The organism is Mycobacterium sp. PSTR-4-N (assembly GCF_022348085.1).
Lineage (GTDB): Bacteria > Actinomycetota > Actinomycetes > Mycobacteriales > Mycobacteriaceae > Mycobacterium.
Genome location: NZ_JAKRFN010000017.1, coordinates 1 through 57,080, shown reverse-complemented (window position 1 = coordinate 57,080; position 57,080 = coordinate 1). Strand labels below are relative to the sequence as shown.

Here is a 57,080-nt window from a genome sequence, read left to right as displayed (position 1 = left end):
CACCGCACCCGCCGCCAGCGCGACCACGATGAGGCGCGTCGGACGCTCGGCCACGGTGACCGCCCCGACGCCGGGCATCCCGACCGCCTGCGCGCGCGCCCGCACGTATTCGAGCAGCAGCACCGACGTCACCGCAGCGAGCACCCAACCCAGCGAAGCGCCCAGTGCATACAGCACCGCACCCAGCAGCAGGTCGCCGATGCGGTCTGCGACGGAGTCGACCAGCGCCCCCAGCGGGCGGGCCCGCCCGGTGCCCAGGGCCACCGCGCCGTCGAGCCCGTCCAGCACCCCGGCGAGCAACACCAGGGGGACGACCAGCGCCGGCCAACCCGGACCGACGACGGCACCCCAGGCAGCGGCAAGGGCGAGCACGCCGGCCAGCGACAGGACGTCGGGCGGAATCCGTGAGACAGGTCCGGCGGAGAGCGCCCGCATGATGCGCAACCAGCCACGCACCACCGGGGACGGCTTCACGCCGCCGTGCAGGTGCGACCACCCCGCATCGTCGCCGCCCGATCCGGCGGGTATGTCAGGGACCATGGTCTCAGCCTGCCAGCGCGGCTCGCGACGAGTGAAGGACATGCCGTGAGTCGATTGGGGCAGTTCGCTTCCGGTGTCCGGACGACGTTCCCGGGCAGCGATCTCGCGTTGTGGGCGGCCGGGGCCACCTATTTCGGGGTCATCGGGTTGGTGCCACTGGCACTCGCGGCGTTGTGGGCCGTCGGGGCGCTGGCGGGCCACGACACGGTCACCGCGGCCATGACCGCGGCGATCGACGGGTTGCCCAGCGGCCACGGCACTCCGGAGGCGCTGCACACCCTGACCCGGGTGGCGCTGGGGATGTCGTGGGTGCAGGCGCTGGTCGTGCTGTTCCCGGCGAGTTTGTACGGGGAGGGTCTGCGCCGGGCATTCGTCCAGATGTCGGCGGAGCCGGACTCGCTGACGGGGTGGCGCGGCCGGGCCGGACTGCTGGGTGTGGCGGCGGTGGCCCCATTCCTGGTGCTGGCCGTGTTGCTCTCCGCGTCCTACGTCGCTCCTCTGTACACAGCGGGCGGGTGGTCGCTGGTGTGGGGAGTGGTCGTGGCCTTCCACATCGTGTGGGTGACGGTGTCGACGGCGCTGCTCGGGGTCTTCGGGCTCATCGGGCCCGGCCGCATCGGCTGGCGCGCACTGGCCATCGGCGCGTTCAGCACCGGGTCGATTCTGTCGGGTTTCCTGCAGGGCTTCCTGTTGTTCCTCGCCATCCCGATCCCGTGGTCGGCGCCGTTCGGCGGACTGCCCATAGTGGGCGCGGTGACTGCGCTGGCGCTGTGGCTGTACATCTTGCACATCCTGGTGCTGTGCGGGTTCCGGGCCACCGTGGTGCTCGACCAGATGGACCGGGGTTCCACCCGAGACAGCTGACGGTGGGCTGATGTCATCTCTCAGGACATCGGTGACGGTTCTGTATCAGGACATCGGTGACGGTTCGGGTGGTCTTGGTGGTGACACTTCTGCGCCGGGGCCGCCGGGGTGGCTGTCAATGAACCTATAGATCCTCGTGTCCGGCTAGCCATTTCTCAGTGGCCCGATGATGGGGTTCGGGGAGCAGTCTCGACGTTCTGCCTCGAGCACGGGATTTCCCGCAGGTCATTGATGTCCTGAGGCATCACACTGACGGTGAGCCGAGCTTGTCGGTGGTCGAATGTATGTTCGAAGTATGTCGGTGGGTGTGGCGGAGGCGGTGGCGCAGTTACGGGCCGGTGTCGATGCCGTGCTCGCCGCCGATCTGGACCTGTCCACCGCCGCCGAGGTCGTGGAGCTGCTCGATGAGCTGCAATCCGCGTCCTGCCGGCTGCCCGCCGCCGGGCATCGCGCCCTGGCGCGGCTGCAGGTCGAGACCACCCCACAGAAGATGGGCGCCAAAAACTGGCGCGACGTGCTGGCGATCCGCTACCGGATCAGCGGCTCCGAAGCGCACCGTCGCCTGACCGAAGCCGCGCTGCTCGCCCCACGCCAGTCGATCACCGGGACACCGTTACCCCCGGCGTTGCCGGCGGCCGCGACGGCGCAGGCCGAGGGGCGGATCACCCCGGAGCATGTCGAGGTGATCCGCAAGGTTGTCGACAAGCTGCCCGGCTTCGTCGACGTGACAACTCGGGAGCAGTTCGAAGCCGATGTCGTGCGTATCGCCGCCGGTGCCGGCCCGAAAGCCACCCACGACGCCGCCGAACTGGAACTCTTTTTATTGGATCAGGACGGACCCGAACCCGACGACACTGAACGCACCCGCAAACGTTCCGTGAGTAAGGGGCAGCAGGGGCGCGATGGGATGACGCCGTGGCGGGCGGATCTGACCCCAGAAGCGGCGGCGATATGGGAGGCGATCTTCGCGAAATACGCCGCCCCGGGGATGTGTAACCCCGACGACGACGAGCCGTGCACGTCCGGCACTCCAACGCAGGCCCAGATCGACAGTGATCACCGCAGCCTGGCCCAACGCCAGCACGACGCGCTGGTCGCAGTCGGGCGGATCGCGTTGATGAGCGGTGAGTTGGGTCAGCTGAATGGGTTGCCGGTGACGGTGATCGTGCGGACCACCCTGCAGGACCTGGAATCGCGCGCCGGAATCGGGATGACGGGAGGCGGCACCCGGCTGCCCATCAAAGACGTAATCCGGATGGGGGCGCACTCCAGCCACTACCTCGCGATCTTCGACCGGGCCACCGGCGCCGCCCTGGACCTGTTCCGCACCCGCAGGGTGGCCTCGGCGGCGCAGCGGGTCATGCTGATCGCCCGCGACGGAGGCTGCACCAAGCCCGGCTGCGCCGTCGGCGCGTACGGCTGCCAGGTCCACCACGTCACCCAGGACTGGGCCGACGGCGGGCTCACCAACATCGACGACCTCGGCCTGGCCTGCCCACCCGACAACCGCTCCGTCGGGCCGGGCGGCTGGAGCACCTCGATGAGCCCCCGCCACGAAGTCGAATGGACCCCACCCCCAAACCTCGACACCGGCCAAACCCGAATCAACACCCACCACACCCCCGAACGACTCCTCCGACCACCCGACGGAGACGGCCCCGGCGGACCCGCACCACCCGACAACCAGGTCGCGTGAGTGTCTCTAGTTGAGGACGCGCTCGTTGCTCGGCAACGGGGGAAGCAATGCGGGCCTGACGAGATGGCCGCGCAGTCGTCGATTGGACGCCCGGAACAGATGGGTCAGCGCGGCGACGTTGCCGGCGACGTCGTCGCGCGCGGTCAGGTAGGTCCATCGGTGCCGTTCGGGGAGCTCGAAGAACTGCTCGAAAAACGCGGGCACGTCGGCGGGCGGCATGCGCAACAGGGCTTCCAACCCGACGCGGCGCAGGTGGTGCACCACCCGGGCGCTACGCGGCCACACCGCGTCGTGGGCCGCAGTGATCGCGTGCTCGGGTCCGCGCGGCAGGTGGGTCGCCACCGCCGCGGCCACCTGTGGGGCGAGGCGCAACGACGTAGCCAGGCTGAAACCGGTCGCCGGGTGGATCAACGGTGCGGCGGCACCGAACCCCAGGACGCCGGAGGCGCGGTGTCGGGGATGGTCCACGGTGAATGCCACCCGCTCCACCGGAGCGTCGGCGGGTGGCGTGATGCCGTAACGGGCGAGCCGGGCGCAGAGCCGGCGGTGCAGCGTGGGCAGCGGCAGGCCGGGCCGGCGTGCCAACGATGTCTCCTCGACCAGCACACGGCCCGCACCCAGCGGGATGACGTAGAGGAACGTGGGCCAGCCGTCTTCGCCGTGCTCCTGGCGCCAGTCCATGAACAGTGCTTCACCCGGGGCGATCAGCGGTGCGGCCGTCTCCTCGTCGAGGAACACCCCGTAAGCGGTCTGGGCGGCACGCTCTCGGCCATTGCGCCGCCTGTTCAGTGGCCGCGCCTGCCCGCCGGCATCGACGATGACCGAGGCCCGGATCTCGGTTCCGTCGGCCAGTGCCACGACGCCCGGTTGCGGAGACCCGACGACGCGACCGGAATGCACGCGCACTCCGGTCAGCCCGTCGGACAGGTGGGCCTGGAGGTTGGGCACGTCGAGCACCGCGTACTCCCAGCCCAGAAGCCGGTCGGTCAGCGCAACCACCCTGCCGGCCGCTCGGGCGGCGACGACGGCCGCCGGCAACTCGGGCGGCAGCTCCGGGGTCCACATCCCGTAGGTCGCGGTCCACGGCCGATCGGGGGCCACGTCGACCAGTGCAGTGGTCAGTCCCAGGCGCTGACACGCCCCGGCCAACGCCGCTCCTGCCGGGCCGGCCCCGACCACGCACACGTCCATTGGTCCTATCGTGCCGGTCCGGCCACCATGCTGTCAGCCGCAACCACTGACGCGTCGGGGAATTCCCGGTTGCCCGAATGGCGTCGCCACCCCGCGTGGCGAGGGTGGAACCTGGTCGACTATCTGTTGACACATGCTGACGTCTCGACGCGCGACGGTCATCGGGGCCGCGGTGACCGTGCTCGTGGCCGTGGCAGGTCTGATGTGGGCGAAATGGATGCCCTACATCGGCAAGGCGCTGCACGCGGCGCGCACGGGGCAGTGGTCCGGCTCGGACATCTTGCACACCGGTGGGGTGACGGCCGCTGACGCGCCGAGTTGGCATGCGGCGACATCGTTCTTCACCGCCTACGTCGGCGCGATCTGGCCCGCACTGGTGGTCGCGCTCCTGCTCAGCGCATGTGTGCAGGCTTTCCTTCCGCGCTCGTGGCTGCCGGCCATGCTGAACCGGCGGCACCCGGTGTCGAGTGCGGCCGCAGGGGCCGCGGCCGGAATGCCGTCGATGATGTGTACGTGTTGTGCGGCTCCGGTCACTGTCACGTTGCGCCGCAACGGCGTCGATCAGGGGGCTGCGGTGGCCTACTGGTTGGGCAATCCGTTGCTCAACCCGGCCGTACTGGTGTTCCTCGCCCTCGTCGCGCCCTGGCAGTGGACGCTGACGCGTCTGGTGGTCGGTGCCGCCGCGGTGCTCGGCGCGGCGGTGCTGGTGGCGAGGCTGGCGCCGCGAAGGGCGGAGCCGGCGTTGACGCCCGATCCTGATGTGACTCGAGAGGCCTCGGAGAGCACGCCGGCAGCTGTCCGGTTTGCGGCCGCGCTCGTGCGGCTCTGCGTCGTGTTGGTTCCCGAGTATTTCGTGATGGTGTTGGCGGTCGGCGCCTTCCGCGGCTGGCTGCTGACGATCGTCGATCCGGATCATCGAAGCTTGCTGATCGTCGTCGTCGCGGCGATCGTCGGCACGCTCATGGTGATACCGACCGCAGGGGAGATCCCGATTCTGCAGGGCCTGGCGCTTCTCGGCGTCTCGTCGGGAGTGCTCGGCGCGCTGCTGATCACGCTGCCCGCCGTCAGCCTGCCCGGTATCGCCATGGTGGCCCGGACATTCGGGAGCCGGGCAACGATGGTGATCAGCACGGTCGTCGTCGCCGCCGGATTGATCGCGGCTCTGGCGCTGAGCGTCGTGTGAAGCGGTGGCGATGAGTTCTGCCCGCCCGGCCGGTCAGCATGACGATTGTCCGCACGTCGATCGGAGGGGCTGTGCCTCGAACTCATCTCTCGATGTCCATGTCTGCCGACGGGTTCGTCGCGGGTCCGCATCAGGATCGTGACCATCCGCTCGGGATCGGCGGTGAGCGGCTGCACGCGTGGCATCTCGGACCGGAGAAAGACCATCCCGTGAATCGGCAGGTGGTGTCCGACATGATGGACGGCATGGGCGCGGTCATCATGGGCCGCAACATGTTCGGCCCGATCCGCGGGCCCTGGGGAGACTCCGGATGGCGGGGGTGGTGGGGAGAGGACCCGCCGTACCACTGCCCGGTGTTCGTGCTGACGCATCACGCGCACGATCCCATCGAGATGGAGGGCGGCACCACGTTCCATTTCGTCACCGACGGCATCGAGACCGCCTACACGCGAGCCGAAGCGGCGGCCGGCGATCGGGCGATCTCGATCGCCGGGGGTGCATCGTGCGCACGGCAGGCGATCGCCGCCGGTCTGGTCGACGAGATCGACATCCAGCTCAGCCCGGTGTTTCTCGGCTCGGGCGAACGACTTTTCGACGGCTTCGGGCCCGACCGTCCCGGACTGCGGCTCGAGCGGGTGCTCGAAGCGCCAGGGGTGGCGCACCTTCGGTTCGGTATGGTCCGACCATGACGATCCGATTGGAGAACGTCGGCATCGCAGTGTCGGACCTTGATGCGGCGATCGCCTTCTTCACCGATCTGGGGCTCAGCGTCGTGGGCCGAGACGTCGTCAGCGGAGAGTGGACCGACACCGCTGTCGGTCTCGACGGCAATCACGCGAAGATCGCGATGCTGCAGACACCGGACGGACACGGTCAACTGGAACTCTTCGAATACCTCCATCCGGCCGCCATCGAGACCGAGCCGACACGCCCCAACGAGATCGGGATGCACCGTGTGGCGTTCTCCGTCGACGACCTCGACGAAGCGCTGGCCATCGCCGCCCGCCACGGGTGCCATCCCCTTCGTGGCGTCGCGAACTACCAGGACATCTACAAGCTGACGTATGTCCGAGGCCCCAGCGGCATCATCGTGATGCTCGCCGAGAAGCTTGGCGGCGGCTGATCCGTACCGCGGCCAACGGCCGCCGTTGCAACCGCGAAAAGCGCTGCTGTGCAGAGCTTGTCGAACACGGCGCGGATCAGTCAGCGCACCGTCGTGACGAAATCCAGCGTCGGGTCCGACGCGCTGATCGGATTGCCTGCCGCGCGCAGCGCACTCAACAGGGCGATGACCTCGCCGCTGAGCCGTTCACCGGGCATCACCAGCGGAATACCTGGCGGGTACGGCGTGATGGCCTCGGCGGCGATGCGGCCGACAGCATCGGCCAGTGCGACGGGAGCTCGGGCGGCGAAGAACGCCTCGCGCGGGGTGAGCACCACCTCGGGCCTCACGGCGAGCAGGTCGGTGGTCCACCCATCGGCGGCCTCGCCGCGGCGCTGCCCGAAGTGCTCGGCGACCTCGGTGAAACCAGCTGCGAGCCTGTCGAAGTCGTCGTCGGTGTTACCGATCGTGCTGATGCACAACACGTGTCCGGTGCCGGCCAGTTCGGGTTGCACCCCGTGCACGGCGTTGAGTCGAGCCGAAATCGCGCGCGCGTCGGCGTCGAGGCCGCCGACCCCGACCAGCAACTTGGTCTCGTCCAGTTGGTGAAGCCCAGTTCCCTCGCCCGCGAGGTGTTCGGGCCTCAGCACCGTCAGTCCCGGGATGAGCGCAAGCTTCTCTGCGGCGCTGCGCGCCCGGTTCAGCGCACTCTCCAGCAGCGCGTGCCCGTCGGTCATCATCTGCCGGCGCGCCAGATCGATCGACGCCATGATCGCGAAGTGGGGACTGGTCGTCTGGATCAGCTGCAGCGACCGCCGCACCGACGCTTCGTCGAGCTGGCTGGTGTCGACGTGTAGCACCGCAGCCTGACTCAATCCGGACAGGATCTTGTGCACCGAGTGCACCGTGGCAGCGGCGCCCGAACGCTCGGCAGGTGTGGGCAATTCGGGATGGAACGCGAAGTGCGGGGAGTGCGCCCCGTCGACCAGCAGACGCACCCCACGCTCCTGGCACAGTGCGGCCAGGGCGGCGATGTCGCCGGTGGTGCCGTAGTAGGTCGGGTGCAGCAGCCACAGGGCACGCGCATCGGTCTCGGCGAGCGCCTTCTCCACGACGGCGACGTCCAACCCGTGAGCGACGCCGAAGTCAGCGTCCCAACGGGGTTCCACCCAGATCGGCCGCGCACCGACCTGGACGAGTCCGGCGAGCACCGATTTGTGCGCATTGCGCGCCACCAGCACCGGCTCGCCGGGCCGCAGCGCGGCCAGGGCCACCGCGATGTTCCCGCCGGTGGAGCCCTGCACCATCACGAAACTCTGTGCCACACCCCACGCGTCGGCGATGAGTTGCTCGGCCGCGAGGATCGGCCCCTCGGGGCAGTGCAGCGTGTCGGTGTCGGGCAGGTTGTTCAGATCCAGTGCGGCGATGTTGGCGCGAAACCACGGGTCGAAGGTGCGGCCGCCCTTGTGCCCGGGGGAGTAGAACGGCGCCTGGTCCCGCTCGACGAACGCGCGCAACGCGTCGAGCAGCGGCGCACGGCTGTGGTCAGAGCCCATAGACGCGCTGCGCGTTCGCCGTACCGATCATGTCGACGATGCGGATCGCATCGGACTCGGCACAGTCACCGGACCGGAGCCAGTCGCCCAGCACCACACCCATGGCGCGCCGCCACAGCACCGAGCCCAGCACGTGCAGCTCCGGGGGACCGAATGCGTCCGAGGAGTAGAGCTGTTTGGCGAAGGGGGCGACCTCCATCGCCTCGGCGACCAGACCGACCGACCGCGGGCCCAGATAATTGATCGACAGTCCCACGTCGAAGTTCACGTGATCGAAAGCCTGTGCCAGATAACCGGCTTGGCGATGGAACGGGTAGCAGTGCAGCAGCAGCACCGGCACGGCCGGCATGATCCGCAGCAGCGGCAGCAACAGCAGCGGGTCGCACCGGTGCAGGTCGAGATCACGATCACCGAAGCCGACATGCACCTGGATGGGCAACCCGTGCGCGGCGGCCTCGTGCACGCCGAACGAGATCAGGACCGGATCGTCGACGCGGGCCGACCCTGGGCGCGCTGCCAGCGCTCCCGCATGGTCGACGACGTCGGCGTCGGTCGGCCGGGTCCAGTCGATGTCGAATCCGGTGCGATAGGCCACGATCGTTTTCGTGCCCACCACGGTCGGGTCGGCCGCTGCGGTCGCAAGCGCCGTCCGCATCGCGTCGGGGAAGTCCTGCGCCGAGGTGCCGCCCTCCAGGAGGTCCTCGGCAACCCGCTCCAGCCGGACGATCTCGGAGGAGCGTCCCGCTGCGAGCTTGCCGAGCCGTTGATGCGTGGTGATCTGGTCGCCTTTGAAACCGGTGTCGACGATCCAGTGCGCGACGCCGGCGGCGCGCAGCATCGTCGTGGCCAGCTCGTCGGCGCGGAACTCGCACCGCCGCTTCCAGTAGGTCTCTCCGTCGACGTGGACGGGGAGATCGAGAAGTGGTGCGCACCAACGTCGTATCGACAGCCCGAGGGGCGTATCGAAGTTCGTCATCCACGACGGCACCGGGTCGTTGGACCCCTCGTTGATCGAGAATTCGAAGGTGGCCCGGTCGATGTCTTCGTTGAAGGTGCCGTGCACGTGGTGGTCGACCAGCGGCACGGTGCGCAGATGCTCGGCCAGGCCGTCCGGCACCGAATCCTCGACTCCGCCGAACACGTCATCCAGCTCACCACCCGGCATACTTCGCGACCTCCTCGGCGTCGACCTTTCCTGCAGCCGCATCCGCGATGGCTGTCCCGAGGATGTCCGCCGCCGTTGCCGCCTGTGCCTCGGTGAGCACCAGCGGCGGGGTGATCTCCAGGACGTTGCCGCCGACGTAGTAGACGACCGCACCCAGCTCCCAGGCACGGTAGACCACCGCGGCGGCCAAGCGGGGATCACGGTCACCGCTGGCGGGGTCGACGAGTTCGAGCCCGATCGCCAACCCCCGTCCGCGCACGTCGCCGATGCGGTCTCCGCCCGCAGTGCTCGACAGCGCGCGCAGGGCCTCGGCCAGTACGGCTCCCACCGTCGCGGCGTTGTCGATCAGTCCTTCCTCCACCACCGTCTTCAGTACAGCGCGTCCTGCTGCCGTGCACACCGGGTTGCCCGCGGTGGTCAGCAGCGCGGCGGCCGGGGGCTGGTCCAGGATCGCGGCCGGCCCGACCGCGGCCGACAGCGGCAGGCCGCCGCCGAGCACCTTGCCGAAGGTGACGATGTCGGGCACGACGCCGTCGTGCTCGAACGCGTGCAGAGTGCCCGGCCTTCCGAGCCCCATCTTGACTTCGTCGCAGATCAGGGGGACGTCATGGCGCTGACAGAGCTGATGCAGCTGGGCGAGGAAGCCGTCGGGCGGCACGACCAGTCCGCCGTCGGAAAGGATCGGTTCGACGATGAGGCAGGCCACGCGGCCGCCAGCGAGGTGCTGCTCGGCGAGCGAAAGGCATTGTGCTACATCGGTATCAATTCCCTGCGGGCTGGGCCGGAACGGATTGGGGTAGGGCAGGAAAACCGCATCCGGATCGGCGGGTACACCGCCATCGACATGCACACCGGACACGCCCATCGCCACCCCGACACCGCCGTGGTAGCTGTGCTCGAACGCCATCACGGTGGGCCGCCCGCTGGCGTGCCGGCACGCACGCAACGCGACGTCGTTGGCGTCGGAACCGGCATGGCCGAGGTAAACCCGTCGCTCGCCGGTGCCGGGCACCAGCGCGAGCAGATCCTCGGCCAGGCCGACGGAGTCGGGGTGCACCGCTGAGAGTCCGCCGGAGCCGGGTGCGCTGCGGATGGCGCGGCTGACCGCCTCGACGACGGCGGGATGGCCGTGTCCGAGTCCAGACGCCGTCCACGTGGCGGACAGATCCAGCAGTTCGCGACCGTCGGGGGTGACGAGCGTGCAGCCGTGCCCCGACTCCACTTCCAAGGGGAAGAAGCGCAGTTTCTCGATACCGGCGATGACCTCGTCGCGGGCGTAGAGAGTACTCACGCCGATCGGGTCGGGTCAGCGGTGGGCGTCGCATCCGATTCGCGGTCCAGTTCCAGGGCCAGCGATTCACCGACGCGCTTCGCGATTCCCGAGAGGGCGATCGCGATGACGAGACCGAGGGCACACCAGTACAGGCCGAGCATCGGTGCGGCCGACCAACTCTCGGCGTCTTTGACGTTGAACCACAGCACCGTGACGATGACCACCGCGCCGAGCAGCGGCAGGACCAGTCCCGCGATCTTGCCCGCCCCGTTGTGCACGGACATGAATTTCGGCGCGCCGACGAAGTACGCGGCGGCGATCTCGACGAGCAGATAACACACCATCAGGCACACCGACCCGGCGACGGCGAACAGGAAGTAGGCGTCGATCGCGTCGTTTCCGGTGCCCATGTCGGGCCAGCCGGTGGCCCCGCAGATCAGGTCGACGACGAGGGCGACGACGACGACGAGCCAGGTGGCGCGGCGCGGGCCGCCGGTGTCGGCGTGGATGTGCGCCAGCGCTTTCGGACCGAAGCCATCGCGTCCGAAGGCGTACAGCATCCGGCCCGAGGTCGCCGAGGTGGCGAGGTGGCAGCCGAACGCTGAGACGATCGCGGTGAAGATGATGACCAGCGAGAACCACTGGCCGATGTAGGTCCCGCCGAGATCGCCGAGGGTGTTACCCGAACTTTGGAAGGCTTCCAAACCTGCCGCATCGGTCCCGAATCCGACGACCTGGGCGAACATCACCACGACGAAGAGGACACCGGTGAGGATCAGAGTCCCGGCCAGAGCGCGGGGGATGTTGCGTTTCGGGTCGTCGGTCTCCTCACCCATGGAAGCACACGCCTCGAAGCCTGCCCAGGACAGGAACGCGGCCACCACGCCCGCGAGCACCGCGGAACCGGAGACGTCGCCACCGGAGAAGGAGAACACCGAGAAGTCGATTCCCGTGCTGGGCGCACCACCCTGGGCGAAGATGGCGACCACGAGCACGACCATCGCCAGGATGCCGATGCCCTCGATGGCCAGCAGGATCTTGGCGAGCAGCTGAATGTCACGGCCGGACAACAGGAACGAGATGACAGCGCCGATGACCACGATCACCAGCCAGGGCACCTGGTAGGGATCGTCGGTGCCGGGCTGCAGTGCGGCGATGAACGAGTTCACGAAGGCAGCGGTCAGCGCGAGCGTCCCGATCGAGAATCCCCAGTAGGCACCCAGCATCGCGAACCCGGAGAAGAATCCGGTGCGCGGTCCGATGGTGCCGCCCACCAATCCATAGGCGGACCCCGCATGGTTCAGGTGCCGGGTGAGGCGCACGAAGCTGTAGCCGACCAGCGAGACGCCGACCAGTCCGATGAGGAACACCAGCGGGATCGACTTGCCGACGGTCCCGATCAGCCCCTGCCCGTTGCCGGACATGGCCAGGGTCGGACCGACCAGTGCGACGGACAACGCGAGCGCGACCCAGAACGGCAGTCGACGGTGCGGGATCTGATCGGGCGCATCAGGTGTTCCTGCGGTCACGGATGTCTCCTTCTTCTCAGCAGGTCCAGGCGAGCCGGACGGCGTCGCAGATCTGTTCAGGCGATTGGTCCCCGTAAGTCTTCTGCTCGTAGCGGCGCACGGCCAGAAGCGCTTCCACGATGTCGGCACTCAGCAGCTCGGCAGCGACCTTCGAAGTCTCCATCGCATCGAGCGCATCCCGCTGAGCCAGCGGCAACGGCGGAGTCTGGATGTCCGACTGAGCCGGATTCTCCGGAATCTCCTCCGGCAGCTCCAGAGTGCGTTCGATCCCACGCAGTGCGCTGCTGAGGAACGCGGCGGCGGCCAAGTAGGGGTTGGCACTCGGATCGATGAGCTTGCACTCGATGTTGGCGCCGTGCGGGTTGCCGGGTGTGGCGGCAACGAAACGGACTGCCGCTTCGCGGTTCTCGAGTCCCCAGCATGCGGTGGCACCGGCCCAGTTGCCGGGCTTGAGACGTAGCGGCGAGACGACGGAGCCCGCGTAGACACCGATCAGATCCGGCAGGGTGTCGAGAACGCCGGCGATCGCATGCCCGCCGGCCGGGCGCAGGCCGTGCGGACCGGTGCCGCCTGACAGTAACGGCCCCTGCGCGTCGGTCAGAGACAGGTGCAGATGGGCCCCGTTACCCGCAGCGCCGGCGAAGGGCACCGGCGAGAACGAGATCCGCAGGCCGTGGCGGGCAGCAACGCGGCTGAGCACGATCCGCGCGAGAATGACCGCGTCCGCTGCGGCCACCGGCGTGTCCGGGGCCAGTGACATCTCGAGTTGGTCGTGCCCGTACTCGGTGTGCAGTTGCTCGACGGCCAGCCCGGCGTGCTGCGCGCTCGCCGCGAGGTCGACCAGGAAGGCCGAGCGGTCCAGGGAGGTCCTGATGCCGTACGGCGACCAGGGTTCGGCGGTGGCGGGGCCGCCGTCGGCGGCCAGCATCGTGCACTCCAGCTCGGCCCCCATCCGCACCTGCAGGCCGCGGTCGGCGGCGGCACGTTCCGCCGCCGCAAGTCGTGTCCGGGTGCACAGGGGTGCGGGCTCACCGTGCTGATCGGTGAGGACGCCGGGCGCCCAGGCAATCCCGCTCTCGACGACGCGCACGTCGTTGCTGTCGATCCGGATCCGTAGATCGCCCGCCACGCCGATGGTGGGGGTGAACGCGATGCCACTGTCCACGCAGAAGACGCTCCACGACGGGGACACCCCCATGCCGGATCGGGCGAAGGCCTCCAGCCGCGACACCGGCACGTATTTGGCCCTGGTCACGCCCGCGAGGTCCGTCACCGAACCCGCGACGACGGCGACGCCCTCCTCGCGCAACGCAGCTGCGTGGGCGGTCACATCGGGGTCGTCCATGGGGCAACGAACTCCTCGGTACTGCTCTGCGGATGGGCGGTCGCGTTCACGCTATGTCATAAATGTTTCAGAGTCTTTAATTTTCTCTGTTTATGATCGATTCATTAGATCCGAGGAACGGGGATGCGGATGTGTCGACTGTTGGGCGTTGCCTCGCCCGAGCCGACGTCGGTGGCCGACACCGTCGGTGACGCCGTTCTCACCGATTTCCTGGCGCTGACGAAGATCCACGGCGACGGCTGGGGGGTGGCGTCCGTGGGTGCGCCTGACGACGCTCCCCGCGTTGAGGTGTCACCCGACAGTGCGCTCAGTGATCCCCGTTTCGGTACGGCGGTCAAGGAGGCGGCGCGGGCATCGGTGGTGCACCTGCGCTGGGCCACCAACGGATTGGCGGTCAGGCGGGAGAACTCGCATCCGTTCGCCGCCGACGGGGTGGCGATGGCGCACAACGGGTCCATCAAGCCGATGGCCGCGCTCGACGGGCTCCTCGACCCCTTGGTGGCGGCCACGCTGCAGGGCACCACCGACAGCGAGCGCTACTTCGCGCTGATTCGGCAGTGCCGGCGGAGCGCACCTGATCTCGCCGAGGCGGTGCGGCGGGCGGTCGCCGAGTTGCGCGGCATCTACGCCGACGCCAGCCTCAACGCGCTGGTGCTGGGGGAGGGCCGACTCATCGCGGTGCACGCGCATGCCCGAAGTGTGTTGCTGGACGAGGACATCGAAGAGATCAGCGCGACCGACCTGCCCGCCGAACACCTCGAGGATTACTTCTCGCTACGGACGGCGCGCCTCGACGACCGGACGGTCGTGATCGGTTCGACCGGGTTCGGCGATCTGCCCTGGCGGCCGCTGCCACCCGAAAGCGTGCTCGAGATCGTGCTCAGCGATCTGTCGATGACGGTGCGGCCGCTCATGGCAGATTGACTCACATGGTCGAACACAGCGAGTCGGTGGCGGCGCGCACACGTGCCGCGCTGGCCGGGCTCAGCCGCGCCGAACGTCGGGTGGGCCGCGCGCTGCTGGCCGACTATCCCAGCGCAGGCCTGAGCAGCGCCGCCCGGCTCGCCGAGCGGGCCGAGGTCAGTCCGCCGACGGTGTTGCGTTTCGCCCAGTCCCTCGGTTACGACGGGTTCGCGGGTCTGCAGGCGGCATTGCGCGCAGAGCTCACCCTGCAATCGAGCGGGCCGCTCACCCGGCTTGCCGATGCGCCGCCGGCGGGCAGCCACCTCGAGCGTCTGCTACATCAGGCCCATGCGCAGAACGAGCGCGCCGAGCAGACCCTGGCACAGTTGCCGGCGGCGATGCTCGAAGCGGCAGTGACACTGATGGCCGACACCACCCGGCCCCTCCACCTTCACGGAGGCCGGTTCTCCCACCTGCTGGCCGTCTATCTGGCGGCCCATCTGGAGCAGTTGCGGCCAGGCGTGCGGCTGCTCTCGGATCCCAAGGGCACCGACCTCGGCACGATGATGGACCTCAGCCGGCGAGATGTGGTCGTGCTCTTCGACTATCACCGCTATCACCGCAGCGCCGCGGAGCTCGCCGCCGATGTCCACCGCGCCGGGGCGACGCTGTTGCTCATCACCGACGACATGGCGTGCCCGGTGGCGCCGGACGCCGAAGTGGTCCTGGCCGCCTCGAGCACCGCCGGCACGGTGTACCAGAGCATGTCGGCGGGTTTCCTGCTCACCGAACTGTTGATCCCGTTGGTCATGGACGCGATCGGCGAGCCGGCGCGCACGCGGATGGCGTTGTGGGAGGAGCGAAGGCGCGGGGAAGTGCTGGATCAGACCTGACGAGCCGACGTCACCAACCCGTCGTCAGTACCCGGTCGAGGCAGTCGACGAAGTAGTCCACCGACTCCTTCGACACGCACAGGGGCGGCTTGATCTTGAGCACGTTCTGGTAGTCGCCGGTGGGCTGCATGATTACCCCGAGTGTGAGCAGACGATCACAGATCGCCGCTGTCTCGTCGGTCGCAGGCTCCAGAGTCTCTCTGTCCCGGACGAATTCGAGCCCGAGATACAGACCCGAGCCGTGCACTGTGCCCACGATCGGATGTGTCCCAGCCAAGTCCATCAGTCGGTTCTTCAGATGCGCGCCGACGACACGGGCGTTCTCCTGCAGGCCTTCCCCCGCAATGACGTCGAGAACGGCGATGCCGATCGCCGACGACACGGGTGAGCCACCCGTGGAGGAGAAGAAGTACCCCTGGGTCCGGTAGCGTGCCGCGATCTCGCGACGCGTGACCACGATGCCGATCGGTTGCCCCGCGCCGACCGATTTCGCGACGGCCACGACGTCGGGTACGACGTTCTGCTGCTGGAATCCCCAGAACCATTCGCCCAGCCGCCCGTAGCCGACCTGCACCTCATCGGCGATCGCGACCCCGCCGTGCCGGCGCACCGCGGCATACACCTGCTCGAGGTATCCATCGGGTAGGGCCACACCGCCGGCGTTGCCGAAGTAGGACTCGCAGATGAAGCCGGCCGGTGGCGTCCCCGCCTCGGCGAGCGCATCGATCACCGCGACGGCCTCGGGCCCGTACGCGATCGCGTCGGCGCCGCGATGCAGTCCGCGGTAGGCGTTCGCCGCGTCCACGGTGTGCACCCACTCCGGCCGCGTCGCGAGCGCATTCGGGTTGTCGGCGATCGACGTGGACACCGCGTCGCTGGCGAATGTCCAGCCGTGATAAGCCTCCCGCATGGCGACGATGTCGGGGCGGCCTGTGGCGGCCATCGCGATCCGGATCGCGAGATCCGTTGCCTCAGAACCGGAATTGACGAAGAAGACGGTGTCGAGCTCGTCGGGCAGAGTGGCCGAGACGCGTTCGGCGAACTCGGCGATCACGCCATAGTTGAAGCGCGAGTTGGTGTTCAGCAGTCGCATCTGCCGGTTGGCCGCATCCACGACCCGGGGATGGGCGTGCCCGACGGAAGCGACGTTGTTGACCATGTCGAGGTAGACCCGGCCGTCGACGTCTGCGAGGTACTCGCGCCAACCGCGTTCGATGCGGGGCGGATCGACGTAGTAGTGCTCCTGAACCTCGGCGAGCACCTGCTGTCGGCGAAAGAGCGTGTCGTCGCGTCGATCCTGCGCCAGAGGTGGAAGACCGATCAGCGGAGCGGGGTCACCGGCCAGACGGCGCCAGCCGCCCGCATAGCGAGGGTCGACCAGCAGCGGGACCGGGTCCGCGTCTGCGCGCACGTGTTGGATGTCGATCGGCGTGTTCGCCGGCAGCGCACCTCCATCGGGCGTGAAACCGGTCAGGCGCACCACCTGGTCAGCCGTCGAGATCACGAGGCTGTCGTCGGTCTGATCGAGCTGGGCACCTGCCGGAATGTCGAGGGTGGCGTCCTGGGCCAGCCAGACCCGCAACGCGGTGGGAACCGTTGCCGGAGCGGCGGGCGTGCGCATCGGGGCGCCGGTGAGACGGGGAGCCCAAGCCGGGAGTACGACCGCGGGCGCGCCCTGGCGCAGTGCGGCTGCGGCAGCGCCGCCCAGCGCCGCCCCGTCCATCCACCGGCCCTCGTCGTTGACCGGTGCCGTGGTCCCGGCGTCGAGCACGGTCGCGCCGGCGAGGCCCGCGATCAGGGGCGCTCCGCTCCACACCGGCGCGGGACGGATCGGCATGTCCAACGCTTGGCGGATCAGCGTGTTCATCACCGGGAACGGAACGGACACCGCCTGCTCGAGGATGCGGAGTTCGCGGTCCAGGGCGGAATCGGCGTAGCTGTTCTGCGCATCGATGCGCACCTGTTGACGACCGCTGAGCACCAGCACCACTCCGCGCAGCGCGACCAGAGGCCAGAGGGCGTCGACTTCGTCCTCGCTCAGTGGGCGCAGAGCATGGAACGCCGTGATCGCCGGCAGTACGTCGACGGGCGTGAGACCGTCATGGTGCAGCAGCGACGACACCGTGATGGCGATTTCGTTGACAGCCCACGATTCGGCGACGTCGCCGAAATCGATGATGCCGTCGGGCAGTGCGCATGGGGCGTCCGGTGCGATGACATTGTCGTCGGTCAGGTCGAAGTGCCCGAGCTGCAGGGGAAGTCGCGCCGCCACGGCAGAGAGATCGCGTCCCGCCGCCTCGGTCACCGAAGCGGCGAGAGTGGCGATGCGCGAGTCGGGTTCGTCGCGCAGCAGCGCCTCGATCACCCGGTCGGCGTGGCGCAGGTCCCACTGCAGCACGCGGTTGGATGCCGGATGCGTGATGCCCGACAGCGCGACGCTCACCGTCGCAGCGAGCTCGCCCATCCGCGCGACCGTCGCGGGGGAGAGGTACCTCGATCCGGTGAGTGTGGCGCCACCGACGAACTCGAGGACGCGTGCATGCAGGCGACCCGCTGTGGTGTCCCACCACGCAGACATCGGGCCGTGCGCGCCGATGACCACCCGGGGGATGCGCAGATCCGGCTCACGCTCGGCGACGGTGTCGGCGGCGAGGCTCTGCAGGTCGATCTCCGCCTCGGAGAAGGCCGGGTTGGTCAGCTTGAGGACGCCGATCGGTGCGCCGGTGTCACGCTCGGTGAGCAGGAAGTTCTGATCCTGCTGACTTCCCAGCTCCGTGAGATCGCCGGTGATCGAGAAGGTCTCGGTCAGATGGCGTCGCACCTCGTCCATTCCGAGCGCGGGGGCGGGCAACTCGGGGCGTGCGAAGAAGTCGAAAACCTGGGTCTCGATCATCAGATGCCTCGTCTCGACGGGGTGTCACCACCTGGGGCGACTAGAACATACACGGTCGGTTTTCACTCCCACCAGACGCGATTTTCGCTGGTGGCAGCGGGTCAGAGGGGAGCGTCCGCGGTGGTCGCGATCGCGCCGGCGACGGCTCCTGTGTCGCTGCGGGCGACGACGACGATCAACGGGCCGTAGGGCGCACGCCATTCGCTGTGTGTGCGATCGGGTGGTCTGTCGGGCAGAGCACACGTGCCCATCAGCGCGTCGTCCACCGGCACTCGCTCGCCGTCGACGAAAGCGACGATCTCGGACACCGGATCGCCGTCGGCGACGACGCGGAACGTGAGTGTGGCGCCGTCGCCGGCATCTCGGTGCACCGTCACGTCCGACACCCGCAGACGTAGGCCACCGTCGACCGGGCGACACGGCGTCGAGAACACGGCCTCGTCGGGCAACGCGGGGGTGCGCGGCGGGGGAGTGCGCCGCACCCGCAGGCTTTCGACCGAGCGGGCCAGCCGCAGCAGCATCGTGTCCGCATACGCAGCACCCGCGACCGTCAGACCGACCGGCATCCCGGTGTCGTCCATCGTGCCCATCGGCACGGTGACCGTCGGGATACCGAGGTGCCGGGGCACCAGGTTGCCATTGGCCACCCAGACGCCGTTCTGCCAGGCGATGTCGGCCGAGGCGGCATCGATATCGGCATCGGCGGGACCGACATCTGCCACTGCGGGGAAGACGACGGCGTCGAAACCGTTGTCGGACAACCACGTCTCGAAGTCGACGCGGCGTGTCTCTTCGAGGCCGCGCATTCCCGCCTCCACGGACGGGATCCGGTCGAAGGGCACGACGCCGACGCGGGCGCGTTCGACGTACTCCGCGAGATCGTAGGCGAGGTCGAACGGGAAGACTCCGTACCGGTCCGGAAGAGCTCCTGTCGGCGCGGGGAAGATCAGCGACCCGTCCACGGCCGCGAGATCCTCGGGCCCCGAGTCCACCGACCGCAGGAACGCGTCGAAGGCCCAGATGGACAGATCCCACACCTCGCGTTCGAGGTATTCGGCGGGGACGAGGCCCCGCTCGACCATCGTGCGTGACTCCGGGTGCAGACCCTCGTAGTTCTCCACGACCGGGAAGTCGGTCTCGACGACCTCGGCGCCGGCGGCCACCAGCTCGTCGCGCATCGTCAGCCACAGCGCCATCACCGAGTCGCGAGTGCGGATCGGGTGAGCACTGTCCGGGTCGCCGTTGACGTAGAGCCGAGGCACCGCCAGACGCAACCCCTGCAGCGGTAGCGGTGCGAGGTCGACGAACGACGGCGGACGCACGGCCGAGGCGGCGGGAATGTCGACCCATTCCTGCATCCGCCAGAGGTCCCCGTCACGCACCGGATCGTCGTCGACGACGATGTCGAGGAGTCGGAGGAGATCGTCCACCGAACGGGTATGGGGGACAACGACGTCCATCGTGGGGACCAACGGCCAGTTCCCGCGCACGGAGATCACACCTCGAGAGGGGGTGTACGCGACGAGCGCATTGTTCGACGCGGGGGCTCGGCCCGACGACCATGTCTCCTCGGCCAGGCCGAAGGCGCCGAAACTCGCCGCAGTGGCAGTGCCTGACCCGTTCGACGATCCCGAACCGAAGGCCGATGTCAAATATCGCGCGTCATAGGGACTCTCGGCGCGACCGTACAGTCCTCGCTGCATGCCACCCGCCGCCATCGGGGGCATGTTGGTCAACCCGAGGCAGATGGCACCCGCCGAGCGCAGGCGGCCCACCGCGAAGGCGTCGTCGTCGGCGATCAGGCGTGCGAATGCGGGCGAACCCGCGGTCACCGGCAGGCCACGAACCTTGAAACTCGCCTTGGCGGTGAACGGTATTCCGTCCAGCGGTCCGAGGGACTGCCCTTGCGCCCGGCGCCGATCCGATGCGCGCGCCTCGTCGAACGCTGCGGGGTTGAGCACCGGAACCGAGTTCAGCATGATGCCCGACCGGTCGAAGTGAGCGATCCTGTTGAGGTAGCGGGCGACGAGCTCGACGCTCGTGACCGCACCCCGCGCGAGAGCGCCGCTCAGGAGTTCGAGATCGGCCTCGACGACCGTGAAACCACCCGATGTCATGTGCTGGGCACTGGACTCGACCGACACGCGATAAAACATACACTGTCGGTTTATGCTCGGCCTCGGATTCGCCGTTGTCGATCGGAGAGGAGACCGTCATCGCTCGCCCTTCGCGTCCACTTCTGAATCGTGACCTGATCGCGCGGACCGCCCTGGCTCTCATCGATCGTCACGGCACGGAGGGGGCGAGCATGCGACGGGTGGCGCAGAAGTTGAACGTCAACCCGACCTCGCTGTACAACCACGTCGCGGACCGGGCCGCGATGATCGAGGACGTCCGCGCGCTGGTGTCGGCGCGCATCGACTCTGCGCCGCTGCGTGAGCGGTCGTGGGAGGACGGTCTCGTCGAGTGGGCGCGCTCGTATCGCATCGCGTTCGCCCGTCACCCGCGCGCCATTCCGTTGCTGATGACCACCCGGGCATCCGCGCCGGTCCTGCTCGCCGAGTACGAGGATTTCGTGGTGGCCGCCGAGGCCGCCGGTTGGCCCCCCGACGAGATCCTTCCGCTGCTGACCGCGTTCGAGTCGTTCATCCTGGGCAGCGTGCTCGACATGTCCGGTCCCACAGTCATTTTCGACCCCACCGGACAGGAAGAGCGGTTCCCCCGTTTCACCGCCGCCTACGCGACGCTGGCGGACCACGACGCGTCCGACCCCGTCGCCACGCGCGCGTTCGAGCGGGGACTGGCGATGCTGGTGGCCTCGGCACGCCCGCCGACAGGGCGCCGAAACGGAAAACGCAACCTAGGCTGATCGGGGTGAACTGGGAGTTCGAGGCCGCGGTGTTCCAGTGGCGCGGCCCGGCACCGTACTTCTTCGTCGAAACCCCGCCGGACGTCGACGATTTCCTGCATGCGCGGGCGAGCGAACTGACCTACGGGTGGGGGGTCATACCCGCGCGCGTCCGCATCGGGCACACGGAGGTGACGACGTCGTTGATCCCCCGCGACGACGTCTACCTCGTCCCGCTGAAGGTCGCGCTGCGCCGCGCCGAGGGTGTCGACGACGGCGACACGGTCCGGATCCGACTCGACGTGGGCCCTGCTCGCTGATGCGGGCGCAGCTCAGGCGGATGCGTCGAGGATCTTGATCGCGAAGACCAGGGAATCGCCGGGCGCGATGCCTGCGGCGGGCTGACCGTTGGGATAGCCGTCGGCCGACGTCATCGCCACGGCGACGGTCGAGCCGACGCGTTGACCGGCGATGGCCTTCCCGAAGCCGGGCACCACACCGTCGAGCGGAAACTCGACCGGAGTGCCGCGCTGGTAGCTGCTGTCGAACACCGACCCGTCGCGTCCGTTGACACCCTCGTAGCAGACGGAGACCGTCGCGGTATCACCGACGACGGCACCCGAGCCGGGCGCCAACGTGTGCACCTGCGTTTCGGCCACCGTGAACGGCGCGGTCACGGTGATCAAGGGGGCTGCGGTGTCGGTGGAGCCGGTGACGGCGACGCTGCCGGTCGTACCGGGCAAGGTCCAGTCAGCGGCGGTGGAGGCGCTCGGAGGCGCGGTCGGACAGGCCGCTGCCTGCGCCTCCGAGGAACCGCAGGCTGTCAGGGCCAGCGTGGAGCCGACACACGCGGCGAGGGCAAGGGCGCACGGAACTCGACGGAGCAGCACGCGGCCACGCTACCGTCCCACAGGTTTGAGCACGTGGCCGGTCTGGGCACTGGACATCGCATGAGCGACGACAACAAGGTGACCGTGGAACGTTCCATCGACGCATCCGCCGACGCGGTGTTCGACGTGCTGTCCAACCCCCACCGGCACCCCGCCCTGGACGGTTCCGGGTTCGTGCGCAGTGTCGACCACGCCGATCGCATCCAGAAGGTCGGTGATGTGTTCACGATGAACATGGCAGGCGATCACATGGGCGGCGAGTACAAGACCGACAACCACGTCACCGGATACGTCAAGGACAAGCTGTTGGCCTGGCAGACGGCACCCGCCGGAACGGAGCCGCCCGGGTGGGAGTGGTTGTGGGAGCTCGAAGCCCAGGGTCCGAACGCGACACTGGTTCGGCACACCTACGACTGGTCGAAGGTCACCGACAAGGATCTGCTGAAGAAGGTGTCGTTCCCCCTGGTGACCGAAGACCAGCTGAGCGACACGCTGTCTCGCCTGGCGGCGGAAACCTCGTCCTGAGCGACCCGCCGGCGCGGATCAGACTGGGCTGATGCGCGCACTGGTGATGGACAGGATCGGCGGCTCACTCGAGGTCCGGACCGTGCCGGATCCCAGTCCGCCGTCGGACGGCGTCGTGGTGGCGGTGCGGGCCACCGGCCTGTGCCGCAGCGACTGGCACGCGTGGGCCGGGCACGAGGCCGTGTCACTTCCGCACGTGCCGGGCCATGAATTGGCCGGCGTCGTCGCGGCCGTCGGCGCGCAGGTGCGTGGGTGGTTGGTCGGTGACCGAGTCACGGTGCCTTTCGTGTGCGGCTGCGGTGCCTGCACGTGGTGCCGATCCGGCAACGCACAGGTCTGCCCCCATCAACAGCAGCCCGGATTCACCTACTGGGGTTCCTTCGCGGAGTACGTCGCGCTGCCCGCCGCCGACGCGAACCTGGTGAGCCTGCCTTCGACCGTGTCGTTTACCGCCGCGGCCGGTTTGGGGTGCCGGTTCGCGACGGCATATCGCGCCCTGACCGGCGTGGGCCGGCTCGAGCGCGGACAGTGGCTGACAGTCGTCGGCGCCGGCGGTGTCGGGCTGAGCGCGGTGATGATCGGCAAAGCGTTGGGCGCCAACGTGATCGCGGTGGATCGCACCGCCGAGGCGCTCACCGCGGCCGAAGCCCTCGGCGCTGACCACTGCGTCATCGCCGAGGGCGCGGAGACCTCGGAGTCGATCCGTGAGATCACCGGTGGCGGAAGCGACGTCGGTGTCGACGCGGTGGGTCACGAATCTGCGTGTGCGCTGTCCATCCTCAGCCTCCGCAGGCATGGCCGTCACGTACAGGTGGGCTTATTGCCGTCTGTCGACGGGCATCCGCGCGTGCCGATGGATCGCGTCATCGCGTGGGAGATATCGCTCCACGGCAGCCACGGAATGGCCGCGGCGGACTACCCACCGATGCTGGACATGATCGAGCGCGGCGAGGTGCGTCCTCAGGCTCTGATCGAGCGGATCATCACCTTGGAGGAGGCAGCCGAGGCCCTGCCGACCATGGACACCGCATCACCAGCCGGTGTCACGATCATCGACCCCTGCGCCTGAGCTCAGGCAGTACCCAGCGTGACCTGCGCGGTGCGCGTCGCGCCCGCGTCGTCGCGATAGGTGACCGACACCTGATCTCCCGGCGCCTTGGAGCGCACCGCGGCGGCCAACGCTTCGGGCCCGTCGATGATCTGGTCGTTGATCTTCGTGATCACCGCGCCGCTGGGCAGTCCGGCCGCGGCTGCGGGACTTCCGGCCGCCACCTGCGCAACGGCCGCACCGCCGGTGTCACTGGTGTCGTTGCTGAGCTGCACCCCGAGCGAGCCGTGGCTGGCCGTGCCGGAGGAGATCAATTCATCGGCGATACGTTTGGCCTGGTCGGAGGGAATCGCGAAACCGAGGCCGATCGAACCACCGCTGGAGCCGGATCCCATGCTGGCGCCGGCGGAGTTGACACCGATCAGGTCGCCGTTCATGTTCACCAACGGCCCGCCCGAGTTCCCGGGATTGATGGCGGCGTCGGTCTGCAACGCATCGAGGATGACCGGGGAGCCACCCTCGCCGTCGCCGGCGGCCACCGGTCGATTGAGCGCACTGACGATGCCTCGCGTCACCGTGCCCTGCAAGCCCAGCGGCGACCCGATCGCGACGACCTCCTGGCCGATCTTGACGTCCTTCGACGAGCCGATGGTGATCGGAGTCAATCCGCTGACGCCTTGGGCGCGCACGACCGCCAGGTCACCGATCGGATCGGTGCCGACGACGGTGAACGGCACGCTGCGGCCATCGGCGAAGGTGACGGTGGCCGCGGAGTCGCCGCCGTCGAAGGCCGCGGGTCGCGCACCCATGCCGCTCTGGACGGCGGGCGCGACGACGTGGTTGTTGGTGAGGATGAGACCGTCGGGACTGAGCACGATCCCGGACCCTTCGGCCACGCCCTGGCCTGCAGCGATCTGCAGTTTGACCACGCTGGGCATCACCTTGGCGGCGACCTGCTCCACCGAGTCCGGCGCAGCGCTGGCGGCCGGCTTCACCGGCTGCGCCTGCACGGTTGCCGGCGTCGCGGTGGCCGGGTGCTGGTGATCGGTCACAGCTACCGCGGCCGCGGCGCCTATGCCTCCGCCGGCGATGGCGACGGCCGCGGCGCCGGCGAGCACCAGACTGCGGGGGGTACGCGATCGCGCCGCGCGGCGCGCGGTGCGCGGTGAAGGCGGTGCAGCCGGGTGGCCAGGCCACGGTGTCGGGTTGCCCGACAACGGGTTCGGTTGGCTGGGCCAGTGTCCTCTCGTCCAGTCGTGAGTGGGCGGGACGGGTGGGGGCGGGGTCGCCATGGGTGGTGTTCCCTTCGAGGTTGGGGCATGGGAAGTCGATGATCCGACTCGGTTGCCTCAACACTGCCCACCGCAACTGAGACTCCACTGAGAGCACACTCAGCAAAGACCGAGAACATCAGGCTCAACGGTAGAGGCTGGCCAACCCGTTGACGGGGCCGAGACCGTGGCCGAGCGGATAGGCCTCCCGGATGCATTCGGTCACCCACATCTTGCCGAAGGCCACCGCATCGGGCACGGAGTAGCCGTGCGCCAATGCGGCTGTGATCGCCGCACCCAATGTGTCGCCGGCGCCGTGGTCATCTCGGGTGTCCACCCGAGCCGCAGCGAACTGGTGAAACTCCGAACCGTCGAACAGGAGGTCCGAGCTGACGCTCGATGTGCGCAGGTGGCCGCCCTTCACCAGCGCCCATTGCGGACCGAGCGCATGCAGGGCGCGCGCAGCGTCACGCTGGGTGTCGGCGTCTACGACGTCGATGCCGACGAGCAGGCGTACTTCGTCGAGATTCGGCGTCACCAGGGTGGCCAGGGGGATCAATTCGTCGCGCATGGCATCGAGAGCACTGGGGTGCAGCAGCGGCTCGCCCGCATTGGAGGCGCAGACCGGGTCGACGACGAAAGGGACGGTCCCGGCGAGCTTTTCGGTCGACCACGTGGCCACGATGGCGCGGATGATGCCGGCGGAGGCGAGCATGCCCGTCTTGGCCGCTTCGATTCCGATGTCGGAGGCCACCGCGCTGATCTGCGCCGCGACCACCTCGACGGGGATCTCGTGAAATGCCCTGACTCCCAACGAGTTCTGCACTGTCACGGCGGTCACCGCGGCGGTTCCGTGAACGCCGAGCATCGCAAAGGTGCGCATGTCGGCCTGCAGGCCGGCGCTCCCGCCGGAGTCGGAGCCCGCGATGGTCATCACCCGGCGCGGCGTCTGTCCAGGCGGGGTCAGGGGGAGACGGTTCGTCATCACGGCAGAGTCTAAAGGGCCCTCCACGCCGGGGACGCTGATCTACGACGCGCTCGAGCGAGGGTCGCCCGGTCGGCCGAACAGATAGCCCTGACCCCATTCGACACCGAGCTCGGTCAACGTCGCCTGCTCGTCGCGTCGCTCGATCGCCTCGGCGATCGTGGTTGCTCCCATCTCCACGCAGAGCCTGACGATGGCGATCACCAGAGCACGTTTTGCCGGATCGCGATCGATATCCGAGGTGAGCGAACCGTCGATCTTGATGACATCGGGCCGCAGCTGCAGCATCTGCGTGAAACTCGCATAGCCGGCACCGGCGTCGTCGATCGCCAGTCGTACACCTGCGTCCCGCAATGGCTGCAGCGCGTCGGCCAAGCCGTCGGGAAACGGCTCGTGCTCGGTGATCTCGAGGACCACCGGCACACGCACTGCCCGCAGGGCGGCGTGTAACCGCTCGTCCATGGCTGCCGACGGACTGGCGTTCACGGCGAGGAAGCGCTCTGCGGGTATCCAGTCGAGGTCGGCGAGCACCCTGGACAACGCCGCCAATTCGAGAGGGACGCCGCGTCCGAGGCGGCGTGCGACGTCGAACCAGTAGGCAGGAGAGCGTTCCGCACCGCCGGGGAAACGGCACAAACCCTCGAAGCCGACGACAGATTCCGACGCGAGGTCGACGATCGGCTGGTACACCGCCGACAGCGGGGACGGCGCTGCCAGCAGGTCGCTCAGGTGCTGATGGAGCGCGTCCTCGCGCGCCAGGTCGGGGAGTAGCACAGACGCCAGGAACTGTGCGGCGTGATCGCGCCCCGAATGGCGGGGATCGCCCAGGAAATCGTCGAGCATCGACGACAGTTCGGTGTGAGATCCGATCAGAGCCGAGACGAAGCGCGCGGTTGCCTCCATCGCCGCGATATCGCGTTCGGTGAACTTGTACGTGTCCACAGCGGTGAGGCTCAGTGCCCCGATCCCCCTGCCGTGGTGCAGGAGCGGGATCACGACGAGGGAGCCGATACCGAGGCGTGCACCGATGGCCCGGACCTCCTCGGTCAGCTCGGGATCGGCCAGCGGGTCAAGACTGACCTGTGGACGCCCGGTGGCGACGGCCCGACCCTGGAAGGTTCCGTGAAGCGGCAGGGTCAGCCCGAGCAGCGATTCCACCAGCCCGTGCGCGGAGACCACCACGAACGTGTCCTCAGGGGTCAACAGACTGACCGCTGCGCCGTCGGCTTTCGGTGTGAGCAGGCACATCTGCTCAGCGATCCTCTGCATGAGCGCTGACGGGTCGATGGACGCATTGATCGCCGCGACGAGGTTCTGCACCGTGCGACCTAGAGAGATCCCACGTTCTCGTGGCGAAGGCGCATCGTCGAGTTCCTCCCCTTGGCCAGCTGGTCGGCCAGCCTTGGGCCAAGGTAACAGCGAACTGTCACCCAGAGGGCCGGATGCGGGAATCAGCCGTTGTCGCGCCAGGCGAGCACGTCTTTGAGCGCCCCCAGGTCGTACCCGTCGTCGGCGGTGAGTTCGGTCTGGAACAACGTCACTCCGGCATCACGGAACTCGTCCGCACTGCGCCTGTTCTGCCACAGAGTCGAGCGTTCGATCTCGGCGCCGCTGCGGCCGAACGTCGCGGCCAGCTCGTCCACGCGCTCGCTGAGCCTGCGGAACGTGTCGAGTTCGGCGAACGCATGCCAGATGTCGGCATGTCGGGCGACGGCAGGGAGTGAGCGTTTGGGTCCGGTACCGCCGATGAGGATCGGCAGCGGGCGGACCGGTGGCGGGTTGAGGACGGCCAGCCTGTTCTCGATGCGGACGAGGCTCTCGTCGAACAGGTCGAAGCGGGATCCGAAGGTCCCGAAGTCGTATCCGTAGGTCGTGTAATCCTTTTCGTACCATCCCGCGCCGAGTCCGAGGATGAGTCGGCCGCCGCTGATGTGATCGACGGTGCGCGCCATGTCGGCCAGCAGATCGGGGTTGCGGTAACCGACACCGGTGACGAGCAAACCGATGTCGGCGTGCGAGGTGATCTCACCCCACGACGCCAGCGCGGTCCATCCCTCGAAGTTGGTCACGTCGGGCTGCACCTGCGCCAGAACGGGCTTGCCGTCGACGAGGGCGTCCATCACCGGTCGATGAAAGTGGTCGTAACCGAAGATCACGTCGACGCCGAGATCGTCTGCGGCGACGACGGCGTCGCGCCAGCTGCGGTAGTCGGGTGCGCCTCCGGGCTGAATCTGAACGGCGACGCGGACGGGACGGGTCATGGCTGCTCCTGAGTCGGGGGACGGCACTCTTGAGCCAATTCGTCTCGTACCGGGTTTATTCCGGTCCGAGTGAGGATGGGGGTTCAGCGCGGCGCAGACGGGGCACACTCGCACCGGATCGTCGAAGCGGCGCTCCGTCATTCCAGAGAGGACCTCGCGACCATGACGATGCCCAGTGACGCTGCCGATGCGGTCGAATCGAACGGTACGAACGACGGGCCGCGCGACCACGAGGGTGTCGACACCGACCACTCCGCCTACGTCGACGAGAACAATGTTCCCCACCCCGGAGACGCCAACGAGCAGCGCTGAGCCGGCTAGGTGAGATAGGTTCCGTGCCCCTCCACGATTCGATCGCCGGCGAAGCGCAGGACTTCGCTGACCAGACCACCGCGCTGGTTGCGATAGTTGATGACCATCACGTCGACTCCCTCATAGACGGCCTCGACGGTGAAATGCAGGTCAGGGTGCAGCTCGAGCGCACGAACCCAGTACTCGCGTAACGCTTCCTTGCCCGCGACCCGACCGCCCGTTGTCGGGAGCACCTGCGCGGCGACCGGAGAGGTGAACACGACGGCGTCGTCGAAATGGTCGAGAACTCGCTCGACGTCGTGAGCGTTCCAGGCGTCGACCCATTGCCGGCTGAACGTCTCGGCATCTCTGTCCATGCGGCACGTTAACGAGCCGGACGCGCGGTAGTCCAGTGTTTTTCGGCCGACCGGGAGCCGGACATACGAACACCCGTCTGAGTCCGCCGTCGCAGGGAAACTCGTCCGCAAATGCCGACACACAGTTGTCGCGGACGTGTCCGACGCTGTCGACATGACCGAGAACGCAAGCGCCGAGACGACCATGACCCCGAACACCGCGGCCGCGGATGCGGCACTCGCCGTGTGGCTGACGATGTGGAACAGCGGCGGCGAGATCGCCCGTCGCATCTGCACCGACGATTTCCGGATCCACTTCCTCAACTCCGAAGCCGACGGCTCGAACCCGGGCGACGACGTCCTGGGCGCGCAGAGCTTCGCTCGATACCTCGACGCGTACCGCGAGAGGCATCCGGAAGTGGTGTTCACCGAGGTGGCGCGCGCCGTCGACGGGGTGCACGGGCGGATGCTGTGGAATGTGCGGGCAGGGGAGAATGCTGCCGGCGGGGTCGACGTCTTCGACTTCACCGACGACGGCTTGATCCGCGAGGTGTGGTCGGTGGGCGGCACGCGGACACATCGCACCTGAGATCGGAGGAGGCTTGCGTGATGAGGCGGGCGGAAAGGTTGTACGCGCTGGTCGACCTCTTGCGTGGAGCCCGCCGACCGATGTCCGCCGCGCGGCTCGCCGAGGAATTCGCGGTGTCCAAGCGCACGATCGAACGTGACATCCAGTCTCTTCAGCTCGCGGGTGTACCGATCTACGCCGATCGCGGAGTGTCGGGCGGGTACTCGATTCTGCGTGAGCACTCTCTGCCTCCGCTGAACCTGACGGTGACGGAGTCGCTGGCGGTGCTCGCGGGGCTCGCCCTTCTGGAGACCTCACCGTATGGAACGGCGGCGCGACGAGCGCGGGCCAAGGTCCTGGCGATCAGCGGCGAGGATCACCTGGCGTCGGTCGGAGACGCGTTGGCGTCGATGTTCGTCATCGACGCCGAAGCCCCCACGGAGGCGGCGATCGCACTCATTCCGGAAGCGATCGCCGCCCGCAGGGTCGTGCGGCTGCACTACATCGCCGACGACGGGACGACGCGCACCAATCGGGACGTCGAGGCGATGGGACTGCTCCGCGGCGGGGATGCCTGGATGTTCGTCGGATGGTGTCGGCTACGCAATGGAATTCGGGGGTTTCACCTCGACCGCATTCGGCAGCTGGAGATCAGTGACGAAGTCTTTCCCGAACGGGACCCCGCGGTACTCGACGCAGACCTGTCGCGGTGGCGTACCCGTCGGCTGGGGTGAGCAGCCGAGTCGGCCGACATGGCGGGGAATCGGTTCCGGCCGCGGGTGGTTGATCGGGCAGTGAAGAGGATCGGATTCCTGTCGTTCGGGCACTGGTCGGACAGCCCGCATTCCCGGGTGCGCTCCGCCTCAGACGCCCTGCTGCAATCGGTCGAGCTGGCGGTGGCTGCCGAGGAGATGGGCGCCGACGGTGCGTACTTCCGCGTGCACCACTTCGCCAGGCAACTGAGTTCTCCGTTCCCGCTGCTCGCCGCAGCGGCCGCGCGCACCACGCGCATCGAGCTCGGCACCGGCATCATCGACATGCGGTACGAGAACCCGCTGTACATGGCTGAGGATGCCGGCGCTGCCGATCTCCTCTCCGGTGGCAGACTGCAGCTGGGCATCAGCCGCGGGTCGCCCGAGCAGGTGATCGAGGGCTACCGCTACTTCGGCCACCAACCCGCTGAGGGCGACGCCGATGGCGCCGAGATGGCACGCGAACACACGCGGGTGTTCCTCGAGGTACTGACGGGCCGGGGTTTCGCGCAGCCCAACCCGCGTCCGATGTTCCCGAATCCGCCGGGTCTACTCAGGCTCGAGCCGCACTCCCCGGGGTTGCGTGACCGAATCTGGTGGGGTGCGGGTACCCGCGCCACAGCCGAATGGACGGCTCGCGAGGGGATGAACTTGATGAGCTCCACGCTGCTGTCCGAGGACACCGGTGTGCCCTTCCATCAGCTGCAGGCCGAGCAGATCCAGCGATTCCGTGATGCGTGGACAGCCGCCGGCCACGAGCGTGAACCGCGGGTCTCGGTGAGCCGCAGCATCTTTCCGATCGTCAACGATCTGGACAAGCAACTGTTCTGGCACAACCGCAACAGCACGGACGAGGTCGGCGTGCTGGCCGGCGGCACAGCCCGCTTCGGTAAGACATACGCGGGTGAGCCCGACAAGCTCATCGCTCAGCTCGCCGAGGACGAAGCCGTTGCGGCGGCGGATACGTTGTTGTTGACGGTTCCCAATCAGCTTGGCGTCGAATACAACACGCACGTCATCGAGAGCCTGCTGACCCATGTCGCGCCGGAGCTCGGATGGCGGTGAGGAACTCGGCGTCGGCCCGTTCCCGCCCGTAGAATCCCCGAGTGTGACCGAGCAGACGCCGCCGTGCTGGGAGATGGCGACGGCGACGTGCGATCGGCTCCCCGGGGTGACGTCGATGGTCGGGTATCGCACCCTCGACGTGCCCGACGGTACGCATCTCGGTATGCCGTCGGCGAGCCTGACGTTCATCGTCAGCGCCGACGAGGGCGTCGAGGCTGCTGCCGATGTCACGCAGTTGCCGCTGGCTCGTGCGCAACGCGTGATCCTCGGCGGATTGCACTTGCGCGCCAGCCATGTGCGGCAGCGTCGTGGACAGTCCGGGATCCAGCTCGCTGTGCACCCGCTGGCCTCACGGGCCCTGTTCGGGGTGCCCGCCGCCGAGCTGAGCGTCGATGACTTCGACGGATCCGCTGTCCTCGGCGCGGTCGCGAGGCAGCTCAGCGATCAGGTCGCCGAGGCCGCATCCTGGCCCGCCGCCTTCGACGTGGTTGCCGGGTTCGTGCAGCGCAGCGCAGATGCCCGCAACTGCGTGCGGCCCGAACTGCGGCATGCGTGGCGAATGTTGCGGTGCAGCGGGGGACGCGTATCGGTGGCCGCGGTGGCCACGGAGGTCGGTCTCACTCCGCGCCATCTGGGCACTCTGTTCCGCCGCGAGGTCGGGCTCGCACCCAAGGCCGTCGCGCGGTTGATGCGCTTCGAGACGGCGACCGCACGAATCGTTCGATCGATCTCCGCGAGCGCCGGCGTCGACCTCGCCGACGTCGCAGCCACCACCGGCTTCTCCGACCAAGCCCACCTGAGCGCCGAGTTCGTCGCCTTCACCGGCCTTCCACCGCGGAAGTGGATCGGTGCGGAGTTCCGAAACATCCAAGACGGCGGGCACCGGATGTTCGATCCTGACAACCATGACCCTGTCGAACATGACCCAGTCGAACCCGGCCGTGTGGCCGACCCTGCAAGCCCATGACGCACCCGCGCTGATCGATTACCTCGTCGACACCTTCGGCTTCGTCGTGGGCGCCCGCTATGGCGACGACGATCGCGTGGACCACGCTCAGTTGAACTGGCCGGAGGGCACCGGCGGGCTGATGATGGGAAGCTACAAGCCAGGCACCGACTGGTGTCGCGAACCCGGTAGCGCGGGTGCCTACATCGTCACCGCCGACGTGGACGCGCTGTACACGCGGGTGGTGTCGAAGAACGCCGACATCGTGCGCCCGCTCTGCTCGACCGATTACGGCTCGCGGGAGTTCGCCGTGCGTGACCCGGAGGGCAATCTGTGGAGCTTCGGCACCTACGCGGGTGAGGTGAGTGAAACCGAGCCACCTGTTTAGGCGCGACGAGAGCGGGAAGCCGGGCGGTCCAACCGAACGAGCCCCTCCGGAGTGGGCTCGATCCGTGACGAGGGGATGCAATGGCAGCCGACCGTGGAGCCAAAGAGACCATCAAGAGTGTCGTCAAGGACGCCAAGGACAAGGTGGTCGAAGCAGCCGACAGGCTTGCGCAGCACAGCCCGAAGTACATTCCTGGTGCACCGGGGCCGGAGCCGGCGTCGTTCGACGAACCGACCGAGGCGCGCGAGCCGCTTCCGCCGAAACCGGACCAGGGTGGTCCTGATTTGCGCACCGCCACCGGCCTTTCCGTGGGCGGAGGTCAGACGGCGCGCGGGCAGCAGGGGGAGTACCTCACCACCGCCCAGGGCGCACGGCTGTACGACACCGACCATTCTCTGAAGGCCGGGCAGCGCGGGCCGACACTGCTGCAGGACCACCACCTCCGGGAGAAGATCACCCACTTCGACCATGAGCGCATCCCCGAGCGTGCGGTGCACGCCCGCGGTGCGGCGGCGCACGGTGTGTTCCGCGGCAATGGTGCCGCTGAAAAGATCTGCACGGCGGGCTTCTTGAGGTCGGGTGCAGAAACCGATGTGTTCGTGCGCTTTTCGACAGTGTTGGGTTCCCGTGGATCAGCCGACACGGTGCGCGACACCCGCGGCTTCGCCACCAAGTTCTACACCGACGAGGGCACATTCGACCTCGTCGGCAACAACATCCCGGTGTTCTTCATCCAAGACGGCATCAAGTTCCCCGATGTCGTGCACGCGGCCAAACCGCATCCCGATCGCGAGATCCCGCAGGCGCAGAGTGCCCATGACACCTTCTGGGACTTCGTGTCGCTACACACCGAGGCTCAGGCTCACACCATGTGGAACATGTCAGACCGGGGGATTCCCCGTTCGTACCGGATGATGGAGGGCTTCGGTGTCCACACGTTCCGCCTCACGGGGCCGGACGGTTCCACGTCGCTGGTGAAGTTCCATTGGAAGCCGCGCCTCGGGGTGCACTCTCTGGTGTGGGAGGAGGCGCAGATCGCGGCCGGGATGGATCCCGACCTGCATCGGCGTGACCTGGCGGACGCGATCGAGAAGGGCGCCTACCCCGAGTGGGACCTCGGCGTGCAGGTGATGCCCGATTCGCCGGACCAGATGTTCGAGGGCATCGACTTGCTGGACCCCACCAAGATCGTGCCCGAGGAACTCGCACCGGTCCAGCTGATCGGAACCATGGAGCTCAACCGCAATCCGACGAACTACTTCGCCGAAACCGAACAGGTGGCATTCCATCCCGGGCATCTGGTCCCCGGCATAGATGTGACCGACGATCCGCTGCTGCAAGCGCGGCTCTTCTCTTATCTGGACACCCAGCTGAGCCGCCTCGGCGGGCCGAACTTCGGTCAGATACCGATCAATCGGCCACACGCCCCCGTCAACGACATGCTGCGCGACGGCTTCCACCAACACGGCGTGCACCCGGGAGTTGCTCCCTACCAACCGAATTCCCTGGACGGCGGATGCCCGTTCTTCGCCGGCGCAGATACCGCGGCGTTCATCGAAGCGCCGGCGGTGGTTGCCGAGTCGACGAAAGTCCGTGCGGCTCCGGCGTCGTACGACGACCACTTCAGCCAGGTCACGCTGTTCTACCGCAGCTTGACCCCGGTCGAGCAGGCCCACATCGCCGAGGCGTACACCTTCGAACTCGGAAAGTGTTATGAGCAGGCGATCAAGGAACGCCAGCTGTCGGTTCTGGCGAACATCGACGCCGATCTGTGCGCGACCGTCGCGGCGGGGCTCGGCCTCGAGGCGCCCGCGGCCACAGCACCGCCCGCCGACCCGGCGCAGCTCAGCCCGGCGGTGTCGCAGGTGGGGGAGCGCTGGCCGACAGATGGACGTAACATCGGCATCCTCGTCGGTCCGGACTCCGATGTCGGCGACGTCTCCACCGTGGTGGATGCACTGGGCGCGGCGAAACTTGTGCCCCTGGTCATCGCTGCGCACGGAGGCACCCTCACCCACGAGGGCGGTACCGTACCGATCTCCCGGACATACACGACCGCACGTTCGATCGAATTCGATGCTCTGGTGATCGCGGGCTCGCCCACCACCGTGCAGGCAAAGATCCTCGTCGATGAGGTGTTCCGGCACTTCAAGGGCATCGCGGTCCTGCCACAGGGCGCCGATCTGTTGACTCGAGCCGGCGTGGCCGACGGCGCTGCAGGCGTTCTCGACGGATCGGACGCTGCTGCGCTGGCCTCCGCACTGATCGAGAGTCTCGGCGAGCACCGGGTGTGGGGCCGCGACGTCGCGGTCTGAACCCGAGTGGCGTCGGTTATGGAGACGTCACAAGTGGACAGGAATCACGGCACCGTCACGGGGTATCGCACGGTGCGTCAGAACAATTCGAGATGAAGGTGCAGGACATGGCATCAGGCGTGGCGACCGTGTGGTTACCGGTCGAAGACATGAAGCGCGCGGTGAGCTTCTACGGCGACACACTCGGTCTCGAGGTGAAGAAAGAGTCCGACGAGTGGTCGGAGTTGGACGCCAACGGATTGATGGTGGGCCTGAACGCTCGCGAATCGTCGGGAGCGGACGGCAGCGGTGGCGCCCTCCTGACGTTCCAACCAGATGGCGGCATCGACGACGAGGTCTCACGGCTTCAAGGCGAAGGCGTGTCGTTCGTCGGCGACATCAGCGACCACCCGTGGGGCCGGATCGCGTCCTTCAAAGACTCCGAAGGAAACGATCTGCAACTGTACGAGCCGCCCTCGGAGTGAATCAGCGGTATCGGCTTCGGGTGAGCGAAACGGTTGCAGTTCGCGCGGGGGAGCGCAAGAGTGACCTCATGCCTGATGCTGAACCCCACAAAACCGACACCACCCCGGGACTGGCTCCCTTGGCCGACCGCCTCGACAGGATCGCCGAGCAGCTCGGGGTGAAGTCGGTGTTGGTGATGCGGTCGGAATCCGACTCGATGGTGGTTGCTGCAACCGCTGGAGAAGCGACACAACACTATTCGGTTGGCGCAGCGGGCAAGAAAGCGTTGGACGACGCGTCGCGGGTGCCGCTCTACTGCGAGCGGGTGGTCGACGGCGATGATCCGTTGTTCGTCCGTGATTCCCGCACCGACGCCACCTTCGCCGGCAACGAAGACGAAGTGGAGTTCGGACTACACAACTATCTCGGGGTGCCCGTCCACGACGCCGCAGGACAGGTCGTCGGGACGGTGTGTGTACTCGACGACAGCCCGCGCGACTACACCGAGGAGGAACGCGCGCAGCTCTCGGCGTTGGCGGGAGAAGTCGAGCAGATCGTCGCGAAGGACGACAGCGCACTCAGCTGACGTGCAGGGCTCCGACGACTAGCCCCACTCGCCGATCACGGACGTCGATCAGCGAAGCGACACCCGGCCCCGGATGCGGCCGAGAACGACGAGGGTCATCAGCGTGACCGCGAGCAGAAGTGTGGTGCTGGCAGCGGCCTGGAAGACCTGACACGGTCGGTCAACCCGAATATGGTCACCGGCAACGTCTTCCACGTCGCGGGATACACCATCACGGTGGCGCCGAGCTCGCCCATCGACAGGGCGACCGCCAACCCCGACGCCGCGCCGAGTGCCGGCAGAAGCAGCGGGAGTGTGACCCGCAGCAGAACTCGCGCCGGACCTGCACCGAGTGATTCCGCGGCCTGCCGGTAGGCGGGGTCGAGTCGATCGAGTGCCGCCGACACGGCGCTGAAGGCGAACGCCAGGACGAGGGCAGTGTGGGCGAGGATGACGATCCATCTCGTCCCACCGAGCAGCAGCGGCCGCTCGTTGAAGGAGATCAGCACACCGAGTCCGATCGCGACCGACGGCACGGCGATGGGCAGGTGGAACACCGCATCGGTGATGCGCCGCAGCCAGGTCGGCACCTCCCGCGCCGCCAGGGCAGCCCAGGTTCCGGCCGTCACGGCGAGGGCGCCGGCGAGCAGCGCCGTCTGCAGGCTCACCGACAGACTTGCGAGGTCCTCGCCGGACAGCGCCGTGCCGTACCTCGCGAATCCGAGGTCGGAAGGAAGTGGGCCGGTCCACGAGCCGGCAAGTCCGGCCACCACGACCGTCCCGAGCGGCAGCACGAACACCACGGTGACGATCATCCCGAACAGGGCGAGCACCGCCCGTCTACTGCGCGCGCTCCACAGCAGCACCGTCGTCCCCCCTTCGTGCAGTCAGCCGGGCGAACACGATGCGGTACAGCGCGTACAACGTCAATGACAGCACTACCTGCACCGACGCGATCACCGCGGCGCCAGGCAGATCGAACGTCACGATCCCACGGGTGTAGACGAGCACCGGCAAGGTGACGACCCCTTTGGCGCCGGTGAACAACACGATGCCGAACTCGTTGAGCGTCAACAACAGAACGAGGCTGCCGCCGGCGGCGAGCGCGGGCCACGCCTCGGGCAGCACGATCGAGCGCAGTGTGGTCCACGGTGACGCGCCGAGGCTCGCGGCCACGTCGAGGTGGGCGCGGGGAACCAGCGAGAACGCCGCCAGCAACGGACGTACCACGAAGGGCGTGAAAAAGGTGATCTCCGCGGCGATCACCCCGGCGGGGGTGTACAGGAAGTCGAGCAACGGGCCCGAACCGTCGCCGGTGAACTCGGTGGCGAGCGCGTTGACCGCGCCGGCCGTGCCGTAGAGGAATGTGAAGGCCAGCGTGATCAGAAAAGACGGCAGTGCGAGCACGGTGTCGATGAGCCGGCCCACCAGCGCCGAGCCGGGAAAGGGAACGAACGCGAGCACCACCGCGAGGAACAGACCGAGCACCAGGCACCCGACCGTCGACGCTGTCGCGATCGTGATGGTCCGCCACAGGGCGTCGCGGAACAGTTGCGAACCGAGCACCTCACCCCACGATCCGCCGACGGATTCGGCGAACACCCGCACCAGCGGGTAGCACGCGATCATCAGAACCAGCGTCAGCGGTGGCAGCAACCACAGCCATGCGCGTGACCGCGGCGCCGGCCCTGTCTTCGCGTCGTGTGCCTCCAGAACCGTTGTCACGCCGCATGTCCCGACGAGACGAGGACGCCGGCCGGTTCCGGTAGCCGAACCCCGACGACGCTGCCGTGTTCGAACGGGGTGTGGCCCGGCACGTCCACCTGCACGGTCACGTCGGGAAGAAAGTCGAGCGCCAGCACCAGTCGGGTGACCGCGCCGCGCCAGACTGCGGCCGACACGGTCGCGGGCAGCGCGTTGCGCTCGCGGGCGGAAACCACCTGCAGGGCGTGCGGGCGCACGCACAGCAGGGCGGGCGATCCCGGCGCCCAATCGGGTTGGCCGATCTCGGGATGCGGTGCTTCGGCACTGACCGTGCGCGAGCCGAGGCTGATCAGCGCCGAGGTGCCGCTGACACGGCCGACCGTGCACGGCAACAGATTTGCCCCGCCGAGGAACGCCGCGGTGAAACTGCTGGGCGGACGCTTCCACAGGTTCTCGGCGGTGTCGACGTCGACGAGCCGTGCGTGGTTCATCACCGCGATGCGGTCGGCCAGAGCGAGCGCCTCGGACTGGTCGTGAGTCACGTAAAGCATCGCCATCTGCGGCAGTGCCTCCTTGAGGCGCTGCAGTTCGGTGAGCATCGACTGTCGCAGCGACGCGTCGAGCGCCGCCAGCGGCTCGTCGAGCAGTAGTACGGCAGGTCGGATCGCCAGGGCTCGGGCGATGGCCACGCGCTGCTGCTGGCCGCCCGAGAGCTCCCGCGGCAGTCGAGTTCCGAAGCCGGCCATCCCGACCATCTCCAGGACCTCGGCCACCCGCGGTGCGATCTCGCGTCGCGCCGTCCGCTGGGCCCGCAACCCGAACGCCACGTTGTCGGTGACGGACATATGGGGGAACAGCGCATAGGACTGCAGGACGACGCCGATGCCGCGGCGCGCCGGCGGCAGGTCGGTGACGTCGCGGCCGGCGAGCCTCACCGAGCCCGATGTGGGGCGCACGAACCCGGCGAGCGCCCCCAGCGCGGTGGATTTGCCCGATCCGCTGGGTCCGAGCAGCGCGATCGTCTCCCCACCGGCGACGCGTAGCGAGAAGTCGACCAGGGCGGTGGTGGCCTTGCGTCCGCGGCCGTAGGTGACCCCGACACGGTCGAACACGATGGCCGGTGTCGCCGCATCTGCCCTCGGCGTCTGCGTGCGGCGCCCGAGTGGACCCAAGCGGGTCTGGGCCATGTCAGCTACCCGTCGCCTTCTGGTAGGCGGCGACATCGGCGTCGAGGTCGGCGAGCACGGTGTTCCAGTCCGGCACCCATACGTCGACCCCTTGCAGGACGCCGGCCGGGGTCTCGGGCCCGGTGCCGTCCGAGGTCTTGAGCGCGTCGAGCACCGGCATGCCCAGTGCGTCTGTCGGCACCGTCTTCTGGACATCGTCGGAGACGAGGAAGGCCAGCAGCTTCTTGGCCTCTTCGGCGTGCGGGGCTCCCGCGGTGACACCGGCCACGTAGGGCAGTGACACCGTCGTCCGCCGGCCCTGCGCGTCGGCGGGGATGAAGATCTCGAAGCGCGACTTGTCGTCCTTGATGGAGGCGAGGTTCATCTGCACGTCGCCGTTGGCCACCAGCAGCTCACCGTTGCTCACCTTCGGCTGTAGTTTGCCGGTCGACGAGGAGGGGCCGACGTTGTTGACCTGCAATGCTTTCAGATAGTCGAGGGCGGCCTGCTTGCCCCGGAGGTGCTGAAGCAGCACCAGCACAGCGGTGCCGTCACCGGCCTGCCCCGGTGTGGAGTACTGCAGTTTTCCCTTGAACTCCGGGCGCAGCAGGTCGTCCCAGGTGACCGGTGCGGGATTCGCGTCCGGGTTGACGATGAAGCTCAGCGCATTGTCAACGATCGGTACGTACTGGGCCTGCGGTCCGACCTGGTCGGCTGCGATACCCGAGGTGTCGATCCCGCTGGGCTGCAACAACTTCGATGCGGCCGCCCGTTGGATGAACGGCGGCAGCGTCACGAGGAGGTCGGCCTGCGGGTTCGACTGCTCCTTCTCCACCCGGGACACCACCTCGCCGGAGCCGGCCTCGACCACGTTGACGTTGATGCCGGTCTGGTCGGTGAACGTCTTGAACGTGCCGTCGTACCAGCCTCCGAGCCCGTCGGCACTGTAGACCGTCAGCGTCGTCCCGTCACCGGACTCGGAGGACCCCGTGCCGCCGCAGGCCGCGGTGAGCATCGTGAGTGCGACGGCGAGCAGAGCGGCCGCGGAGCTGCGCAAGGTCATGGATCAGCCTTTCAGGAGGAGGTCGGCGAAATCGGAGACGGTGGCGACGACGTGTGTGGCGCCCGCCCCGGCGAGACGACGCTCGTCGTGAGCGCCGGTGAGGGTGCCTGCAGCGATGGAACAGCCTGCGCGCAAGGCGCTTTCGACATCGTTGGCGGTGTCGCCCAGCGCCGCGACGGCCTGCACGCTGTCGGCGCCGGTGCGGATCAGGGCGGTGAGGATGAGGTCGGGGAAGGGACGTCCGCGGATGCCGTCACCGGGGGCGAGCACGACGTCGGCGATGTCCTGCCAGCCCAACGCCTCGAGTAGCGCCGCCTGGGTGTCCGGAGAGAAGCCGGTGGTGAGCGCCACCCGGATTCCGGCGTCTCGAAGGCGGCCGAGGGCGTCCGCGGCCCCGGGAACGGGCTCGGCGCGCCCGGCGGTGATGAGTGACGAGTAGGCATGCTCGAACGCCGTGTTGGCGCGCTGCGCTGTGGCCTCATCGTCGAACAGGGCGCGGAACACCGTGATCTTGGACTGGCCCATCGTGTCGAGAACGTACTGGCGCGCGTGTTCACGCCGGGGTCCGTCGACCGGCAGGCCACCCGCGTCGGCGGCCGCCTCGAAAGCCTCGACCACCAGACCGTCGTCCGCGACCGTGGTGCCCGCCATGTCGACGACGGCGAGTTGAATGTCATTGTTGTTCATCACAATCCGATCTGATCCGCGGTGTGTTCGCCGATGACGGGGCCGAGGGTCATCCCTCGACCGCCGGGTCCCGTCACCACCCAGACATCGTCATCGGCGCGGACCCGATGGACGAGCCGCTCTGTGTCGAGGCACTGGCTGTAGACACCGGCCCATCGCCGGCGCACGGGCGGCAGTCGCCGCCCCAGGAGCTCCTCGACCAGGCCGACGAGGTAGGAGTAGGGCGCCTCGTCGACGTCGAACGGAAACGGTTCCTCGTAGGCGTGGGTGTCGCCGATCGTGAGTCCGCCGTGCAGGCGCTGAACGCAGAGCAGCTGCATGCGGTGCTCGTCGGCGACCGGGTCCTGACTTTCGCTGCGCCGCAGAGCGTCGAGCGCGTGTCCGGCGAATCCGGGGTAGTAGCGGAAGCTGTCGCCGTCGGCGATCGCGGTGGTCAACGTCTCGCCGAGGGGAGCGGTCTGCATCATCTGCAGACGCACCCGGCGCACCGGCATGTCGCCGGCGAGCTCGCGGACCAGGCCGCCGTGGGCGGCCCCGGCGCACACGATGACGACGTCCGCGTCGTGCACTCCGCCCCGATCGTCGATGGTGCGGGTGCCGGTGATGGAGCGTGCTTCGGCGCCCGGGTGGAAGCTGTAGCGACCACTGGCCTGCAGGTGTAGGCGCAGCGCGGGCAGGGCCTGACGGGATTCCACCGCGGCGTCGCGTTCACAGAGCAGGGCGGCGAGGAATTTGCCCCGTAGCGCCGGGTTCAGCGCGCGGGCGGCGTCGGCGTCGAGCAGACGGAAGCCCCGCTGCGCGGCGTCGCCGCGTGCGCTGACGTCTTCGGCCACCGCCACTTCGGCGTCGGTGCGCAGCAGGGTCAGCGATCCGCACGGGCGGAACCCGACGTCGGGTACCTGCGCTGCGATGTCTTCCCAGAGCTGGCGGGAGCGCAGGCTGGCCTCGAGTTCTCCGGATGAGCGGCCCGAGACCCACACCAGTCCGAAGTTGCGCACCGTCGCACCGCGTGCCTCGGGCTCGCGTTCGAGGTGTACGACCTCGTGCCCACGGTGGACTGCGTGCCAGGCATGGGACGTCCCGAGGACGCCTCCGCCGATGATCGTGACCCGCATGGACATCGAGACAACCTTTCGTTGGCGTCGCCACCGCAGCCCGGCGATTGAGGGGGTGGGAACAGAAGGTGAACAATTGGTATAGACCAATCTAGGGTATGGTCTGGGCATGACACACAGATCCGACATGGCATGTGCGGACGTGGCCGATGTCCTTCAGTCGCTTAGCGGGGTGTGGGACGAGGTCGAGGTCGATGAGTGGGACCATGCCCTGCAGTGCGCCGCTCGTGCGCTGGACGACGATGCCGACGACGAGCTGGTCCTTGCTGCCGCGCTGCACGACATCGGCCACAGTCCATTGCTCGGCGGGCCGGGCATCGGCGATCACTCCGGGCTCGCGAGCCGGTGGCTGCGGCCGCGTTTCGGCGAGCGGGTGGCGTGGCTGGCCGGCGCCCACGTGGCCGCCAAGCGCCACCTCGCGGCGACCGACGCCGATTACGCCGCCGCTCTGAGCCCCGTGTCTCGGACGTCATTGGAGGAACAAGGGGGAGCCGCTGTCGATCCCGTGTTCGCGGCGCACCCCTGGTGCGCGGATGCGTTACGGCTGCGGCGATTCGACGATGCAGCAAAGGTCCCCGGCGCCGACACCGCGCCGCTGGACACCGTGCTCGCGATCGCCCGCCGCGTGGCCCGATGAGCCTGCCGAAACCGTACGTCGTACGCACCGGTCTCGACGAGATTCTCGCGGGTCTGCGCGAAGGCGACGCCTTTCCGCCGGAACGCGAACTCGCGCTGCGCTTCGGCGTGGCCCGCGACACGGTGCGACAGGCCGTGCACGAGCTCCTCGTCGAGGGGCGTATCGAGCGGCGTGGCCGCGGCACCGTCGTCTCACGGCCCAAACTCGTGCAGCCGCTGTCGCTGAAGTCCTACACCGAGGGCGCGCAGAGGATGGGCCGCACCCCCGGTCGTCTGCTCGTCAGCTGGGACAGGGTCACCGTCGATGCTGGGATCACCGCCGCACTCGACGTCGCGCCGACATCGCGGGTCATGCATCTCGAACGCGTGCTACTCGCCGACGGGGCACGGATCGGCCTGGAGAGCAGCTACCTACCGCTGCACCGATTCGCTTCGCTGGCAGAGGATTTCGATCCGACCACCTCTCTCTACGCGGCGATCCGACAGCGCGGGGTGGTGTTCGGCGAGGCGACCGAGCGCATCGAGACCGTGCTGCCCTCGCCGCGGGAGGCAGGGCTGCTGGAGTCCACGACGGCGATGCCGATGTTGCTCCTCAACCGCCGCTCGGTGGACACCGACGGCCGGCCGATCGAGGTCGTGCGGGCACTCTACCGGGGCGACCGCGTGGCCTTCGAGGCCACGCTCACCGATCGCTAGCCGGGTCATCACTGACGGTCGCGTAGAGCAGGGGATTCCGTCGTCTCGTGATCGCATGGAGCACCACGGCAGCAATCAGTGCCTCACTCAGCGACACAGCGGTCGCCAATCCCATCAGCGACGACATCGGCTGGTGGGCGAGCGTCACCCCCCTGCCGTGGTGATGGGCGGGCATGGACCAGTGCGCTGCGACCATGGCCAAGTTCATGACAGCCACCACGGCCCACGTTCGCGGTCCGCATGCCCGCCACATCTCGTAGGCGCAGAACAGGCACGCCCCCGCCATGGCGACGATCAGCACCTTCGCTGTCGGGCTGTCGGCGTGGACGATCATCATCGCGTGAAGGGCCGCCGAGCACGCGGCCGCCACTGCGCACAACCGCCGGCCGTAGACCGCGGAGATGGCACGTGCACCCGACACCTGCTCACTCTCGCAGCTATTCGGCTTCGCTGCAGGGGAAGTGTGGCGCCTGAAACCTACGTGGTGCCTCGGTCGGTGATGTCGTTGTCGGTCGCTTCGTCGTCGTCGTCGTCGCGGTGGGCGGCTTCGATGACCTCGGGCGGAACCGGCTTCTGCAACCAGGCCCGCATCCGCACCAAGCCCGCGGCGACGGTACCGAGGGCAATCACCCCGATGATGATCCAGACTGCAGCGGACATGAGGCCATTGTCCACCTCGCCGTCAGGCCAGCGGCGCGAACGCCTCAGCCAATGCCCGGTAGACGTCCAGCCGCGCCTCACCGCGAGGCATCGCGAAGTCGGGGACGATCACCTCGTCGACACCCTCGTCGCGCCAGGTCGCCGCGGCCTCCGCGATTCGCGCCGGGGGACCGTAGACCACAGGTTGCGGGGTCGATTCAGCGGCCACCTTTGCCTTGGCCTCGGCCTCGGCCGAATCGGTGACCATCACGAGGGCCTGCGTGGAGCGTCGCACGGTGGCTGGATCACGGCCCTCTCGTTCGCACGCCGCGTCCAGGGCCGCCGACCGCTCGGCGAACCCGCCCGGTGCCGACCACTGGTTCCATTCGTGGGCGTGCCGCGCGATCAGCCGCAACATCCGTGGGCCCGTCCCGCCGACAAGCAGCGGCAGCGGCGACTGCACCGGCTTCGGCTCACACAGCGCCTCGGTCAGTTGGTAGTACTGCCCGTCGAGCGTCGTCGTCTCGTTCGTCAGCAGCCCCGAGATGACGGCGAGCCCCTCGGCGAAGCGGTCGACCCGCTCCCTTGGGTCGCCCAACTCCAGGCCGTAGTGTTCGTGTTCAGTGACCTGCCAGCCCGCACCGAGCCCGAGTGTGAAGCGACCCTTGCTGATGTGGTCAGCCGTCACCGCGAAGTTCGCGAGCACTGCCGGGTGCCGGAACGTCATCGACAGCACCAGGTTGGCGAGCCGGATCTTCGACGTGACGGCGGCCAGCGCGGCCATCACGGCGGTGGCCTCCAGCCAACTGCTCGCCTGGCCGGGCTTGTCGTCCGGTGACATGAAGTGGTCGGCCACGTAGACGCAATGCCAGAATCCGTCGTCTGCGAACTGCGCCAATTCGACCACGTCGTTCCACGGATACGTTGTCGACGGCCAGAGGGAGAAGCGCACTCGCCCAGTTTAGGAATCAGCGCGCGGACGCGGCGGCGGCAGGGGCGGAATCAGCCATGTCCGCGGCTGCGCTGTCAGTCCTCGTCGAGCGTGATGACGACCTTGACGTCGTCGCGACGCCGCGCGAAGGCCTCGCGGTACCGGCTCAACGGAACGCGGCGGCTGATGAGGCTCGCCAGCCAGTCCTTGTCCGCACGGGCCAATGCGTCGACCGCGTGGTGGTAATGGCGCAGGTTGGCGTTCACCGACCCCACGACTGCGTCGTTGCCCAACACGATCTCGCGGTTGACTGCGCCGGCGTCGATGGTCAGTGACCGCCCGGTGGGCGAGACCCCCGTCAGGCACACGATCCCGTAGGTCGCCGTCGTGGCCATCGCGCCGAAGACGACGTTCCCGGCGCCGGTCGCCTCGATGACGACGTCGGGACGAAGTGCCTCACCGACGGAATCGATGTCGTCGTGATGGTATTCGGCTCCCAGCGCACCGACGAGAGCCGGCTTCGGGCCATCGGTGACCCTGTCGAGCACGTGCACGTCGAGCCCGCGCTGCACCCCGAGAAGTGCCGCGAGGAGGCCCACCGGCCCGGCGCCGGTGATCAATGCACGATGCGGGGCGAAGTAGGCCCTCTCGCCCACCCGCTGGACCTGTTCCCATGCCTTCGCCACCACCGTGGTCGGTTCGAGCAGCATCCCGGAGTCCTCGAGGTGCGCCGGCACCGCAACGGCGTAGTCCGACTCGACAACCCACCGCCGGCTGCCGTATCCGTCACGTTCCTTGATGCCGCGCTCGGTGTAACGGCCGTTGCGGCACATGTCGAATTCGCCCCGCGCGCAGGCGGGGCACGGTTCCGGATCCGGCCGGCGCACGACGCCCACCACCAGATCTCCGGGATGGAATCGGCTTTCCGCCGGGGCAGAGGCGACGCGGCCCAGTGATTCGTGACCGAGCACGAGTCGGTCCCGACCCGGCGGCGCCCAGCCGTAGTCGCCGGCAACGATCTCTCTGTCGGTGCCGCACACTCCGATCGCCAGACCGTCCACCAACAGCTCGCCGGGGCCCGCAACGGGATCGGGCATCTCGGTGACGTCGAGTGAATCAGCCACGCCGGGCTGCACGGTCAGTGCTCGCATGACGACATGATTGCCGTGCGACATTCATGCCAAACAACAATTATTGCTGTACTACAACTACATGTCGGCTGAGAGCGCCTTCGGCATCATTGCGCTTCGTGAATCGACTCGATTCGCAGTGTCACGACCGGCTTCACACCTGCGAGTACGGTGCGAAGCGCCGTGCGTAGCCCGCCGCGCGAACAGCAAGCTGCGCCGCGCGTTGCTCCTCGGTGACGAAGTAGTACGGGTCAGCCGGGAGAAGGGCTGCGATCTCGCTCACCGGCACCACCTGCTGGCTGACGATCCTCGGCATGGTGGTGCTATCTGGGTCGATGCGCTGGAAGCGAGCAGCGATGATGCCCTGGTTCAGTCCACCGGTGGAGATCCAGTTGTACACACCGGTGTCGGTCGGCGAGATCACGACGGTGTAGGTCCCATCCGGATTCCTTCGGGCCTGCTCGTTGTTGAGGCTCGTCTGCTGAGTCCAGAAGTCGGTCGTCGTCGTCCAGTCGCTGTACACCGGTACGGTGAAGTACTCGGCACTGCCGGGATCTATCGTCACGACCAGGGCTTGATCGTCGGCGAGCGAGAAATTGCCGATACTCTGCCGCTGGTTCGCCAAGAATTCGGCGTTGCTACTCGGCTCCGGTATGACGTTGACCGGCTTCGGTGCGCCGGTCGCCGGATCGGTGGTGGCCAGAGCCATGTACTTTTCCTGCTCTTGGGCGCCCCGCACCACCATGATCAGCGCGGTGAAGACGCCGCGCACCAGAGCCGTTCCAGCAAGGAAGGACGGCGGCACCACCGACACCAACGACACCAGCAGAGGGTTGGAGTTGATCCTCGCTCCGATGAAGGCGAAACCCCCCAGTTGAGAGAACAGACTGTTCCGGGGTCCCGTGACCTTCTGGATCGACAGGCTCATGGGTTCCTCGACGTTCCAATCGCCGAGCGTGTTACGTGCAAGCAGGACAGTGGAAGTGGAGGTCAGCCGGATGTGATTGGTCTGTCCTGGCTCGGCCGGTTCGCCGCTGACCGTGATCACGAAGCTTCCGTCTGCTGCGATCTCCATGTCGTCGGCACTGAGGATCGAGGACGTCGTTCCCGAGGTTCCTTCGACGACGCTGAACGTGGTGTCGGCGGGCAGAGTGCCCGCAGGATCATGGGGATCGTAGTTGTGGAACCGCCCGGTGATGACGTAGGACGCGTTCTGGTTCACCCCGGCGAACCGATAGATGGTGTCGGGGTTGTCGTAGAGGTACCGGGAGTCACCCGAACTCGTGCCGAACCAGCTGTGCGGGGGATTGTCCGCCCAAATGAACGCGGGCGCCATCGGATTCAATAATTGCTGGCTGAACGACGAGAACCGGGCGAACTGATCGACCGCGTCGTCGAGTAACTCGAGATTCGCCGCGTCGGGACCGCCCACCGAAGCGAATTGGCGGTGAACGGCCGCCCTGAACTGAAGCCTCAGCACGACCTTCATCAATCGCACCGGCAGGGATCTGACGGTGCGTTCAGCGATTCTTTCGGCTCTGCGCTGCTCACGCGTCGCGAGGGGATTGGATGCGTCCGCCAGTGGTCTCCGCTGCGACGTCGCGGACGCTCGGGGGGTCGATCGGTCAGAGAGCGGTACTGCGTTCGTCGTGATCGTCCGCTCGGGATCACGCCGGTTGACGCCTGCGTTCAGCGTGACCAGCAGTGTGTCGGAGATGTCCGCCGGCGTGGCGTGTCTGGTAGCCGACCGCGTGATTGTCGATCGTGCTGCGACGCGTGGCGCGTTGGGAGCGATATCCGGCTTCACCGCCTGATGCGGGGCATCGGATCGTCCATGCGCCCGGGTGCGTCGGCCACCCGACTCCCGTGCGGACGTTCTCGAGTTCGGCCGGGGGAACGACATGCGCTGTGTGGGTCTCGCCTGAGACGACGTCGACGGTCCGGCAACCCCCATCGACCTCTCGTGAGGGGCTCCCACAGCAGACTTGCTCGAGGAGTCGCTGTCCGTGTCCGCGTGAGCAACTCCCGACACAGAGATGACCGTGCCGACACCGAGGAAGAGTGCCAGTACGCCGACGCGACCGACCCAGTTCGCATATCGCATTGCACTTTTCGGCTGCCCGCCCCTGGCGGTCTGCACCCGCCTGCCGTTCGCAGACGGTAAAGCGGTGCCAGCTGTTCCGTCGGATGCCGTCGCCGACTGGCCCATGATCACTCCCTTGTGACATTGCGCAACTACGGGCTGTGTCGCTCAGGGCAAAATGTAACAGCGGTCACACCGCATGGGCAGGCTTCTCGCGATAGCTCATCGCGCATATCCGGAGGTAGTCGATTCGCAGGACTGGGACAGCCGCTTTCGACTGCAGGCGTCCATGAAGTGGCTCCCGACCGCCGAGCGAGTCGCGCCGCCACCGGCGGGGGAGTCAGGCGATGGCGGGTGAACTCGAGAAGTTCTGTATGCCAGACGAATTCATTGAGTCTGCGCGGCCCGCCGCCAGATCTCGGCGCACGTTCGCCTGGCCCTCGACAATTCTTTTTTCGAGCCCCGTGACGCTTGATAGAAATTCCGTTCGATCATCCAGCACAATGCGTTGGCGATCGCCGACGATTCGTCGATTCCCGACCCCGGTGGGACACCCATGTGCTCCAAGATCGTGCGGATGGCGTCGGTGAACAGCTCAGCGGTACTGGCCCACAGTGTGTCGAGCTCCTCGATGGTGGATGCGAGGTCGATTGCCGTGCGCATCACCACACCATGCTCGCGCCACAGTGCTTCCGTTCGCTCCATCGCGGTGTCGATGGCCGCACTCCCTGTGGCAGCGTCCGCCGCGGCGTCACGCGACTTTTCCTGAAGGACCTGGACGTACCGTGCGAAAAGGGCGGTGATGATCTCTTGTTTCGACCCGAAATAGAAGTACAGAGCACCGCGGGTGATACCCGCACCATCGGCGATGTCTGAAATCGTCATCGCCTCGTAGCCGATCGTTTCCAGAAGATCCTCAGTCGCGTCCAAAATGGCCTCGCGACGCAGGTCTCCCTTGCGCGGCGCGGTCGATCGCCGCCGATTCACCTGGCGGTGATCCGGTGTTCGATCTTTTCCGGCATGGCTCTCAACCTCCATGAAGTCGAAATCGTGCTGATTATTTTCGGCAGCGGACAGGGAAAGGTCAATCGACACCGTGGCGCGGCCTGCCGGCGAGCAGCGTCATCCGTGGTATGTCAACGCTCTTTGCGGTGTCGAATGGCAGACCAGTACCCAAAACTTGACGTTGTGCTTATTTTAATCGACACTATGCTTAGTAATGTACCGAGATCGCGGAGGCGGCATGCGCACGATTTTGATCACCGGAGTGAGCACAGGGCTCGGGCGAGCGTTCGCCGAGGCAGCTCTCGATGCCGGGCACCGGGTGGTGGGCACCGTGCGCACACCCGCGGATGCAGCGGCTTTCGAGGCGCGCTCGCCGGACCGCGCATACGCCCGCACAGTCGATGTGACCGATGACGCAGCGGTGGCCCGGACCGTCGTCGACGTCGAGTCGACCGTCGGCCCTATCGACGTCGCCATTGCCAACGCCGGCTACGGCGTCGAGGGCATCTTCGAAGAGACATCGCTCGCCGAGATGCGTGCGCAGTTCGCCACCAACGTCTTCGGTGTGGCCGCCACTCTGCAGTCCGTACTTCCCTTCATGCGCCGGCGACGCGCCGGCCATCTGATGGCGGTCACGTCGATGGGCGGGCTCATGGCGGTCCCTGGCATGTCGGCCTACTGTGCCAGCAAGTTCGCCGTCGAAGGCATGCTGGAAAGCATCCGCCAGGAAGTCTCCGCGTTCGGTATCCACGTCACCGCGATCGCCCCGGGTTCGTTCCGCACCGACTGGGCCGGCCGTTCGATGACCCGCGCCACGCACACCATCGCCGACTACGACGAGCTGTTCGACCCCATCCGTACCGCGCGGCTCAACGCAAGCGGGAACCAGCTCGGCAACCCCGCGAAGGCGGCCGAAGCTGTCCTGTCGATCCTCGATGTCGATCAACCGCCGGCGCATCTGCTGTTGGGTTCGGACGCGCTGCGGCTGGTGACGGCCGCGCGCACTTCCGTCGACAACGACATCCGGCAATGGGAATCACTGACGCGCAGCACCGATTTCGCCGATGGCGCCCAACTCGCAGGGAACTGACCCGCGCGCCGTTCGACGAGGCTTGGGCTGGCGGCGTGGTCTGCAGCCAGCGTCGACAGATGGGCTCGCCGAGAACCTCATGATTTCTCGGGGAGGGCCCGCTCAATCCACGCCGGCATCCCTGGTCAGATCCGACTCCTAAACCATCATCATGGACGCAATCCAGCGGCGGCATCGACGCATCACACGCTGATGCGGAACAGTTTCTCCGCGTTCCGGAACGCGATCTTTTCCTTCGTCTCTCGTGGCAAGTCCACTGCCCGTAGCCAGTCGGCTCCGCCCTTCATGTTCGCGAACGGGTAGTCGGTAGCGAACATCACTCGATCCGCACTGATGTAGTTCAGCAGGAGACGAAGCAGTTCATCCTGGAAGAATGCGCTCGTCGTGAACCAGAAGTTGTCGTTGAAGTATTGTGCCAGAGGCTTGTTCAGCGATTCTTCGGTCGAACCGCCGAGATCTTCGACGATGCGTTCGTAGTAGAAGGGGAGGCCTTCTCCCATGTGGCCGACGATCATCTGGAGCCCAGGGAATCTGTCGAACACCCCGGACATGATCAGCCGAAGGCTCTGAGTGAGCACCTCTTGGTGCCAGCCGTATCCTGAACCACTGAAGATGTAGTCCTGGTACACGTCGTTGTATCCCGAGCGCTCAATACGGTAATAGATGTCGAAGACTTCTTTGGGCGGGAAGCCTGGGTGCAGGTACAGCGGAACATCAAGTGCCTCGGCACGGGCCAGAACGGGTTCGAAATCCTGGTGGTCGAGGAACTTGCTGCCAACGAATCCATTGGTCATGGCACCGACGAAGCCGTCTTCGCGGACAGCGCGCTCCAATTCGTCCGCGGACGCTCCGGGGTCCTGCAGCGGCAGGGTGGCGAAAGCCTGGTATCGGCCCGGATAGGCGGTCATCGGGCCATCGGCGATCATCGAGTTGAGACGAAACGCCGAATCGATCCCCTCCCGACCTGCGAGATCCTGGACGCCTGGCGTGTGGGCAGAGAGAATTCCCACCTTGATGCCGGCCTGATCCATCGCATCGATGCGGCTTTGTCCGAGTTCGGCAAGACCGATTCCCCTGAGGTACTTCGCGTGATCGTTGTTGATCGCGTTCAGCGCAATCAGCTCGTCGGTGGAGTAGGTCTCTTCCGTGGCTATGAGTGGGAGGTCTCGATCTCGCACCGAGATATCCTCATCCTCCGTCACGGAGTCGACGGGGACATCGGCACACGCGGACAGTCCCGCGCCGACACCAAGTGCTGCGACGCCTCCCAGAAAATTGCGACGCCCCGTCACAAGAAGTCCTCGCGGTTCTGCGTTCGTCTTCATGACATTCCGCTCCGATGTTGCGTTGCCCACGTGTCTGTCGTGCCGTCTCACTCAGCCAGACCCCGAATTCCCAAGGGTCGTCGCCACACGAGAGGCTCGACCACAGCATGCTGCTCGGAACTGCGCGTGTCACGGGGGACAGCCTCCCGCGTCGGTAGGGGTAACCTCCGCCCACGCGGTGGAGATCTTTGCCGTGACCCGTTGTTCGAAGCTATGGCGCCGGCCGGTGGGGAACACGATTCGGAGCTGTGACTTGCGTTCCTCGCAGTCGGAGTTTGTCGCCGTGGACGGGACCCTTTGGGTCTGACTGCCTTCCCACACGGTGTATGGATGCGGCGGGTTGTAAAGACAGGGTTGATCGCGAGGAAGGTCTTGCCGTCGAGGCCGATGAACCGGGCCGTGACGCCCAGGTGCATGTGAGTGCTGATCTTGTCGAACAAGTCGAAGCCGCGGATGACGCGCAGGGCTTCGAGGGCGATCGGGCGCTTGCGGTCGAATCGCGGGGTCGCGTTCGACGACAAGGTTGTGTAGGCCACCTGAGCCGGCGGCGTTGGCGGCTCCGGCTCCGGCGGGATCAAACCCGACGATGACGTCGTCGATGTGGCCGTCAGACTTGGAGGTGTCCTCTCACGCTCGAATGAGCCGTATCGGGAGCCGCTCGTGGCGGTGAATGATGTTGTTGACGGCCCAGATCGGCTCGCCGGCGATCTCGATGCGGTCGACGCGTTCGAGAAGTGCCCTCAGCATCGCGGTGGTTTCGAGCCGGGCCAACCCTTGTCCGGCACACGCGTGGGCGCCGTTGCCGAAGCCGATATGCCGTCCCGCGTCGTTGCGGATGTCGAAGACGTCGGGAGTGTCCCATTCGAGTTCGTCGCGGTTGGCGGATGCGTAGAGCACGAGGGTTCGGGCCCCCGCCGGCAGCCTCACGTCGCCCACCGTGCTCGGTGTCAGCGATTTTCGCGTGAAGGCACGTAACGGAGACTCGAAGCGCACCACCTCGTTGACGGCGTTGGGGATGAGCGAAGGGTCGTCCTTGAGCAACTCCCACTGCTCGGGATGAGTGGCGAAAAGGTAGATGGCACTGGCGATTGCGCTGATGGTGGTGTCGAGCGACGGAGCAATGTAGTCGACGAGCAGCGGCGGCACTTCGTGCTCCTGGAGGCGGCCCTCGTCGACGGCGACGAGCAACTCGTGAGCCAAGCTTCCGGGCAGCACATTGCGCTCTCGTACCACACGCCGGGCGAACCGCAACATCTGCAGACTGCGCGGCACGGCTCTGAGACCCTGCAGGTTCAAGGGACCCAGGATGTCGAACGTGGCAGCGGCCCAATCGAGAAGGTGATCCCGTTGATCGCGCGGCCACCCGACCAGATCAGGCACGACAGCCAGGGGGAGTGCCGTGGCGAGGTCGGTCACCGCCTCGACGCTCTGCCTGCGCACGGCCTCGTCGACGATGCCCACCGCCCGCGCGTCGACGTCGTCGCTCACAGTGCGCAGCGCCCGCGGCAACAGGCGGTGAGCGACGAGTTTGCGGCGGCGATCATGTTCGGAGCCATCACTGTTGAGGGTGGTGCCACCGGAAAGTCGATTGGTGAGCGGGTTGGCGGCAACACCATGCCCCGACAGGAAGGTGCCATCGTCACGCAAGGTGGCTTTGCATTCGGCGAAGCGCGGCAGCGCGAAGAGGCGATGGCGCGCCAGCCAAACCACCGGGCCCAGTCGGCGCATCGCCGAGTAGTGCGGATAGGGATCGAGAATCGCGGAGCGGCTGTAGATGTCGGGCCGATACACCGGGACATGCGAAGGTCGACGAAACACGGGACTTCCTATTCGTGGGTGACGCCGGCACGCTGGGTCCGCGGCGAATCAGTGGAACGGGTTGTGTGTCCGTCGTCAGTCACGATTGGTGGATGTCGTGCTTCACCGCGAACGACTTCGCCACCCGCTCAACGGCTGCGCAGTCGGCGTCCTGACCGAGGGTGAGTACGACAGTCGGAGTTCCGCCGATGACCTCACCGCGCACGCTCAGCACTCCGGGGTGCTCGGCAAGCGCGTCAGTGAGCGCCTGTTCGGCGGCGAGCGCACGCAGCGGAACCTTGAAGGGTTTACCTACGTCGGTCACGGGGATCGCGTCGATGATGGTGACCGATTTGGGGGCCGCGGCGCGTTCGTTGATCTGCTCACCCGCATACGCGGTCAGGTCCGCTCCGGTGACGGTCGCGCCCGGCCGTACGGTGACGAATCCGACCGGCACCTCGCCGGAATGGACGTCGGGTCGTGCCACCGCGGCGGCGGCGGTGACATCCGGATGGGCGAGTAACGCATCCTCGATCACCGCGGGGTCGATGTTGTGGCCGCCGCGGATGATGAGATCCTTCGCCCGACCAGCCAGATAGACGAAGCCCTCCTCGTCGACGCTGGCCAGATCACCGGTGTCGAGCCAGCCGTCGCGCAGGGCGCCGCGCCCGTCGAGAACGTAGCCGTCGTCGTCTCGCGCCGTGACGTAACCGGGGAAGACGGTCGGTCCGCTGATCACGAGGTTCCCGACGCGACCGGCCGGAAGCTGTTCCCAGGAGCCGTCGTCGCCGACCTGGACTGCTCTGGCGCGCTGATAGGGCATGCGCTGACCTACCGACCCGGGGCGCGGATGGTCAGGGAAGCTCCGGGCACTGGCACAGGTGGCCTCGGTGAGTCCGTAGCCCTCGACCAGGCTGACCCCCGTGGAATCGACGAAGTCCTGGCGCACTGTGTCCGGCAGCGCGGAGGCGCCTGACACCGCCATCTGGAGGCTCGAGATGTCTGCGTCGACAGGGATCTGGGAGAGCACTGCGTACACCGTCGGCACAGCGCTCATCGCCGCCAGCCGGTAGTGCTCGACGATGCGCCAGAAGTTGGCGTACAGGCCCATGTCGCGGTATCCCTGCGGTCCCGCCCAGACGACCGACTGACCTCTCAGAAGGGGAGCCAACAGGGTCACGACCAGTGCGTTGACGTGAAACAGCGGCAGCGCGGCGAAGACCACCGCATCCTCGTCGAGATCGGCACCGACGGCGACCATCCACGCGTCGGTGACTTCGTTGCCGTGAGTGTGCGCGGCCAGCTTCGGGGTGCCGGTGGTGCCGCCGGTATGGAACAGCGAGGCCAGGTCGGCAGACTCGGCGTGACCGTCGCCAAATGGCTCGGCGTCGTGGTCTGCGGCCAGCGTCCACAGGTAGGCCACGTCGGCTCCGGGTACATCGGGGGGTGGGCCTGCCGCCCCCTCGGCCAACGTCGGGCGCAGTAGCACCACCGTGTCGATCAACCCCGCACCGGCAAGCGCGGCCGCGCGTTCGACACCGGCCGGGTCGAGTTCGGGAGCTGCCGTCACCAGGACACGGGCACCGGACAGCCGCGCCAACTGGGCGATGTGCTCGCCGGACAGCGATCCGTTGACCGGCACCGCGATTCCGGCGGCTTGAGCAGCGAGGGTGGCCGTGATCAACTCCGCGCAGTTGGGACTGATCAGAAGTACGGCATCTCGTCGACCGACTCCCAACTGCCGCAACACCTTCGCGGCACGGGTCACGTCGGCGGCGAGCTCCCCGAAAGTCCGGCGAACGTTCTGCAGGTAATTGCTGCCCTCTGGCAGCACGGTGACTGCGGTGCGCTCGGGCCACAATCGACCGGCGCGCAGGACCACATCGTAGGTGCATGCCGGCAGGCCTCGACGCTCCAGCGGGATCTCCTCGATGGCCGTGATGTTCTGTGGGGTGTGTGCAGCGGGCCACAGCAGTTCGGCACTCACGCAGGCACCGCCTTTCGCTGCGTGCCCAGATCCTGTGCGCCTCTGACCCGCTCGTTGCATCGGATGTTTCGCCGACCACGACGCGGTGTCGCCTGTTGTGCCACGCTGCACCTCCTCGGAATACTTTCTGAATAAATCGTCACATACGACCAGACGCTCAGTCAATGTTGCTGACGAAATCCTCAAAAATGAGCTGTGGGTACCATCGCCGCATGAATGCGCCTGAGCGCAGCGGCGAAACAGGCAAAAGCGCTGTGCAACAGGCCGTTACCGGACATCACAGACATCTCGGCCCTGCATGACGTGCCTGACTCCTGGCCCGTTCCGCTGACACCGGAGTAGCCAGAGCGGCGGTTCGATTGAGCCTTCGCCCGCGCGCACGGTAAGCGGTATCGACGGCATTGAGGACATCCTCGTAGCTGACGATTAAGTCAGAAACTGTTGACACTGCATCCTCGGCGTGTGATCGTCGACGGAAATTGCCGTCCCCAGCGCCAGGAGGCCTACTCATGAACATCCTGATCGACCGCGACCGCTGCGAAGGCCACGGCCAGTGTCTGACCGCCGCCCCCGACGTGTTGGACCTCGACGACGAGGGGGTCGCCGTCGTGAAGACGTCGCAGCCCCTCGCCGACGACTTGGCCAGCCAAGCCGAGTCGGCGGTGAGCGTGTGCCCCGTCGCGGCATTGGCCGTGGACACAGACAAAGCCTGAGGTGGTCGCAGGTGCCGGCCGACGATCGGCGGCGCGGCACGACCCAGGGATGAAGTGGGGCGCCCGCTCAATCGCGGATGGCCGAGAGTCGCACCGCCGGACCCGCCCGGGCCCGGCGGTTGACGACCTCAGACCTCGACCGCGGGGGTGCGTGCTTCGACGATGACCATGTCGTAGTTGCTCGCCTGCCAGCCCGAGAGGAACACACCGATCGGCAGCTTCTTGCCTCGGCCGATGAGCTGTCCGTCGTCGTCGGTCATCGAGCTGTCGTTGACGTAGACGACGCCGTTGGCGAGATCAACTTCGGTGACCACCGCGGCGTGATCGAGGGTGAAGTAGCCGTCCTGACCCTCTGGCGCACTGCCGGCGACGGCCGTCCAGACGATGTTCGTCGAGTAGACCACCACGGCTGACTTGCCTTGTGCGAGAGCGGCTTCGAGGTCACGCAGCTGCCGTTGCGCATCGAGTGTCGTCGGCAACACGGTGTCACCGTTCTCGTCGACCGTCGCGCCCGTGGAGTAGGTCGCCGTGACGGCGAAGTACTGCTCCATCAGGGTGGGCAGGTCCTGGGTAGCGGCTCCCTCGTCGATGTTCTCGTCGAGGAAGATCATGCTTCCCGGCCTGACCACACTGCCGGTGGTTTTGGCCAGGTACACCATCTCGGCCTCGGTCGGCGGGGTCGTCTTGGTCGCAATGCCGATCGCGGACGCACTGGCCTGGAGAGCGCAGTTGGAGAAGCTCTGGCTGACCCAGTACTTGTTGCCCTCGGCGACGTCGCCGTAGACGCCGTCACCGAGGACCCTGATCGTGACCAGCTGTTCGACCGTGTCCGCCTGTGCGAAGCCCTTCTCGACGGCCCGGTCATGGCGCTGCTTCTGCAGCACGCCGGCCAGTCCGGGGCGAACCGCCTGAACCCCGTTGTCGAGCGTGATCACGAAACTGTCCTGCATCCCCGGCCGAACCAGCGCCGGATCGACGATGTAGGTGTACGTCCCGGGTTCGTCGCCGGCGACGAGCGTGCCGTAGCGGGGCCCGCTCGTCACGGTGTAGGTGACGTCGTATCCGTTGTTGCTCTGGCCGTTCATGTCGATGACGATCTGCTTGTTGTCGCCCGTCTGCGGTCCTGTCTCCGGCGATGCCGACGGTGCCCGGTTGAAGTAGACGTACGCCCACCGACGGGCGAGTTCGGCGAAGGGTGACTTGGCCGGCGGCGCAGTCGATTGCGCCGCAACGGAACTGGCACCTGCGGCGCCCTGGGCGCCCGCGCTGCCGTCCGAGCCGCTGGCACCCTGAACGGTCGGGTCGTCGCGCTTTGTTCCACCGACGCCGCCGGAGCCGAGCTGGCCGCCCGCACCACCCGCACCGCCGGGCGTTCCTCCCGTTCCGCCGGTTCCGCCGTCGCCACCGTCACCGCCGTCGCCGGGGGAGACGGCCCCGGTTCCTCCGGCTCCGCCGTCGCCTGCCTCGCCACCTGTCCCACCTTCGCCCGGATCGAGCGTCGCCGTTCCGAGGCCGCCGGTCCCGCCGGTGCCGCCGTCGCCGCCGCGCCCGCCACGACCCCCGGTGTCAGCCCCGTAGGCTCCTTCGCCGCCAAGCCCACCGGCGCCGCCGTTGCCACCGCTGGAGCCTGCTCCGCCCGCAGCCCCGGCGCCACCATTCCCG

General features: G+C 67.5%; 53 protein-coding genes and 2 pseudogenes (1 of these 55 running past the window's edge). 24 read left to right on the top strand and 31 right to left on the bottom strand.

The window, feature by feature from the left end; all coding sequences use genetic code 11:
* A protein-coding gene (locus MHN84_RS20750; RefSeq protein WP_241206394.1) for a CDP-alcohol phosphatidyltransferase family protein crosses the window boundary here: on the bottom strand, positions 1-582 show its 5' portion. Its footprint begins 150 nt before the window's first position; 582 of the gene's 732 nt are visible here — the first part of the coding sequence; it begins with the start codon at positions 580-582; its stop codon lies beyond the left edge, outside the window.
* A 3-nt stretch (positions 583-585) separates the two neighbouring features.
* On the opposite strand from MHN84_RS20750, the gene MHN84_RS20745 reads away from it, so the two are divergent.
* Positions 586-1,404, top strand: coding sequence for a YhjD/YihY/BrkB family envelope integrity protein (locus MHN84_RS20745; RefSeq protein WP_241206393.1), 819 nt, complete (start codon positions 586-588; stop codon positions 1,402-1,404).
* A gap of 280 nt (positions 1,405-1,684) precedes the next feature.
* Positions 1,685-3,100 (top strand): HNH endonuclease signature motif containing protein, encoded by a 1,416-nt coding sequence (locus MHN84_RS20740; protein ID WP_241206392.1) that lies wholly within the window; start codon positions 1,685-1,687, stop codon positions 3,098-3,100.
* 6 nt (positions 3,101-3,106) lie between these two features.
* Here the strand turns inward: MHN84_RS20740 and MHN84_RS20735 are convergent, their stop codons facing one another.
* A complete protein-coding gene (locus MHN84_RS20735) occupies positions 3,107-4,291 on the bottom strand; it encodes a lycopene cyclase family protein (RefSeq protein ID WP_241206391.1) in 1,185 nt (394 codons plus the stop codon).
* 133 nt (positions 4,292-4,424) lie between these two features.
* On the opposite strand from MHN84_RS20735, the gene MHN84_RS20730 reads away from it, so the two are divergent.
* The 3 genes from MHN84_RS20730 to MHN84_RS20720 all read left to right on the top strand — a co-directional run bounded on the left by MHN84_RS20730 (position 4,425) and on the right by MHN84_RS20720 (position 6,597).
* On the top strand, positions 4,425-5,474 hold the full coding sequence (locus tag MHN84_RS20730) for a permease (protein ID WP_241206390.1): 1,050 nt from the start codon (positions 4,425-4,427) through the stop codon (positions 5,472-5,474).
* A gap of 71 nt (positions 5,475-5,545) precedes the next feature.
* On the top strand, positions 5,546-6,163 hold the full coding sequence (locus tag MHN84_RS20725) for a dihydrofolate reductase family protein (RefSeq protein ID WP_241206389.1): 618 nt from the start codon (positions 5,546-5,548) through the stop codon (positions 6,161-6,163).
* The gene (locus MHN84_RS20720) at positions 6,160-6,597 is read left to right on the top strand and encodes a VOC family protein (RefSeq protein WP_241206388.1); all 438 of its coding nucleotides are present in this window, start codon (positions 6,160-6,162) and stop codon (positions 6,595-6,597) included. The genes MHN84_RS20725 and MHN84_RS20720 overlap by 4 nt, the downstream gene beginning before the upstream one ends.
* A gap of 80 nt (positions 6,598-6,677) precedes the next feature.
* On the opposite strand, the gene MHN84_RS20715 is transcribed toward MHN84_RS20720, so the two are convergent.
* The 5 genes from MHN84_RS20715 to MHN84_RS20695 are packed head-to-tail and all read right to left on the bottom strand — an operon-like array spanning position 6,678 to position 13,444.
* Positions 6,678-8,132: an aminotransferase class I/II-fold pyridoxal phosphate-dependent enzyme gene (locus tag MHN84_RS20715; RefSeq protein ID WP_241206387.1), complete on the bottom strand. Its 1,455-nt coding sequence runs from the start codon at positions 8,130-8,132 to the stop codon at positions 6,678-6,680.
* Complete coding sequence (locus MHN84_RS20710) at positions 8,122-9,297, bottom strand: amidohydrolase family protein (protein WP_241206386.1); 1,176 nt, start codon at positions 9,295-9,297, stop codon at positions 8,122-8,124. Before MHN84_RS20710 ends, MHN84_RS20715 begins: the two co-directional genes overlap by 11 nt.
* Positions 9,284-10,588 (bottom strand): aspartate aminotransferase family protein, encoded by a 1,305-nt coding sequence (locus MHN84_RS20705; protein ID WP_241206385.1) that lies wholly within the window; start codon positions 10,586-10,588, stop codon positions 9,284-9,286. Before MHN84_RS20705 ends, MHN84_RS20710 begins: the two co-directional genes overlap by 14 nt.
* Entirely contained in the window at positions 10,585-12,099 is a 1,515-nt protein-coding gene (locus MHN84_RS20700; protein WP_241206384.1) for an APC family permease, read from the bottom strand. The genes MHN84_RS20705 and MHN84_RS20700 overlap by 4 nt, the downstream gene beginning before the upstream one ends.
* A 16-nt stretch (positions 12,100-12,115) precedes the next feature.
* The gene (locus tag MHN84_RS20695; protein WP_241206383.1) at positions 12,116-13,444 is read right to left on the bottom strand and encodes a glutamine synthetase family protein; all 1,329 of its coding nucleotides are present in this window, start codon (positions 13,442-13,444) and stop codon (positions 12,116-12,118) included.
* A gap of 129 nt (positions 13,445-13,573) precedes the next feature.
* Between MHN84_RS20695 and MHN84_RS20690 the strand changes: the two genes are divergently transcribed.
* Together MHN84_RS20690 and MHN84_RS20685 are read left to right on the top strand one after the other, a co-directional pair.
* Positions 13,574-14,368, top strand: a complete 795-nt coding sequence (locus MHN84_RS20690; RefSeq protein WP_241206382.1) for a class II glutamine amidotransferase — start codon at positions 13,574-13,576, stop codon at positions 14,366-14,368.
* Between the two features lie 5 nt (positions 14,369-14,373).
* Positions 14,374-15,240: a MurR/RpiR family transcriptional regulator gene (locus MHN84_RS20685; protein WP_241206381.1), complete on the top strand. Its 867-nt coding sequence runs from the start codon at positions 14,374-14,376 to the stop codon at positions 15,238-15,240.
* 10 nt (positions 15,241-15,250) lie between these two features.
* Here the strand turns inward: MHN84_RS20685 and MHN84_RS20680 are convergent, their stop codons facing one another.
* A complete protein-coding gene (locus tag MHN84_RS20680; protein WP_241206380.1) occupies positions 15,251-18,133 on the bottom strand; it encodes an aminotransferase in 2,883 nt (960 codons plus the stop codon).
* A 101-nt stretch (positions 18,134-18,234) separates the two neighbouring features.
* A complete protein-coding gene (locus MHN84_RS20675) occupies positions 18,235-20,250 on the bottom strand; it encodes an amidase (RefSeq protein WP_241206473.1) in 2,016 nt (671 codons plus the stop codon).
* Between MHN84_RS20675 and MHN84_RS20670 the strand changes: the two genes are divergently transcribed.
* On the top strand, positions 20,244-21,002 hold the full coding sequence (locus MHN84_RS20670) for a TetR/AcrR family transcriptional regulator (protein ID WP_255730701.1): 759 nt from the start codon (positions 20,244-20,246) through the stop codon (positions 21,000-21,002). The genes MHN84_RS20675 and MHN84_RS20670 overlap by 7 nt on opposite strands.
* 5 nt (positions 21,003-21,007) lie before the next feature.
* The gene (locus MHN84_RS20665; protein ID WP_241206378.1) at positions 21,008-21,301 is read left to right on the top strand and encodes a DUF1905 domain-containing protein; all 294 of its coding nucleotides are present in this window, start codon (positions 21,008-21,010) and stop codon (positions 21,299-21,301) included.
* Between the two features lie 12 nt (positions 21,302-21,313).
* Here MHN84_RS20665 and MHN84_RS20660 read toward each other — a convergent pair whose 3' ends face one another.
* Positions 21,314-21,871 carry an FKBP-type peptidyl-prolyl cis-trans isomerase gene (locus MHN84_RS20660; RefSeq protein ID WP_241206377.1) on the bottom strand — a complete coding sequence of 186 codons (558 nt, stop codon included), beginning with the start codon at positions 21,869-21,871 and terminating at the stop codon, positions 21,314-21,316.
* 60 nt (positions 21,872-21,931) lie between these two features.
* Between MHN84_RS20660 and MHN84_RS20655 the strand changes: the two genes are divergently transcribed.
* Complete coding sequence (locus tag MHN84_RS20655) at positions 21,932-22,396, top strand: SRPBCC domain-containing protein (protein WP_241206376.1); 465 nt, start codon at positions 21,932-21,934, stop codon at positions 22,394-22,396.
* A gap of 31 nt (positions 22,397-22,427) precedes the next feature.
* Entirely contained in the window at positions 22,428-23,465 is a 1,038-nt protein-coding gene (locus MHN84_RS20650) for a zinc-dependent alcohol dehydrogenase family protein (protein ID WP_241206375.1), read from the top strand.
* Positions 23,466-23,467: 2 nt separating this feature from the next.
* Here MHN84_RS20650 and MHN84_RS20645 read toward each other — a convergent pair whose 3' ends face one another.
* The 4 genes from MHN84_RS20645 to MHN84_RS20630 form a co-directional block, all read right to left on the bottom strand.
* Positions 23,468-24,736, bottom strand: coding sequence for a S1C family serine protease (locus MHN84_RS20645; protein ID WP_241206374.1), 1,269 nt, complete (start codon positions 24,734-24,736; stop codon positions 23,468-23,470).
* A 124-nt stretch (positions 24,737-24,860) separates the two neighbouring features.
* Entirely contained in the window at positions 24,861-25,700 is an 840-nt protein-coding gene (thiD, locus tag MHN84_RS20640) for a bifunctional hydroxymethylpyrimidine kinase/phosphomethylpyrimidine kinase (protein ID WP_241206373.1), read from the bottom strand.
* A 42-nt stretch (positions 25,701-25,742) separates the two neighbouring features.
* Positions 25,743-27,020 carry an EAL domain-containing protein gene (locus MHN84_RS20635; RefSeq protein WP_241206372.1) on the bottom strand — a complete coding sequence of 426 codons (1,278 nt, stop codon included), beginning with the start codon at positions 27,018-27,020 and terminating at the stop codon, positions 25,743-25,745.
* Positions 27,021-27,151: 131 nt separating this feature from the next.
* Complete coding sequence (locus MHN84_RS20630) at positions 27,152-27,961, bottom strand: LLM class F420-dependent oxidoreductase (protein WP_241206371.1); 810 nt, start codon at positions 27,959-27,961, stop codon at positions 27,152-27,154.
* Between the two features lie 162 nt (positions 27,962-28,123).
* On the opposite strand from MHN84_RS20630, the gene MHN84_RS20625 reads away from it, so the two are divergent.
* Entirely contained in the window at positions 28,124-28,273 is a 150-nt protein-coding gene (locus tag MHN84_RS20625; RefSeq protein ID WP_241206370.1) for a hypothetical protein, read from the top strand.
* Positions 28,274-28,278: 5 nt separating this feature from the next.
* Here the strand turns inward: MHN84_RS20625 and MHN84_RS20620 are convergent, their stop codons facing one another.
* Positions 28,279-28,629 carry a nuclear transport factor 2 family protein gene (locus tag MHN84_RS20620; RefSeq protein WP_241206369.1) on the bottom strand — a complete coding sequence of 117 codons (351 nt, stop codon included), beginning with the start codon at positions 28,627-28,629 and terminating at the stop codon, positions 28,279-28,281.
* A gap of 154 nt (positions 28,630-28,783) precedes the next feature.
* Between MHN84_RS20620 and MHN84_RS20615 the strand changes: the two genes are divergently transcribed.
* From MHN84_RS20615 to MHN84_RS20580, 8 genes are all read left to right on the top strand, one after another.
* Positions 28,784-29,197: a nuclear transport factor 2 family protein gene (locus tag MHN84_RS20615; protein WP_241206368.1), complete on the top strand. Its 414-nt coding sequence runs from the start codon at positions 28,784-28,786 to the stop codon at positions 29,195-29,197.
* A 20-nt stretch (positions 29,198-29,217) separates the two neighbouring features.
* Complete coding sequence (locus MHN84_RS20610; RefSeq protein WP_255730700.1) at positions 29,218-29,910, top strand: YafY family protein; 693 nt, start codon at positions 29,218-29,220, stop codon at positions 29,908-29,910.
* A 60-nt stretch (positions 29,911-29,970) separates the two neighbouring features.
* Positions 29,971-30,993, top strand: coding sequence for an LLM class flavin-dependent oxidoreductase (locus tag MHN84_RS20605; protein WP_241206366.1), 1,023 nt, complete (start codon positions 29,971-29,973; stop codon positions 30,991-30,993).
* 115 nt (positions 30,994-31,108) lie between these two features.
* Positions 31,109-31,960, top strand: coding sequence for a helix-turn-helix domain-containing protein (locus MHN84_RS20600; RefSeq protein WP_241206472.1), 852 nt, complete (start codon positions 31,109-31,111; stop codon positions 31,958-31,960).
* Entirely contained in the window at positions 31,914-32,327 is a 414-nt protein-coding gene (locus MHN84_RS20595) for a VOC family protein (RefSeq protein WP_241206365.1), read from the top strand. The genes MHN84_RS20600 and MHN84_RS20595 overlap by 47 nt, the downstream gene beginning before the upstream one ends.
* Positions 32,328-32,407: 80 nt before the next feature.
* Positions 32,408-34,642: a catalase gene (locus MHN84_RS20590; RefSeq protein WP_241206364.1), complete on the top strand. Its 2,235-nt coding sequence runs from the start codon at positions 32,408-32,410 to the stop codon at positions 34,640-34,642.
* Positions 34,643-34,749: 107 nt separating this feature from the next.
* Positions 34,750-35,106 (top strand): VOC family protein, encoded by a 357-nt coding sequence (locus tag MHN84_RS20585; RefSeq protein WP_241206363.1) that lies wholly within the window; start codon positions 34,750-34,752, stop codon positions 35,104-35,106.
* A gap of 68 nt (positions 35,107-35,174) precedes the next feature.
* Positions 35,175-35,672, top strand: a complete 498-nt coding sequence (locus MHN84_RS20580) for a GAF domain-containing protein (RefSeq protein ID WP_241206362.1) — start codon at positions 35,175-35,177, stop codon at positions 35,670-35,672.
* 48 nt (positions 35,673-35,720) lie between these two features.
* Here MHN84_RS20580 and MHN84_RS20575 read toward each other — a convergent pair.
* The 6 genes and pseudogenes from MHN84_RS20575 to MHN84_RS20550 form a co-directional block, all read right to left on the bottom strand.
* Positions 35,721-36,517, bottom strand: a pseudogene (locus tag MHN84_RS20575) (ABC transporter permease).
* Positions 36,492-37,376 carry a 2-aminoethylphosphonate ABC transporter permease subunit gene (locus MHN84_RS20570; RefSeq protein ID WP_374238398.1) on the bottom strand — a complete coding sequence of 295 codons (885 nt, stop codon included), beginning with the start codon at positions 37,374-37,376 and terminating at the stop codon, positions 36,492-36,494. The pseudogene MHN84_RS20575 and the gene MHN84_RS20570 overlap by 26 nt, the downstream one beginning before the upstream one ends.
* The gene (locus tag MHN84_RS20565) at positions 37,373-38,542 is read right to left on the bottom strand and encodes an ABC transporter ATP-binding protein (protein ID WP_241206361.1); all 1,170 of its coding nucleotides are present in this window, start codon (positions 38,540-38,542) and stop codon (positions 37,373-37,375) included. The genes MHN84_RS20570 and MHN84_RS20565 overlap by 4 nt, the downstream gene beginning before the upstream one ends.
* Before the next feature lies 1 nt (position 38,543).
* Positions 38,544-39,584, bottom strand: a complete 1,041-nt coding sequence (locus tag MHN84_RS20560) for a 2-aminoethylphosphonate ABC transporter substrate-binding protein (protein WP_241206360.1) — start codon at positions 39,582-39,584, stop codon at positions 38,544-38,546.
* Between the two features lie 3 nt (positions 39,585-39,587).
* Positions 39,588-40,271, bottom strand: coding sequence for a phosphonatase-like hydrolase (locus MHN84_RS20555; RefSeq protein ID WP_241206359.1), 684 nt, complete (start codon positions 40,269-40,271; stop codon positions 39,588-39,590).
* Positions 40,271-41,386, bottom strand: coding sequence for a TIGR03364 family FAD-dependent oxidoreductase (locus MHN84_RS20550; RefSeq protein WP_241206470.1), 1,116 nt, complete (start codon positions 41,384-41,386; stop codon positions 40,271-40,273). The genes MHN84_RS20555 and MHN84_RS20550 overlap by 1 nt, the downstream gene beginning before the upstream one ends.
* A 109-nt stretch (positions 41,387-41,495) precedes the next feature.
* Between MHN84_RS20550 and MHN84_RS20545 the strand changes: the two genes are divergently transcribed.
* The gene (locus MHN84_RS20545) at positions 41,496-42,023 is read left to right on the top strand and encodes an HD family phosphohydrolase (protein ID WP_241206358.1); all 528 of its coding nucleotides are present in this window, start codon (positions 41,496-41,498) and stop codon (positions 42,021-42,023) included.
* On the top strand, positions 42,020-42,718 hold the full coding sequence (locus MHN84_RS20540) for a GntR family transcriptional regulator (protein WP_241206357.1): 699 nt from the start codon (positions 42,020-42,022) through the stop codon (positions 42,716-42,718). Before MHN84_RS20545 ends, MHN84_RS20540 begins: the two co-directional genes overlap by 4 nt.
* On the opposite strand, the gene MHN84_RS20535 is transcribed toward MHN84_RS20540, so the two are convergent.
* From MHN84_RS20535 to MHN84_RS20510, 6 genes are all read right to left on the bottom strand, one after another.
* Positions 42,705-43,139 (bottom strand): hypothetical protein, encoded by a 435-nt coding sequence (locus MHN84_RS20535; RefSeq protein WP_241206356.1) that lies wholly within the window; start codon positions 43,137-43,139, stop codon positions 42,705-42,707. The two genes, MHN84_RS20540 and MHN84_RS20535, sit on opposite strands and share 14 nt — an antisense overlap.
* Positions 43,140-43,195: 56 nt before the next feature.
* The gene (locus MHN84_RS20530; protein ID WP_241206355.1) at positions 43,196-43,378 is read right to left on the bottom strand and encodes a hypothetical protein; all 183 of its coding nucleotides are present in this window, start codon (positions 43,376-43,378) and stop codon (positions 43,196-43,198) included.
* 22 nt (positions 43,379-43,400) lie between these two features.
* Positions 43,401-44,309, bottom strand: coding sequence for an LLM class flavin-dependent oxidoreductase (locus tag MHN84_RS20525; protein WP_241206354.1), 909 nt, complete (start codon positions 44,307-44,309; stop codon positions 43,401-43,403).
* A gap of 74 nt (positions 44,310-44,383) precedes the next feature.
* Positions 44,384-45,439 carry a glucose 1-dehydrogenase gene (locus MHN84_RS20520; protein ID WP_241206353.1) on the bottom strand — a complete coding sequence of 352 codons (1,056 nt, stop codon included), beginning with the start codon at positions 45,437-45,439 and terminating at the stop codon, positions 44,384-44,386.
* A gap of 133 nt (positions 45,440-45,572) precedes the next feature.
* Positions 45,573-46,850: a DUF1214 domain-containing protein gene (locus MHN84_RS20515; RefSeq protein WP_241206352.1), complete on the bottom strand. Its 1,278-nt coding sequence runs from the start codon at positions 46,848-46,850 to the stop codon at positions 45,573-45,575.
* 1,038 nt (positions 46,851-47,888) lie between these two features.
* Positions 47,889-48,488, bottom strand: coding sequence for a TetR/AcrR family transcriptional regulator (locus tag MHN84_RS20510; protein ID WP_374238399.1), 600 nt, complete (start codon positions 48,486-48,488; stop codon positions 47,889-47,891).
* A 256-nt stretch (positions 48,489-48,744) separates the two neighbouring features.
* Here MHN84_RS20510 and MHN84_RS20505 point away from each other — a divergent pair, with 256 nt between their 5' ends.
* Positions 48,745-49,596: an oxidoreductase gene (locus MHN84_RS20505; protein WP_241206350.1), complete on the top strand. Its 852-nt coding sequence runs from the start codon at positions 48,745-48,747 to the stop codon at positions 49,594-49,596.
* A gap of 182 nt (positions 49,597-49,778) precedes the next feature.
* Here the strand turns inward: MHN84_RS20505 and MHN84_RS20500 are convergent, their stop codons facing one another.
* The 3 genes from MHN84_RS20500 to MHN84_RS20490 all read right to left on the bottom strand — a co-directional run bounded on the left by MHN84_RS20500 (position 49,779) and on the right by MHN84_RS20490 (position 54,705).
* Entirely contained in the window at positions 49,779-50,921 is a 1,143-nt protein-coding gene (locus tag MHN84_RS20500; RefSeq protein ID WP_241206349.1) for an amidohydrolase family protein, read from the bottom strand.
* Positions 50,922-51,548: 627 nt separating this feature from the next.
* Complete coding sequence (locus MHN84_RS20495) at positions 51,549-52,712, bottom strand: cytochrome P450 (RefSeq protein WP_374238397.1); 1,164 nt, start codon at positions 52,710-52,712, stop codon at positions 51,549-51,551.
* A gap of 106 nt (positions 52,713-52,818) precedes the next feature.
* The gene (locus MHN84_RS20490) at positions 52,819-54,705 is read right to left on the bottom strand and encodes an acyl-CoA synthetase (protein ID WP_241206348.1); all 1,887 of its coding nucleotides are present in this window, start codon (positions 54,703-54,705) and stop codon (positions 52,819-52,821) included.
* Between the two features lie 509 nt (positions 54,706-55,214).
* Between MHN84_RS20490 and MHN84_RS20485 the strand changes: the two genes are divergently transcribed.
* Positions 55,215-55,418, top strand: a complete 204-nt coding sequence (locus MHN84_RS20485) for a ferredoxin (protein ID WP_241206347.1) — start codon at positions 55,215-55,217, stop codon at positions 55,416-55,418.
* Between the two features lie 128 nt (positions 55,419-55,546).
* On the opposite strand, the pseudogene MHN84_RS20480 reads toward MHN84_RS20485, so the two are convergent.
* A pseudogene (locus tag MHN84_RS20480) lies at positions 55,547-57,080 on the bottom strand (hypothetical protein); the annotation flags it as partial.

Coding starts and splice junctions, on each gene's coding strand:
- MHN84_RS20740 (WP_241206392.1), top strand. CDS start 1,685: ATGTATGTTCGAAGTATGTCGGTGGGTGTGGCGGAGGCGGTGGCGCAG.
- MHN84_RS20735 (WP_241206391.1), bottom strand. CDS start 4,291: ATGGACGTGTGCGTGGTCGGGGCCGGCCCGGCAGGAGCGGCGTTGGCC.
- MHN84_RS20730 (WP_241206390.1), top strand. CDS start 4,425: ATGCTGACGTCTCGACGCGCGACGGTCATCGGGGCCGCGGTGACCGTG.
- MHN84_RS20720 (WP_241206388.1), top strand. CDS start 6,160: ATGACGATCCGATTGGAGAACGTCGGCATCGCAGTGTCGGACCTTGAT.
- MHN84_RS20715 (WP_241206387.1), bottom strand. CDS start 8,132: ATGGGCTCTGACCACAGCCGTGCGCCGCTGCTCGACGCGTTGCGCGCG.
- MHN84_RS20710 (WP_241206386.1), bottom strand. CDS start 9,297: ATGCCGGGTGGTGAGCTGGATGACGTGTTCGGCGGAGTCGAGGATTCG.
- MHN84_RS20695 (WP_241206383.1), bottom strand. CDS start 13,444: ATGGACGACCCCGATGTGACCGCCCACGCAGCTGCGTTGCGCGAGGAG.
- MHN84_RS20690 (WP_241206382.1), top strand. CDS start 13,574: ATGTGTCGACTGTTGGGCGTTGCCTCGCCCGAGCCGACGTCGGTGGCC.
- MHN84_RS20685 (WP_241206381.1), top strand. CDS start 14,374: ATGGTCGAACACAGCGAGTCGGTGGCGGCGCGCACACGTGCCGCGCTG.
- MHN84_RS20680 (WP_241206380.1), bottom strand. CDS start 18,133: ATGATCGAGACCCAGGTTTTCGACTTCTTCGCACGCCCCGAGTTGCCC.
- MHN84_RS20670 (WP_255730701.1), top strand. CDS start 20,244: ATGTCATGTGCTGGGCACTGGACTCGACCGACACGCGATAAAACATAC.
- MHN84_RS20675 (WP_241206473.1), bottom strand. CDS start 20,250: ATGACATCGGGTGGTTTCACGGTCGTCGAGGCCGATCTCGAACTCCTG.
- MHN84_RS20655 (WP_241206376.1), top strand. CDS start 21,932: ATGAGCGACGACAACAAGGTGACCGTGGAACGTTCCATCGACGCATCC.
- MHN84_RS20650 (WP_241206375.1), top strand. CDS start 22,428: ATGCGCGCACTGGTGATGGACAGGATCGGCGGCTCACTCGAGGTCCGG.
- MHN84_RS20645 (WP_241206374.1), bottom strand. CDS start 24,736: ATGGCGACCCCGCCCCCACCCGTCCCGCCCACTCACGACTGGACGAGA.
- thiD (WP_241206373.1), bottom strand. CDS start 25,700: ATGACGAACCGTCTCCCCCTGACCCCGCCTGGACAGACGCCGCGCCGG.
- MHN84_RS20630 (WP_241206371.1), bottom strand. CDS start 27,961: ATGACCCGTCCCGTCCGCGTCGCCGTTCAGATTCAGCCCGGAGGCGCA.
- MHN84_RS20625 (WP_241206370.1), top strand. CDS start 28,124: ATGACGATGCCCAGTGACGCTGCCGATGCGGTCGAATCGAACGGTACG.
- MHN84_RS20620 (WP_241206369.1), bottom strand. CDS start 28,629: ATGGACAGAGATGCCGAGACGTTCAGCCGGCAATGGGTCGACGCCTGG.
- MHN84_RS20615 (WP_241206368.1), top strand. CDS start 28,784: ATGACCGAGAACGCAAGCGCCGAGACGACCATGACCCCGAACACCGCG.
- MHN84_RS20610 (WP_255730700.1), top strand. CDS start 29,218: ATGAGGCGGGCGGAAAGGTTGTACGCGCTGGTCGACCTCTTGCGTGGA.
- MHN84_RS20600 (WP_241206472.1), top strand. CDS start 31,109: ATGGTCGGGTATCGCACCCTCGACGTGCCCGACGGTACGCATCTCGGT.
- MHN84_RS20595 (WP_241206365.1), top strand. CDS start 31,914: ATGACCCAGTCGAACCCGGCCGTGTGGCCGACCCTGCAAGCCCATGAC.
- MHN84_RS20590 (WP_241206364.1), top strand. CDS start 32,408: ATGGCAGCCGACCGTGGAGCCAAAGAGACCATCAAGAGTGTCGTCAAG.
- MHN84_RS20585 (WP_241206363.1), top strand. CDS start 34,750: ATGGCATCAGGCGTGGCGACCGTGTGGTTACCGGTCGAAGACATGAAG.
- MHN84_RS20580 (WP_241206362.1), top strand. CDS start 35,175: ATGCCTGATGCTGAACCCCACAAAACCGACACCACCCCGGGACTGGCT.
- MHN84_RS20565 (WP_241206361.1), bottom strand. CDS start 38,542: ATGGCCCAGACCCGCTTGGGTCCACTCGGGCGCCGCACGCAGACGCCG.
- MHN84_RS20560 (WP_241206360.1), bottom strand. CDS start 39,584: ATGACCTTGCGCAGCTCCGCGGCCGCTCTGCTCGCCGTCGCACTCACG.
- MHN84_RS20555 (WP_241206359.1), bottom strand. CDS start 40,271: ATGAACAACAATGACATTCAACTCGCCGTCGTCGACATGGCGGGCACC.
- MHN84_RS20550 (WP_241206470.1), bottom strand. CDS start 41,386: ATGCGGGTCACGATCATCGGCGGAGGCGTCCTCGGGACGTCCCATGCC.
- MHN84_RS20545 (WP_241206358.1), top strand. CDS start 41,496: ATGACACACAGATCCGACATGGCATGTGCGGACGTGGCCGATGTCCTT.
- MHN84_RS20540 (WP_241206357.1), top strand. CDS start 42,020: ATGAGCCTGCCGAAACCGTACGTCGTACGCACCGGTCTCGACGAGATT.
- MHN84_RS20530 (WP_241206355.1), bottom strand. CDS start 43,378: ATGTCCGCTGCAGTCTGGATCATCATCGGGGTGATTGCCCTCGGTACC.
- MHN84_RS20520 (WP_241206353.1), bottom strand. CDS start 45,439: ATGCGAGCACTGACCGTGCAGCCCGGCGTGGCTGATTCACTCGACGTC.
- MHN84_RS20505 (WP_241206350.1), top strand. CDS start 48,745: ATGCGCACGATTTTGATCACCGGAGTGAGCACAGGGCTCGGGCGAGCG.
- MHN84_RS20500 (WP_241206349.1), bottom strand. CDS start 50,921: ATGAAGACGAACGCAGAACCGCGAGGACTTCTTGTGACGGGGCGTCGC.
- MHN84_RS20485 (WP_241206347.1), top strand. CDS start 55,215: ATGAACATCCTGATCGACCGCGACCGCTGCGAAGGCCACGGCCAGTGT.